Source organism: Peptoclostridium sp. AF21-18, from assembly GCF_003478825.1.
Taxonomy (GTDB): domain Bacteria; phylum Bacillota; class Clostridia; order Peptostreptococcales; family Peptostreptococcaceae; genus Peptacetobacter.
In genome coordinates this window covers 1-57,671 of record NZ_QUGE01000013.1, presented here as the reverse complement: position 1 = coordinate 57,671, position 57,671 = coordinate 1, and the positions used below count along the sequence as shown (strand labels likewise).

Here is a 57,671-nt window from a genome sequence, read left to right as displayed (position 1 = left end):
TACAGTATCTAATCCTATGTGTATTAGTATTTCAGCGCCATCTTCACTTAATATAGAAACAGCATGTTTTGTAGGGAACATTATTGTTATTTCACCAGCTACTGGAGCTACTACTCTACCTTCAGCTGGTTTTATTCCTACACCTTTTCCTAACATTCCACTTGCGAAAGTAGGATCGTTTACTTCTTCTATTGCTATTGTTTCACCGTTTATTGGAGAAACTAATTTACAAGAGTTGTCTTTTTTTCCAAATAATTTTTTAAACATCGTTACACCTCAAAATTCTTAATTTTCATCCTCTATTGTAGAAACACGTCTTATATGCACCGCAAGATATACAAGTTCTTCATTTGATATCCTCTGATTATACTGTTTTTCTATATAATCCCTTATCTTTAGTGCGCACTTAAATTCTTCAGGATATTTCATTGCTATCATTTCAGCAAATACATCGTCAGAATCTTTTAACATCTCTCCCATAAATATCCTCTGTGAAAGGAATTTCAGATGTGTAATAAGTCTTGAATAATGTAAGCTTTCTTCATCTAGTTGTATATCAAAAGTATCTGTTACTATTTTTAGTATATCTCCTATAAGAGTAGTTATTTTTAATGCATCGTTCATCTCTGTGTTGTACTCAGCATTTACTATATGAAGTGCTATATTAGCCGCCTCATCTTCACCCATTTCCACACCTAGTTTTTCTTTTATTAGGTTTACAGCATATTCTCCAATTATATATTCTGGATTATAAAAATGCTTTACTTCCCATAAGAGAGGATTACTAAATTTCATACCATTTTTAAATCTGTACACCGAAAAGCTTATGTGATCTGTCAGAGTTATGTATATGTTCTGATTTAATCTCTTGCCAAGTGTACGTTTTGCGTAGTTTATTATGTCATTAGACACTTTAAAATGCTCAATAGGCAGCTCCTCAATCAAGCGTTTGAATTTATCTATTGCAGATTTTCCATTCATAGTGAATACTTTCTCTACTTTAGATGCATCTATCTCGTCGCCTTCTTTAGCTTTAAATCCTATTCCTTTTCCCATTACGATAATCTCTTTATTCTTTTCGTTGCATGAGCATACAAAATTATTATTTATAACTTTTGTAACTTTCATAAACATTCCTTGCCTTTCCAGATATAATATAAATTCCACATCATACTACTATACCTTAAATAATAATAAGATTATCATAACAATAAAAAAAAGACCTAACTTTATACAATACACCTATAGTGCATTCTATAAAATTCGGTCTTGCCTGCTCTACCAGTAACACTCCAAATTGTCATATCCATTTTTTAACTGTATTTAGGATAACATTTTCATAGATTAGTGTCAAGTATTTTGGGCAAACTTTTTCAAATTATTTTCTAATTTGATTCAAGTTATTCTTATTACCTTCATTTTTTGTTATAGTTGGCACTTTTTAATATTTTATATTTTCGATGATTTAATATTATATCTATATTTTTAGTGTTCTATTTTTGGAATAGAAATTTTTCAAATCGATCTACTTCTTCTATGAATTCATTTACAGTAGATACAAATGAATTTACTATACTTTGAGAGTTAAATTTAACTACTTCGTTTTTTATCATTTCAAATTTGTAATTTTTATTTACACCTATTCCCTGGCTCATATTTTTTCCACAGTGCTTTTCTGCATAGTAGTTGTTTCTCTCGTATATCATGTTTAAAAAAATATCTCTCTCAGCCTCGTTATTTATGTAGATTTGTTCTTCCAAGTCTATTACTATACTGGTAAATCTATCCTTACCTGTGTGGATTGAAGCCGAGTATTTTAGCCCTTTGTATTTGTTTATAGTCGATACCAAAATTACGCCATTGCTGATTCTAAGTCCACAATTTTCCACACCATAGCCATTTATTATATCCACTATTTTTTCTGCCATTAACTGATTTTCGTCGATATTTTTATTCTCTATTGTATCTACCTTTTTTAGCATAATTTAATCACCCTTTTGAATAAATTTTGTGTTTTTACATTTAAAAAGTCTGTAGCTTAACACTACAGACTATATTAATTATATCAAATTCTATTTATTTTTTCATTCTGCTTTGGAAAATATCATTATTATCTATATACTTTCTTTTTCTTCATTTCATCTAATAATACATAAACTGTTCCATCATCTACACATTTGTCTACAGCTCCAGGATTAAATATTTCCTGTCTTACAATGCTAGTAAGCATCGCTCTTAAAAGATATGCTCCAGAGTCAGCTGCATTTTCTCTATATAAATCAGAATCCATTTCTATGTTGTGAAGGTCTAATGTATCTATATACGCCTTGTCTGTTATCTCAGGAAGGTGAGCTATATTTATAAGTCTTTCAACTTCCTCTGACATCTCTGGCTGATTAAACATAAACATCGGTATAGGTCTACCTGTATCCTCTTTAATTCTTTCTTTAAAGTATTTTATGTCGTCAAATATTTTATCATAAGCTTTTTTTCTTTCGTTTCTTCTATACATTACGATATATGTGTAATCATTAATACCTCTTTTTAAATCATCAGGAAGATAAGTAAGTACAAGCTCTTTAGCTTTTTCATCTATTCCGTAGTATGCTTCTGCAATAGATCCTGTAATTGCAGCTATTGTATCAGTATCTCCACCGATTGTAACAGCTTTTATTACAGCATCTTCAAAGTTTTCACTTTCTAAAAATGCCGCCATAGCCTGAACAACAGCTGTTTCACATAATGCATCTCTCTTCATTATATCTGCACTTCTGTACTCTTCAACAGACTTAGATAGGTCATATCCATATTCTTTTTCTATATATTTCTTTATCGCTTCTTTTTTGCTTCCATTTCTCGCTAGGAATATTGCACTCGCAATTGCCTGCGCCCCTTTTATCCCCTCTTCACTGTTGTGTGTAACCTCAGCAGTTAATCTTGCGTAGATATCCACTTCATTTAGATTGTTTGCTAGCCATCCAACAGGGGATACTCTCATTGCAGATCCGTTTCCTATGCTTTCGTAAGGTTCTGGTTTCTGAGAAATTAGCCAATTGCTAAACAATGTTCCATATCCAGCAGTTATGTGGCTTCTTCCAAACATCTGCATATTGTATCTTAGACATAGTTTTATTTCCTCTGCAGGCTTGTCAAAAGTTTGAGAAAGAGCTTTTCCAATAGCTACAGTCATTACTGTATCGTCGGTAAATATTTCCCTAACTCTTGGATTTATTTCTATTCCTGTTTTGAATAGTTCATCGTATTTTTTCTGTACTTCTTCGTATTTAGGGATTGTTAGACCGAAGTCGTATCCATTTCCTAGAATATCCCCAATTATTGCTCCTAACATTTTATTCACTCCTTGCTATCTTTAACTTATATTATGTGCATAGAAATAGCGGTTACAATTACACCAGCCATCATATTTCCAACTACAATTCCCAAAAATGCATTCCTTATTCTCATGTGAAGTATAGACGCAATTGCTGCAGCTGTCCACGTTCCTGTAGTTGGAAGAGGAACACCTACAAATAGAATAAGCCCTAAAACAGATGCGCTTTTTAGTTTTTTCATAGATGATTTTATCTTGTTGTCTATTTTTTGAGCTATATTCTTTAAAAAAGAAATTTCTCTAATAAAGTTTAGTATATGTCTAAATGTGAGTATCAATGGAATTGCCACCAAGCTTGATCCTACAACACTTGCAATATACACTCCCAAAGGATCTAGGTTCATAGCTATACCAATAGGGATTGCGCCCCTCAGCTCAGTGACAGGCATCATTGACAGAAATAATATATTTAAATAATCCAATTTTTTTCTCCTTTATTTTAGTTTTTATAATTATATTTTTTAACTTTTCTTCTACTCATAAAGTATAACATACACTATCAGATAATCAAAAAAATACTACCACTTTTAACACTTGTGGTAGTATTTTTGATATTATTTGTTACATTTTACTAAATTTTATAAAATATAATATTTTTTCTATTACATATGGCTTGGTATTATTTCAACCCAGTAGTTATCTGGATCCGCTATAAAGTATATCCCCATAGCCTCATTTTCAAAGCATATACATCCCATTTCTTTGTGAAGCTCGTGTGCTGCTTCAAAATCGTCTACTCTTAAAGCTAGATGGAACTCGTTGTCACCTAAATTATATGGTCTATCCCAATCTCTTAACCAAGTAAGCTCAAGATTGTGAGGAGTAACACCATCTCCAAGATATACTATTGTAAAGCTACCATCTTCAGACTCTATTCTGCTAGTTTCTTTTAGTCCTAGTGCTTTTTCATAGAACTCCATACTTTTCTGTAAATCTAATACGTTTATGTTGTTGTGTGCAAATGAAAAGTTCATAATTTACCTCCAAATTTCAGTTTTTCTTTATTATATCAAATTTCTATATATAAAATATATATTCAACATTAATTTAATATAGATTTTAATTTTTTTTTAATACTTTTTTTTATGTTATAATTAATAGCATAAAATAAGTTACAATTTCTAAAGGGGTTTTTTAGTTATGAGTTCAATTAAAGATAAAATTATTTCCAATTTTGATATTTTTTCAAAAAACGAAAAAAGAATAGCAACATTCATTATAGATAATTACGATACTATTTCGTATTATAACGGCAATGAAATTGCAGAAAATGCAGATACAAGCAAAGCAACACTTGTAAGATTTAGTCAAAAGATTGGCTACAAAGGTTTTATAGAATTAAAAAGAGAAATAAATAATGAGCAATTATCCTCAATTAAGCACAATCCATATGAAACATTTTTGCCAACACCTTGTACAGAATCTATATTTTCTAATTTGGTGAACGATATAAATAATTTTGAAAAGGCGATATCTCCAAATACAATAAAGAAAATAGTTAGATATATAGCAAATGCTTCAGCAGTTTATTTGATAGGATTTGGCTCTGATTCGATTGCTATGAAATATTTATACAATTATCTACCTATATGTGGGATAAAGTGTATCTATACAGATGAACAGGGAGTTAGTTTAAGAGAAAGACTTATCACTCTTTCAAAGCATGATTTAGTGATTATGTCCAATTTTTCAGATATGGAAGACGATGACTATATGGTTGCACGTTATGCAAAAAAGGTCGGAGCAAAGTTTGTTTCTATGACAAATTCTGATATAGTAGGAAACTCTTTAAATGCCGACGCCTATGTTGTAACAAAAGAGTCAGCTGAAACTTTTTACAATTCACCAATTCTATCTATTCTTCTATGCAATATCATACTATCAGAGCTAAGACATACATACAAAGAAAAGATAGAGCCAGAACTAAAAAAATACAGTGATGCTATTGATTTTATGAAAAATAGCCAAGAACACCAGTAGATTTAATCGTAGTAGGTTTAGTAAAATATTAAATAATTATGAAAGGAATTATTCAAATATGGACAATTTTAAGAAAACAATTTGTAATATAGTGGATGAATATCAGCATAATTTTGAAGAAATATCAAACTATTTATTTAATAATCCCGAAATTGGAGGAGAAGAATTTTTATCTGCAAAGTGTATTGTGGATACGTTAAAAAAGCACAATTTTGTTGTAAAAGAACCTTATGAAACTCTTCCCACAGCAATTGTCGCTTCTTATATAAACGATCCTTCTTATGAAAATTACGCATTTATTGCAGAGTACGATGCACTTCCAGGATATGGAATTGATAGCTGCACAAATGCACATGCTTGTGGACACAACTGGATAGCAGCTACTATGACTGGTTGCGCCGTTGTGCTTTCTAAAGTGTCAAAAGAACTTGGTATAAATGTATCTTTAATAGGTACTCCTGCAGAGGAAACTTTTGGCGCTAAATACGATATGATAAATTTAGGATCATTTGACGATGTAGATTATGCATTTCAAGCTCATCTAGATGCACATGACAATATGTATGTGCATAATTTAGCTATGAATTCTTTTGAATTTGAATTTAAAGGACTTGCTTCTCATGCTTCTCAGGCTCCAGATAAAGGAATAAACGCACTTGACGCTGTTATCTCTATGTTTGTAAACATTGGACTTCTTAGACAGCAGCTACCTCCATCTTCAAAGGTACATGGTATTATAAGTAATGGAGGATCTGCACCAAACATAATACCAGACTTGGCTGCGTGTCAGTTTAGTATTAGGGAAAAAGACAAGGCTTCACTTAAAGTGTTAAGAGATAAAATTATAAACATAGCAAATGCAGCTGCTCTAAGCACTGGATGCACTTTGGAGTACAGATTAATAGAAAATCCATTTGACGATACAATTCATCTTGATAGTATGATAAAAGCTACTGAAGACAATTTCAAACTATATGGTATGGATAATTTCTTAGACAAGGAGAATAGACTTCCTGTGGGTTCATCAGATATCGGAAATGTAAGCTACGTATGCCCTACTATATACGCTGAAATAGCCCTAGACTCTCCAGAGCCACTTCCTATCCATACACAAAAGGCTCTTGAACTAGTAAACTCTCAATATGCATTCGACAAAATGAATACTGTAATAAAAGCATTCTGCTCAACTGTAGTTGACATATCTCAAAACAAAGAATTATCAGAAAAAATAAAAACAGAATTTAAAGAAAAGACAATCTAACAAAGTATAAAAAAAGACAAGAGTGTATAACTGCTCTAAAGCGACAATACTGCAAGTGCCCCATACCTATAAATGGGTTACATAATAGGATGGGGCACTGAAGCCTGAAGCAAAGAGCAGTTATACTCTTGTCTTTACTTTTTTATATGTATATCCATGCTTCCAGAACGGAACCCCTCTAAGTCTAGAGTGATATAATCGTATCCAAACTCTTTTAATTTTTCAATAACTTCTTCCTTCTTTTCTAAAAGCATCATCATTTCATTTTTATCTACTTCTATCCTAGCTATATCCCCATGAACTCTTATTCTTACATTATAAAATCCTAAATCTCTAAGCCATTTTTCAGCTTCTTCAACCTTTTGAATACTTTCATAATCTAGCATTGTTCCATAAGGGAATCTAGTAGCCATACATGGAGTAGATGGTCTATTTGATACAGATACCCCAAGCTCTGCAGCAAGTTTTCTAACCTCTTCCTTTGTAAATCCAGAATCAGCTAGAGGGCTTTTTATTCCAAGCTCTTTTATTGCTTTTATCCCTGGTCTGTATACATGTAAATCGTCCTCATTTGTACCCTCTACTACCTGTTTTACGCCAAGTTCTTCTGCATATTTCTGTAGTTTTTCAAATATACTCTTCTTACAAAGATAACATCTATTTACAGGGTTGTCCTCTATTCCAGCTTCTTTAAGCTCGTCTATTGAAATAATCTTGTGTTCTACACCCATTTCGTCTGCTACTCTCCGTGAAATCTCCAAATCTTTCATAGGATGTATCTTTGTGTGTACTGTTACCGCATAGACTTTTTTGCTTGTTTTTTTAGTAGACTCTGAGAACAATTTTAAAAGAAGACTGCTGTCTACACCACCTGAAAATGCAAGTACAACATCTTCCTGAGATAATTTATCTACCTCTTCTAAAAGTCTTATCTTTTTTTCTTCATAACTCATATTATTACTTGCACTCCTCGATTATTTGACGATATACATCCTGCCAAGTTCTACCAGTTTCTTTGCATATTCTAGCTATGCTATCGTGTTCTGGGTATATTCTTTCACCTGATGGAAGTCCACAAATTTTTATCTGCACTGTTCCCATAGATGTTTCTCTCATTTCAGTTCTTCTTTCTAGAATTTTTCTATCCATATATTGAATTCTTATACCTATACTTGTTGTGTCTTCAAATATTATTCTCTGTAATTCGTCCATTTTATCTTCTTTACAGATAACATTTAACTGATATCCTGGTCTATTTTTTTTCATGAAAACTGGCATATAATGCACATCTCTCGCACCTGCATCCATTAATTTTTGCATAACATATCCAAGTGCTTCACCTGTACAATCGTCTATATTAGTTTCCATTTTTACTATTTTATCTTTTTCTATTTCTGTTTCTTCTTCCTCTATTATCATAGCTCTAAGAAGGCTAGGTCTTTCGTAATTTCTCTTACCTGCACCTATACCAGTTTTAACTACTCTAAATTTTTCTGGAAGTTTTTTTTCTGTGCATATAGCGGCTGCTATTGCTGCACCTGTTGGAGTTACAAATTCTCCCTGAACACCAGTTATGCTAAGAGTTAGATTTTCTGCATTTACTATATTTAAAACTGCTGGTACTGGAACTGGAAGTACACCATGCTGGCATCTAACTGTTCCAACTCCTTCGTATAATGCTGGTATTATAACATCTTCTATAGCTAGATTATCTATGCATACAGCTGCTGCAACTATATCTACTATTGAGTCTACTGCTCCAACTTCATGGAAGTGAACTTCTGTTTTTGGTTTTCCATGAGCTTTAGCTTCTGCATTTGCAACTATATCAAATATTTTATTAGCTATTTTTTTTGCATTTTCTGTTATTCCACTGCTGTTTATTATGTGCTGAATTTCTATAAGTCCAACGTGTTCATGACTGTGCCCATGGTCGTGACTATGTCCGTGATCATGACTGTGTTCATGGTCATGATGATGGTCGTGGTCGTGACTATGGTCATGATTGTGATGATGATCGTGGTCGTGACTGTGGTCATGACTGTGTTTATAATTATTAGAATGTAGATATTCCATATCGTGATCGTGATTGTCTACATCTAATACAACAGAAAAATCAAGCGCATCTAATCCAGATTTTACAACTCTGCTTGTTTTTATTTCAAATTTATCCTTAATTGACTCAAGGCTTTTTAAAGATTTTTCAAGTACTTCTAAGTCAGCCCCTAAATCTAAAAGAGAGGCAACAAACATATCTCCACTAATTCCAGAATAGCATTCTACGTATAATTTTTTCTTACTCATGATCGTTCACTCCTAGTTTATTAATTTGTGATGCAATATATCCTGCTCCGTACCCATTGTCTATATTCACTGTTGCAATACCATTTGCACAAGAGTTTATCATTGTAAGTAGGGCAGATATTCCATTCATACTAGCTCCGTATCCTATTGATGTAGGTACAGCTATAACAGGTTTATCAACTAAACCTCCTATAACGCTAGCTAGTGCTCCCTCCATTCCAGCAACTGCTATAACACAGTTTGCATCCTGTATTGTTTCCATTCTTGATAGAAGTCTGTGTATTCCACTTACTCCTACATCGTATATTCTTTCTACTTTATTTCCAAAGAACTCAGCTGTCTGAGCTGCTTCTTCTGCAACAGGAATATCTGCTGTTCCTGCTGTACATACTGCAATTTTTCCAATATATTTCTTATCTTCTTTTTCTATCTTTAAAATTCTAGAAATAGGATCGTACTGGACACAAGGAATTTTTGATTTAACTAGTTCTGCCTGTTCTTTAGATGCTCTTGTTCCTAAAACTTCTCCTTCCATAGAATAAAGATGTTCGTATATACTTAATAAATGTTCGTTTGCCTTTCCACTACAAAAAATAACTTCTGCGCATCCAGAACGAACCTTTCTATGAGTATCTAACTTAGCATATCCTAATTCTTCAAAAGGCTGTTTACGGAAAAATTTTTCTGCTTCTTCAACTGATATTTCTCCATTTTTAACCTTGCTTAACATTTCTCTTGTCTCCATTTAAGTACCTCCATTTTATTTCCTATAATTATTTTAATTACTTGTGATTTATTTCCCTTAAATCAACTATTCTTGTGCATACTCTTTTAGCCAATTCCATATTATGTGTTACTATAAGCATCCCATAATCCTTTTCTTCAGCTATACCTAGAAGCACATTCCATATCTGTGCCTGAGAAATAACATCTAACATAGTAGTAATCTCATCACATATAAGAAATTTTGTTTCTGGCGCCAAAACTCTTGTAATACAAAATCTCTGTAATTCTCCGCCAGAAAGTTCATTTGGCCATCTTTTTAGCCATTCTTTTTCTATTCCAAAACGCTTTAGCATTTTGTCATCTGGTTGCCAACATTCATTCAGTACCTTATCCATCTTCCATCTAGGATTTACTGATAACTCTGGATGCTGATGAATCATCTGTACGGGACAAAATCCCTTTTCACTGATAGGTTTGCCATCTATAAGTATTTTTCCAGATGTAGGTTTTTCATAACCTGCAATTATCTTGGAAAGTGTACTCTTACCATATCCCGATGGCCCTATAATTCCTACTCTTTCTCCTGATTCTACCTTTAAATTTACATCTTTTAAAATCCAAGGAGATTTTTCTGTATATCTAAAATTTATATTTTCTATACTAAGTTGCATTTACACACCTAACCTTTCCTCCTCTAAGCTCTCTCATAGGGATTTCACCTGAACATTTTTCCGATACATAAGGACATCTACTTGCATATAGACATCCCTTAGGTAGCTCACCTGCATAAGGCTGTAACCCTTCTATAGACTTAAATTCGTTTTGTGGTAATGCTGATATAAATTCCTTGCTGTATGGATGTCTAAGTGCATCCCTACCTTCAATGAAATCTTTTGTAGAAGCTATCTCAAATATTGTACCTGCATAAAATACTGCTATTCTATCTGCTACATGAAGTGCCAAGTCGATGTCGTGTGTTATAAGTAATACACCTGCACCTTTATCTGCAATTTCTCTAAAATGTTTTAGAGTATCCATAGCCATATCCACGCTAAGTCCAGGTGTTGGCTCGTCTGCAACTATAAGTCTAGGCATTTCCATAAGCGCTGATGATACAAGTACTCTTCTCGCCATTCCACCAGAAAGCTGGAATGGATACATGTCTTCTACACTTTTATCTAATTTATATTTTTCAAATAACTCTTCTTGTCTATCTTTAGTAGAATAAACTCCCTGAACCTGTTTGCCTACTTTCATAACTGGATCCAGATAATCAATAGACTGAGGTATGAAAACTATCTTTCTTCCAAGAAGTTCGCTTCTTTTTTTATCTGTAAGCTCTTCACCTTCATAAAGAATTTTCCCACTAGTAGAGGCATTCTTTGGGAGTAATCCTAAAACAGCGTGGGCCAAAAGGCTTTTTCCAGAACCACTAGAGCCAACCACCGCTACAATCTCACCTTCGTTAATATCAAGTGATAGAGAGTGTACAACCTCTAGATTTTCTTTTTTGAAGAGTCCTTTATACATACTAAATGATACAACTAGATTATCTACACTCAATATATTCTTTTTTTCCATATTAAACTCTCCTTATTCATTTCCACTTTCAGGATTCCAAAGTTTCTTTAAATTTTCACCAATAACGTCAAATAATAGCACTGCTATTAAAAGCATTAATCCTGGGAATAGCGCAAGCCACCATTTTCCTGTTGAAATATGCTGCATAGCTTCTGATAAAATTACACCTATCGCAGGCATTTCTGCAGGCATACCAAATCCTAAGAATGTAATAGAAGCTTCGTGCATGATTGCATGTGGAAATAATAAAACTAGTCCTATTAAATAAGCTGGTATTACATGAGGAAGTATGTGCTCGAAAGCAACCTGTGTTTTTGTTCTCCCCATTTTATAAGCCGCTTTTACGTATTGAGATGAACGAATTTGCATAACCTCAGATCTAACTATTCTTGTTAAAGATGGCCAATGTGTAAGAGCAACTGCAATAGTTACACCTTTTACACCTTTTCCCATCATAAAAGATATAAGCATTAATAATACTAAATGAGGTAATCCCATACATAAGTCGACACACCAGTTTACAAATTTATCTACCCATCCGCCAAATACAGCAGATGCAATTCCAGCTACTAGTGCAATAATTGAACTAAAAATAGATGCAAGTACACCTATAATTATACTGTTAGAAAGACCTTTTATAGTTCTGTGGAACATGTCCCTTCCTATAAAATCAGTCCCAAATGGATGTGCTAAACTAGGTGATAAAAATTTATTTGCATAATTTGCCTCATAAGACCGAGGATTCATAAATAATCCCCAAACAAATACACCTATTAGATATGTAACCGCAACAGCTATTAATATAACAACTAATATTCTTCTATTAAATACCTTATCTTTATTCACGAGCATCCACCTCTCTTATTCTAGGATCAAATACTCCATATAAGATATTTGCTATTAAGTTTCCTGCAAATACAAATATTGCACTGAAAACTGAAATACCTAATAGAAGTGGAACATCTCCATTTAACGCTGCAGCAGTTATTGCAGTTCCTATTCCTGGGTAGGCAAATACTGTCTCAGCAAGTGCCATTCCTCCAAATAGTTCACTAAATGAAGCGAACTGAACTGTAATCGCAGGTAGCGATACATTTCTTAAAATATGTCTTGCTATAAGCTGTTTTGTATTTTCACCTCTAGCTTTTGCATATAATATAAAATCACTATTCATTATTTCTATAACTTTTTGTCTTGTGTATAAAACTACTTCACTGATACTTACTATTGTAAGTGTAAGCACAGGAAGAATTAAATGATGTATCTTATCCGCAAGCGTTACATCTGCTGCCAATTTTCCCGCTGGAACTGCCATTCCTAGTGGGAACCATCCAAGTTTGACTGCAAATACAGATACCATTATAAGTCCTATCCAAAATACCGGTGCGGATTTTACTACCAAACAAAATGTTTTTATTATCCTATCAAAAATACTTCCGTCTATAATTCCGCATATAACTCCCAAAATAAACCCTATTATTCCAGAAAGAAGCCACGAAACAGCCATTAAAACTATCGAGTAAGAAAATCTAGTCTTTATTACTTCAGCAACTGGTTTTTTATAGGTAATTGACATACCTAAATCTCCATGAAGGGCGTGTTCACCCCACGTAATAAAACGCTGAGAAGGTGGGGCATTTAAGTCCCACTCCTCAGTAATTTCTTTCTTAGCTTCTTCTGAGATAGTTGTATTAGTTCCTACGTATGAAACTAATGGATCTATAGGAGATTTTACTATTAATAAAAATGCTATTATACTAACTGCTACCAAAAGTAGTACCATTCTTAGGCATTCCCCTAATATTTTTCTCCAACTCTTCATAATCTATCTCCGTATTATTTTAATTTCCAATCTGCTATATTACATACGATTGGTGTTCCATGTCCATGAGGATGAGGTATCTGTGTATCTGTTGATATATCTAATTTATCTGATACAAAGTAGCAATGTTCTATATTTACTAAGAATAAATTAGAATGATCTTTATCTGCTAACCCCTGAACTTCTTTCCATGCTGCTACTGCATCTTCCTGAGAGTTTGCATTTATAGCTTCTTTTATTTTTGCATCTACTTCTGAATTATTGTAACCAACAACATTGTCATATCCTCCAGATAAGAATAATTCTGAATTATATAATGAAGATAAAACTGTTGGTGAATACTGTCCCCAACCCCATAAGATTGCTGAAGTATTCTGTAATGTTAATATTTCATCCCAAGTAGCTGTTTTTACTGGTATATCTATACCAAGCTCTTTTGCATTTTCAGCAAGTGCTACACATAAGTTGTAACGGTCCATTTCTCCTGCTGATGCATATAAATCAAATGTACATTTCTGTCCGTCTTTTTCACGAATTCCGCTTTCAGTTTCTTTCCATCCAGCTTCATCTAAAAGTTTTTTAGCTTCATCTACTTTATTATCTTCGTAGTCATCTGTACTAGCCCATACTAAGTTATCTGTAAAGTTTACTGCAGGCTTTCCTATTCCGTTTGAAGCATTTTCTATTATTTTTTTACGATCTATACCTATCGCAAGCGCTTTTCTAACTGCTGGCTCTGATGTTACATTGTTACCAACTTTTACCATTTCTCCACTTGGACTCTTAACTTCACTAACAGGTCTAACTGGAAGTCCTACATTACGAACGTCCATAGTTTCTAATTTTTCTAATTTCATACCTGGAATTTCTTCATTAGCATAGTTTGTTCCAACCATTGCAACATCTAATTCTCCAGCTTTAGCTGATGAAAAGGCTGCGTCTTCTTCCATATTAACTATTGTAACTTTCTTTATTTCTGGAGCTTTTCCAAAATAGTTTTCATTTGCTTCTAATATTATCTGCTGATTAGCATCGTACTGAGATACTTTATACGCACCAGTTCCTATTGGCTGAGTGTCAAATTTTTTGCTATCGTAAGCATCTGAAGGAACTATTCCCAACTGAGCAGTTGTATCTAAGAATGGTGAATATGGTTCTTTCAATTTGAATTCTACTGTATCCTTATCCACTTCTTTTACAGACTCTAAATATGTTAGGTCAACGTTTTCATTATGAGCCTGATTTTCTTTCACTGTATTATATGTAAATACAACGTCTTCTGCTGTTAATTCACTGCCATCACTGAATTTAACTCCATCATTTAAATCAAATGTATATGTTAAAGCGTCATCGCTTACTTTCCAATCCTTAGCTAAGTCCCCTACGTACTTAGACTCACTATTTACCTTTAAAAGTGCATCATTTGTAAATGGATATCCATTTGACATCCCGCCTTTTATAGGGTCCAAACTATCATCAAATATTGATGAACCTATATAAATTTTTATTCCATCTTCTGGATTTGAATTACTCGCCTCTGATTTTCCACAACCAACAAGTAGCATTGGTAATACCATCGCTGTAGCTACTAAACTTACAATTTTTCTGTTCATATTAGTCCTCTTTTCCAACAAAAAAGCATATCTTTTATTCTACTGAATTTACTCATACCTTCTGGTACTTTTTATTTATATAGATGTCGAAATATGCCTTAGTTTTTATATATAATTTTTATTGTTTTTATACTTCCTGTATAAATTGTAAGCTTCTTGCTATTTTTTAACACTTTCTAGTAATTATAAATATGATTTAAGATCATTAATTGTTTCTGAAATAAACTCATTCATTCTTTTATTTTCTACTCCAACAATTATATTGTTGCAGTGGTTCATAGGTATAAGTAGTTTTTTTGCATTACTCTGTCCAACAGCTACAGCCATTTTAGGAGTTATTTCTCCGTACATAGAATCTGCTATAACTATACCTACTGGTCCTATTATAATATCTGCTTTTCTACATCCAACTACAACAGCATTTTCTCCTGTAGCTGCGTTTTTTGCTCCTGCTTTTAACATATTTGTTGTTGCAACTGAGTTTGTTCCAACAGCAGTTATGTGTGCATCTTTAAAATTTTTATTTATTTCTATTATTAATTGTTTTCCTATTCCGCCACCCTGTGCATCTATAATTAGTATTTCCATGTCTAAAATCCTCACTTTTATTATAAATTTTCTTATTTTTAGGATAGCAGAGTTTTTTTGTACTTACAAGTTATATTAATCAAAATTATATCGGCGGTAGATACCTACCGCCGATACATATCATAACCAATATTAAAATCTATTCAGTTACTTTGTCTACTTTTTTTCTTTTTAAGAATGATAATTGTGTTTCTGCTATTATTATAGCTAAGAACATTAGAGTAAATCCTAAGATTGACTGTGGAGTGAATGTTTCACCGAAGAATACTGCCCCAAATACTAGTCCGAATATGTTTTCAAAACTTAATATTATAGAAACACTTGTTGGATCTTCTGTTTTCTGTGCGATTGTCTGTAATAAGAAACATATACCAGAACAAACAACACCAAGGTATAATATCCCACCTACTGCTGCTGCATTCCACTGTATAGCAAATGGATCTTCCATAGTTAGTGTGAATGCCCAAGCTAGTATAGCACATACAACAAATTCTAATATAGTTATTAGAACTGGATCTTTTCCATTACCCCATTTAGCTATAGCTATTATCTGTGCAGCCCAGAATACTGAACTTATTATAGATATACTATCTCCGTAACTTATGCTGAAACTTCCAACTAAAGAAACTAATATTATACCTATAGCACACATTATAGCTGCTATTATGTGGTAAACCTTAGGTTTTTCTTTTAATATTATCCATCCTAAGAATGGTACGAATACACAGTATGCTGATGATAAGAAGTGACTCTTACCTGGCATTTCAAGCATAACACCTAGTGTCTGTGTGAAATACGCCATGAATAAACATACCCCTATAAATATCCCACTCTTTATATATTCTTTATCAATTTGTTTTAATCTTTTTATATTTACTAATCCTAAAACTAATGCTGCTATTGTAAAACGCCAAGCAAGAAGAGATCCAGCTGGAAGTATATCAGTAGAACCCTTTATAACAACCATTGAACTACCCCAAGCAACAGCTACGAATAGCAAAGCCAATTTTCCGAATACACCTTTTTTCATAACAGCTTCTCCAATTTTGTATTATTTTTTGAACAAGTTACATTAATTATTTTATTAAATCAAGTCCTTTAGCAACACGAGTTATAAAGTCCTGAACATTAGTTACCATTGTTGTTGCTGATAAACTACCTCTATCAAGAAGTTTGTTAACAACGAACTCGTCTGCATCTATAGTGTATAGATATACTGGACGTATTGTTCCATCTTCTAATACACGGAATGAAGGTGTCATATTTCCTACAGCTATTGTATGTAGCATAGTTGCTAGACATATAACAGTTGTAGCATCTTTAACTATAGCTCTCATTGCATTTGCTGCTTCATATACATTTCCATAAACTTCTGGAAGTGGTCCGTCATCTCTTATAGAACCAGCAAGAACTATAGGTACATTGTTGTTTACACAACTACATATAATTCCGTCGTTTAAATCATAATCTTTCATGAACTGTGGTATAGATCCACTTCTTCTAACTTTATTAAGTACGTCTAAGTGATTGTAATGTCCATTAGGCTGAGATTTCTGAGTGTATATATCCTGTCCTAAAGCAGTATGTAATAAAGCTCCTTCTAAGTCATGAGTAGCTAGTGCATTACCTGCTAATAGTCCATGAGCATATCCATTTTCAACTAGAGCCTGCATTGCTGATCTAGCAGTAGCATCAAATGCAAATGCTGGTCCCATAACCCAAACTATTTTTCCACCGTGTTCTTTTTCATATTTTAGTAATTCGAATAATTTATCGTAATCTCTAGCATATGATGTTTCACGGCTTCTTCCCTGACGGAATACGAACTGATCATCTAAAACTTCTGTAGCTTCTTCAAATCCGTGGCAGTACATATATACTCCTTCTTCGCATCTTTCAGTTCTACCTAGCATTACTTTATCGCCTTTTTTAACGTTTCTTGCTTCTACAACAGCAAGTTTTCCGTCGTCCTGAAGTATTACACAAGAGTCCATACGGCTTTCTTCTGCAAGTCTCCATTCTCCATCTATTTTAAAATATTCTGGGTACATAGAAGTACTGTGATAGTATTCTGGTAGTACTCCATCTTTTTCCGCTTCTTCATATTTAGCATTCGGTGCATTTACAAACATTTCTTCTGAAAAGTCTGGATGTCTATATTTTGGCATTTCAAAAACTGACATATTAGTTCCTCCTTGAGTTTTTTTATACAGGCCTGTTATTTGTTTATAATATAACATATTCATTATTTAGTGTAAAGCTTTTCATGACATTTTTCGAAATTTTTTTTTCATAACATTTATATTTTTCACTTATTTTTTCATTTTTTCCTATTTTTAATTACTTTTTTTTATCTATATATCTATAGTTATCGTTTTCTTAGAAACTTTTAATAACTTAAACTTATTATTTATATTGTTTTAGTAATTTTTAAATAGTATACACTTTTTGTTATTATATATACAATCTCTACTTAATTTAATTATACCTACTATCTTTATTTACTAATATTAGCTTTATTTTTCAATTATTTTTTCTGTAATATATTAATTATTTTATTTTCTTTTATTTTTAGCTTTATTATATATACACCTTATTTCAAAGTTTATTTTTGATAATTTTCACAAAAAAAAAGAAAAACATCACTTATAAAAGTCGATGTTTTTCTTAAATGGAGATGAGGGGAGTCGAACCCCTGTCCGAAAGCTCTTTCCCTGCTGCTTCTACGTGTGTAGTTGTCTCTTTATTTATCTCGTCTCAAGCATAGCCGAGCAACAGGCTATACTATCAACCAGCCACAATTAGTCCACTTTTAGTCGCGACATCCAAAAAGTAGTTCCCTGCATAGATGATGTCCAGTCTTAACCGGCAGGAGGGTTAAGAGGGACAAGCTGCAATTAGGCAGCTAATGCGTAATTATCGTTTGCGTTTATTTTAAATTCCCCAGTTTTTACGTGACCCAGAGTAACACGACACGCCACCTCAGGTGCTAAACCCCCGTCGAAACCTTTACACCCCCTTATTATATAAAGAAACATTTACGTCCGTGGAAGTAAATCGGTGTATTACACAAACCATAATTAACTTTTTAAAAGCTAAAAGCTTTTATTTATATTAAGTATTAATATACTTTAATGTAAGTATATTATACCACTAATCACATAAAACACAAATAATTAATATTTACCTGTCATTTCTCTTTCTATACGTCTCTTAGCATCTTTCTTAGCTAAATCCTGACGTTTATCGTATAATTTTTTACCTTTTGCTAGAGCTATTTCAACCTTAACTCTACCATTTTTTAAGTACATACTTAGCGGAACTAATGAGTATCCCTTAACAGTAGTTGCACCGATAAGTTTTCTTATTTCATGCTTATGAAGAAGTAGTTTTCTAACTCTAAGAGGATCGACATTGAAGATATTTCCCTGTTCATAAGGGCTTATATGAACCTGCTTCATAAATACTTCGCCATTGTCAACTGAGCAGTATCCTTCTTTTAAATTGACTCTACCCCGTCTAATAGACTTAACTTCTGTTCCTTTTAATTCTATACCACACTCATAAGTTTCCTCTATAAAGAACTCATGTCTAGCTTTTTTATTAGTTGCAAGTACCTTTACTCCTGCCATATCTTCTCACCTTCTTCACAAAATACTTTTAAGATAACTTATACTATATCACAACAAAAAATTTGTGTCAATTATTTAGATAAATTTATTTTTAATTAAAACTAACCTGTAACTTATTTTAAAATTTTTTCAAAGAAAAATAAAAATCTTTATCATAAAAACAAAATATTATATAATTAGAGTATAAATATTGATAGAATTTTCAGTATTTATTTTACTAATTTTTTAAACAAAATTTATTTTTCCAAACTCTTGAAAGGAGATGATTCTATGGATTTAAAAGAAAAAATGAAAGTTATTGAAAGTGTAAGCGACGGTGGCTCTACTTTTGAAGTTCTTGAATTTGATAATTTAGACGGAGCTTCAGATCCTGCAATGGCTATGGCACTTTATTTTGCAAAACAGTCTGGCTTAAGATCTAGAATTGTGAGAGTTAAATTAAACAACTCATCTGTAAAAACAGAAGCTGGTGCTCTTTACTACTCTAAAGGAAATCTTGTATCAGATGCTAAAATGGGCGGAGTTGGAGGATTCTTCAAAAAAGGAATTTCTGGAGCACTTACTAGCGAATCTCTAGTTAAACCTTCATACAAAGGAACTGGTGAAATCTACCTAGAACCATCTTTTAAACACTACTATATAATGGAACTAAAAAACGAAACAATAATTATAGATAAAGGTGTATTCTACTGTTGCTCTGACTCATTAGAATTAAAAGCTGTTTCTCAGAAAAACGTATCTTCAGCAATACTTGGTGGAGATGGAATATTCCAGCTACGGGTTTCCGGAACAGGAGTACTTATATTAGAATTATCAGTTCCTAAAAATGAAATCGTAGAATACGAATTAAATGGAAGTGAAGAATTAAAAGTCGATGGAGATTTCTCATTTGCAAGAACTGCATCTGTTAATTTCTCTGTCACTAAATCTCAGAAATCATTATTCAAATCTGCAATGAGTGGTGAAGGATTCCTTAACACTTACTCTGGAACAGGAAAAGTTTGGCTAGCTCCAACTTCTTCAATCTACAGAGAATTTGGATATGGATTTATGCCAGGAAACTCAGGAATGGATAATAATGAAATAGATTAAATAAAAAATTATATGTTAATAACTCTCAGGGATTGAAGTCATAGACAAACTCCTCTCCAGCTTCGACGTGTATACAAGTAAATAGTTCTGTTGCAAAAATTCCTCACGTCTCCAGATTGTCGAGAGAGTTTTGTCTATGCACTTCAATCCACCAAGTTAGTTATTATCCCTATAAATTTTAATTTGAACAAATCGAAAAGTTAATAAAATTTTAAGCAGCTTTTTATTTAAGTTGTTATAATTTTACTTTCTTTTTAATTCTCCGTAAAAATCAAAACTTTACCTAGAATATTGATAATATGTAGCATAGTAGTATATAGACAAAACGCACTCGACAATCTGCAGACGCGTATTTTAATGAAAATACAGCTATTTCTCACTCACGCGTCGAAGCCTGGAGAGAAGTTTGTCTATATCTACTATGCTTCTCATATTAACAATAGAATAGGTAATTTTTGATTTAATCCCTTTCTTTATATCATTTTTTACTATATAATATAGTTGGTTAGATTGTTAGAAAATTGTTAAAGAGAGGATGATTTTTTTATGTTTAAGTCTGTGAACAAGGATGCGTTCAGAGATGCTTTTCGTGCGTCTATACCAATTTTTATCGCCTATGTTCCAATTGGATTAGTTGGTGGTATTTTATTAAATGCAGCAGGATTAAATTTATTCTTTATATTCCTTATGTCGTTATTAGTTTTCGGTGGAAGTGCTCAGTATATAGCCGCTTCAATGATAACTTCTGGAGCACCAGTTACTTCGATAATAATAACTACATTTATCATCAACCTAAGACATTTCTTAATGAGTTCAAACTTAAATATGGTTATAAAGAATAAAAGTCCAAAATACATACTTCCTTTTGGACTAGGTTTAACTGATGAAACTTTTGCAGTAAACTACGAAAAATACATATCTACAAACTGGGATGATACACGAGCAATGCTTGTAAACTACTTATGTCTAGCTATTTGGTTAATCAGTTTCTGCTCAGGATCTTTCTTAGGAAACTTCATCAGCATAGACACATATATCTCAGGATTTATAATAACAGCTCTATTTACAACTATGATAATGGGCGCAATTAAAAACTTTGTGTATGTTTTAGTGGCAATTATTTCAATTTTATCATTTATAGTACTTTATAGCATAACTCAAAGCAGTTTAATAATGGTTGTTGCACCTATAATAGCTTGTTCATCAGGGCTTATAATTGAAAAAATATTAAAAGTTTCAGAAGAAAAGAAAGGAGTTGTGGTAGATGAGTAGTATGTCAATATTATTAGTTTGCCTCGGAATGGGAGCAGTTACATACGTTCCAAGAGTGCTTCCACTTCTTCTATTTGCAGATAAAGAAATGCCAAATTGGTTAAAAGAAGTATTAAAATTCGTTCCAGTTGCAATGCTTAGCGCACTAGTTGCAAAAGACGTATTCTTCAAAGACGATGCACTATTTATGACACTTGCAAATCCAAAAATACTAGCACTACTTGTACTAATACCTATAGCTGCAAAATTCAAATCTATAACAATATCTTTAGTCGTTGGTGTTGCAAGTATATTGCTTTTTTCAACAATATTATAAATAAAAATTTATATGTTAATAACTCTCAGAGATTGCAGTCACAGACAAGCTCCTCTCCAGCTTCGACGTGTGTACAATTAAATAGTTCTATTGAAAAAATTCCTCACGTCTCCAGATTGTCGAGAGAGCTTTGTCTATGCACTTCAATCCACTAAGTTAGTTATTATCCCTATAAAATTTAATTTGAACAAATCGGATAAGTTAATAAAATTTTAAGAAGCTTTTTATTTAAGTTGTTATAATTAAAAGAAATTTCCTCATTTACAAAATGCTTTACTACAGTTTCATTGGCAACTATCATAAACTCCTCGATTATAATATTTGCTGCTCTTCTCTCCTCTGTAATAAGGTCGATTGGAATTCTATTTTCGTCCAAAATAACCCTCTTTTCATCATTCTCTATATAGCAATTTGTCTACTATAAAAGTATAGTAGACAAATCTGTTTTTATTGTATTTTAGAACTAATTAATATTTTTATAATTAATAACTTAATATTTTTTAAGTATCTTGAAGTCTATTTCTTTTCTATCTATATCTACGTTTACTACTTTTATTCTTACAGAGTCACCGATTTTGTACATTTTCTTAGTTCTTTCTCCAAGAACACAGAAGTTTTCTTCGTCGTAATTGTAGTAATCATCTCCCATATCGGCAAGTCTTACAAGACCTTCAACGCTGCTAGGTAGCTCTACAAATATACCGAAGTTTGTAACTCCAGAAACAGTACCATCATATTCTTGACCAATTCTTTTTTCCATGTATACTGCTTTGTAGTAATCGTCAACTTCTCTTTCTGCAACATCTGCTGCTCTTTCCTGTTCAGATGAATGGTCTGATGCATAAGACACAACTGCTTCAAAGTGAGCCTTTGCTTTTTTGTCCATTCTTCCATTTATCACTTCTTTTATAACTCTGTGTATCTGAAGGTCAGGGTATCTTCTTATTGGAGAAGTGAAGTGGCAGTAGAATTTAGCTGCTAGTCCAAAGTGACCTTCACAGTTTGAAGAATATCTCGCCTGTCTTAAAGATCTAAGCATTATTGCACTTATTGCACTTTCTTCTGGTTTTCCAGCTATCTTTTTAAGAACAGTCTGTAATGCTTTTGGATGAACTTCTTCATCTTTTCCATTATTTACCTTGTATCCAAAGCTAGATATGAATTTTCCTAAAGTAGCCATTTTTTCATCAGATGGGTTTTCGTGAATTCTGTAGACAAATGGCATTGTTAACCAGTAGAAGTGTTCTGCAACAGTTTCATTTGTAACAAGCATAAACTCTTCTATCATTCTGTTTGCTATTCTTCTTTCATAAGGCTCTATATCAACAGGGATTCCTTCAGAATCAAGTACTATTTTAGATTCTGGGAAGTTGAAATCTATCGCTCCTCTTCTATCTCTTTTATCCATAAGGATTCTAGCTAATTCCTCAGCTGTTCTAAAATCATCTACTAAGTGAGCAAATGTTTTGCATAATTTTTCGTCATTTTTTTCAAGAATATCAGACACTTCTGTGTAAGTCATTCTCGCTTTTGAATCTATAACAGTTTCTCTAATATCGTGGTCCACAACAGTACCGTGTTTATCTATTTCCATTATTACAGAAAGTGCAAGTTTATCCTCACCCCGATTTAAACTGCAGACACCGTTAGATAATTCCTTTGGAAGCATTGGAATTACCTTATCTACTAGATAAACAGAAGTCGCTCTTTTTAGTGCTTCTTTATCTATTTTGCTGCCCTCAGTTACATAATGGCTAACATCGGCTATATGTACCCCAAGTTTGTAGTTTCCATTTTTTAATTTTTCTATAGAAATAGCATCGTCTAAATCTTTAGCATCGTCGCCGTCTATTGTGAATATATTCCAATCTCTTAAATCAAGTCTTCCTTCAAAATCAGCCTCTGTTGGAGCTGTTATCTGTTCTGCCTCTCTCTGAACTTTTTTAGGGAAATCATCAGGCAAATTATTTGCCCTTACAATAGAGTCTATTTCAACGTATCTATCTCCCTTTTTCCCTATAACTTCAGTTACAACTCCTTCTGGTTTTTTGCCAGCTCTTGGATATAAAGTTATCTTGCAGACAACTTTGTCCCCAGTAGTTGCTCCGTTAAATCCTGATTTTGGAACGTATACGTCTTTTGTAAGTCTTTTGCTATCTGGAACGACAAACGCAAATCTAGCATCGCATTTCTGGAAAGTACCTACAACCTCAGTTATTTCTCTCTTAACTATTCTAAGTATTTTTCCTTCTGCTCTTCTTTCATCAGTCGCTTCCTTTACAACCTCAGCAACTACTCTATCTCCATGCATTGCAGTTTCTACATAGTCAGCTGGAATGAATAAGTCCTGAACAAATTCTTCATCTGACTCAACAAATCCAAATCCTTTTTCGTGTGCGACAAACTTTCCTACAAAAAGTCCTGCCTGTTCTGCAGACATTATTTTATTCTTTTTAGTTCTAACTACATACCCATCCTGTTCTAGTTCTTCTATGAAGTTGTAGAACATCGGTCTTTCTGATGTATGTATGTCAAATATTTTTGCTAGTTCTTCCATTTTTAGTGGAACATATCCAGGTTCGTTTATTAAACCTACTAATTGTTCTTTTAATCCAGGTATCATAGTTATACCTCCTTCTTTTTTTCTCTAATTTATATTATTTACTACATATATATCTTTATTGATGTTTACTATATTATACACCTTATTTACTTTTTTTAGGCTAAATCTGTGTTATTTTGTTTGTTTTATTAAATTTTTAGGGAATTTTTTATTTATTGTTTATTTTGTTATTTCTCAATATTATATAACATATTAGTGGATATTAATATATTTTATCATAAATATTTCAAATAATTTTAAAATAAAAAAATACCGTCGACATCTAATAACATCAACGGTATCTCCTACTTCAAAATTAAATTTAATTTTAAAATCCTCTAGTCTAACAATGGCCGGTTGCAGACTATTTTGTAACTATAATTAATGCTAGTGCATTTAAAAAGAATAAAACTGACACTACTTTAGTTACTTTGTTTAAAAATGCCTGTTTTCCCTTTGGTTTGAAGTATGTCTGATTTCCTTCTGCTCCATACTGAGAAGGCATAGCAGTTTTATTTTCCTGTGGCATTATAACTATTATTAAAGCTATACCAAGTGCAACTTGTAACGCCATTAAAACATTAACCATACTGTTCCCTCCTGTTTATCGAATATATTCTTACATTTTAGTATAACATATATTTCGCTATTTTTCAACAAATTATAAACTTGAATAATAATTTTTAATTCAAAAATTATCTACTCCTATCAAAAAAGTTCAATAAAATAGACGTCACAAATTTTACATTTGGTTATAATTTACTACGACAAAAATTGTTAAATTATTCATACATTATATGACATTTTCTATCTTTTTTATTAAATAGCATTTTTTCAAAATATTGCAACATAGATTTTTTAAAATCCTTCTTATATACTCAATTATGTAGAAATAGTTTTATTTTTAACAAGAATTACATTATTTTTTTGTATTGTAAAGGGAGGATTTTTCGATGGCAAATTATATTCCAGGCACTTATGAAGGTGCTGCTCGTGGTTATCGAGGAAAATTAGTAGTTAATGTAACTGTAACTGAAGACAAAATATCTGATATTCAGATAGTTAAACACAAAGAAGTTCGTGGTCTTGCTTGGGATCTTCCAACATCTCCAATAGAAGTAATTCCACCACAGATTATAGAATTCCAATCTCTTAATATACCCCTTGTAAATGGTGCAGACCTTACAAGTCAGGCTATATTAGACGCTGTAGCAAGTGCTTTAAAAGAAGCCGGTGCTACTGACGAGGATATCGAAGCTTTAAAAAATGTTCCATATCCTTTAGTTAAAGAAGCAAAAGACGAGATATTAAATGTAGATATAGCTGTTTTTGGAGCTGGAGCAGGTGGTTTAGCTGCTGCAATTGAAGCTAAAGAAGCAGGTAAAAATGTTGTACTTATAGAAAAACAGGGGATCACAGGTGGTTCTACTGCTCGTTCAGGAGGAAAACTTCTCGGATGTGGTACAAAATGGCAGAAAAAACAGGGAATTCACGATACTGTAGAAGATTGTTACGACTATCTAATGGAAGTTGGTAATCGTCGTGGAGATTTCATGAACCCTTCTAAAAATAGATACTTAGTAGATAATTTAAATGATACTTTAGATTGGCTATGTGGTATGGGGTACGAAGTTCAGGACGTTGAAGCAATACACGTTTCACTTCAGCCTTGGCGTGTTCACAACAGCATGGGCGGTGGTGGACAGACAAATGGTCAGGGTGGAGAAATAACTACTCCAATGACTCACCACTATGTAGATAAATTAAATGGAGAAATAATTTACAATACTGCTTTAAAAGAATTATTAACTGACGAAACTGGAAGAGTTGTCGGTGCTGTGTGCGATAAATTAGATGGCTCAAAATTAACTGTTTACGCAAAAGACGCTGTTATAATCACTACTGGAGGATATGCTAGAAACAAAGAAATGTGTTCAAGATATCCAGTTGCACACTACTTCTCTACTGCTCCAAAGAGCAATACTGGTGAAGGTCTAGTTGCTGCAGAAAATATAGGTGCTAAAAACCTAGTTCATCCAGGTGTTCAGGTTGTATATACTAGTTTAACTTGTGGAATTGGTATAAATGACGAATCTGGATTAATTGTCAATGAAAGAGGAGAACGCGTTGTAAATGAATGGAGCTATCAGTACCACGTTTCAGACACTATTGCAAATTCTAACAGCAACTGCGGTTGGTATATAACTAGTGGAAATGAGCCTTATGGTGGTGTTCAGTATGGATTTAAACAGGCTTTAGATGGTGTCAGTAGAGATAAAGTTGCAGATAGTATAGAAGAATTAGCTGAAAAAATCCATATAGATCCAAAAACTTTAAGAGCAACATACGATAGATATTGCGAATTAGTTGAAAAAGGTGAGGATGAAGATTTTGGTAAACCTGCTAAATTCCTTCACCCAATAGAAGGACCAAAATTCGCTTCACTTAGATTACATCCTTGTGTAACAGTTACATTTGGTGGTCTTGAAACTGATTTATCTTCAAGAGTTTTAGATAATAATGGTAATCCAATACCAGGATTATTCGCAGCTGGAGAGGTTGCAGGAACTGGTATGTATGGAACAGAATATCCAACTTGTGGAACATCAATTGGTGGAGCATTATTCTATGGAAGAATTGCGGGAAGAGTGGCTTCAGGAAAATCAATGTTATAAGAATAAAAACGAATTAATTTTAAAATAAAAACAAGAAAATAACTACTATCTGCTCCACGGTTCCGACGCCTCTCTAAAGAAAAAAGTAGGCGTCTCCAAGTGTCGCTAGAATAGTAGTTATTTATCTTGCTATTTTTATTTTATAAATTAATTCGTTCTATTTTATAAAATTGCTTTTCCTTTTATATAATGAAAACTGTTATGGATTGTCGCTTCAATATAATATACTCAACTCTTTTTATAAACTCGTAAATCGAAAAAGATTGCCGATAAAAATTTTGCCATCTTATTTTTATATATTTATAACTGGAGTAACTCGCAAGTTTCGCTAGAATAGTAGTTATTTATCTTGCTTTTTATGATTTAAGTATACATTTACAGCAATGTTTATTATTATGTATATATTTGATACCTTTATTCCAAATATATACATTATTACAGTTATTATTCCTAGTATCCACAAAACCAAGCATATTTTATTATTTGTTTCTTTTGGATATACATTTTTTTAGAGAAGTTTATCATTTTTTTCACTCCTTAAAATTTATTTTTGAGACGTCTTTTAGGTGTTTTTATGTTATCATCGTTTTGTTTTTAACACAATAGTTGAGCATCATCTGTAATTATATTGTCACTAACTTAATCCAAACTTATTTTCCTATTTTTCAACAAATTATAAACTTGAATAATAAATTTTATATTTTTAACAAAAGAAAAAGAGCCACCGCAATTCGCAATGACTCTATCCGTTTATATTAATCTTTGTCCTTGTATAGATAAAATTTATTTGATGGATAAATTTTAAAGTTTTCTTATTTTATTATATTTTTTATGTAATCTATACTCGGATAAGATATTAATATCTATTCTTTTAATTAATCAATACTAAAACATTCAATTAAATTAAATACTCAAATCGAATTTTCTAAATCTCAACTCAAATTATCTAACTATTAGAGAGTGACCAGTCATTTCTTTTGGCTGTTCCATTCCCATCATGTCAAGTACTGTTGGAGCTATATCTGATAATCTTCCGTCGTCAAGAAGTTTTGCTCCTTTGTATTCTTCTCCAGCTACTATAAATGGAACTGGATTTGTTGAGTGAGCTGTTACAGTTTTTCCTGTTTCAGGATCTGTCATAAGTTCAGCATTTCCGTGGTCAGCAGTTATTATTAAGCTTCCACCTTTTGCTATTATCTTATCAGCTAATTCTCCAACACATTTGTCAACAGTTTCAACAGCTTTTACTGCTGCATCCATGCTTCCTGTGTGTCCAACCATGTCTGGGTTTGCGAAGTTTACAACTATGAAGTCGTATTTATCTTCGTTTAATTTTTCTTCTACGTTTGCAAGTAGTTCATTTGCAGACATTTCTGGCTGTAAATCATAAGTTGCTACTTTTGGAGAAGGTATTAATAATCTGTCTTCTCCTTCATTAGGTTCTTCTACACCACCGTTGAAGAAGAATGTAACGTGAGCATATTTTTCTGTTTCTGCTGCTCTTAACTGAAGTTTTCCGTTTTTAGCTAGGTATTCACCTAGTGTATTTACAAGAGTTTCAGGTTTGTAGGCAACATTAACATCGTCGTTTATAGCTGCATCGTATTCAGTTAAGCATACGAAATATGTATTGAAGTATTCTCTAGCGAATCCATCAAAATCTTTAACAGCTATTGCTTTTGTTATCTGTCTTGCTCTATCTGGTCTGAAGTTGAAGAATATTACAGAATCATTTTCTTTTATTGTAGCTACAGGTTTACCATCTTTTTCGATTACTGTAGGTACTATAAATTCGTCATTTACATCATCTGCGTAAGATTTTTCTATAGCATCTAATATACATTCTGATTTGTTTCCTTCACCTTTAACCATTGCATTGTATGCAAGTTCTACTCTTTCCCATCTGTTATCTCTGTCCATTGCATAGTATCTTCCTGATACTGTTGCAAATTCACCGACACCAGCTTTTTTCATAGCTTCAAGAGTTTCTTTAGCATATCCTATTGCACTTCTTGGATCAGTATCTCTACCATCTGTAAACGCATGAACATATACTTTTTCTACTCCTTTTTTAGCTGCCATGTCTAAAAGACCTTTTAAATGTTCTATGTGAGAATGTACTCCACCATCAGATAATAATCCCATTATGTGTAGTGCATTTTCTTTTGCATTTTCCATTGCCTGACAAAGAACTTCATTAGTGAAGAAATCTCCGTCCTGTATTGATTTTGTTATTCTTGTAAGTGGCTGGTATACTATTCTTCCTGCACCTATGTTTGTATGACCAACTTCTGAGTTACCCATCTGTCCATCAGGAAGACCTACATCTAGTCCACTTGCTCTCATTAAAGTACATGGATAATCAGTAGATAATCTATCTAAGTTTGGAGTTTTTGCTGTGTATATAGCATTTCCGTCGTGTTCTTTAGAATATCCATATCCATCCATTATTACTAATGCTACTGGTTTTTTCATATTTATATCTCCTTAAAAACTATACTCTTAAATCTATCACTTATCGTAATTAATCTAATAGTATTAATTAGAAGTTAAGTAATGCAAGGAAGTCTTCAGCTTTTAAGCTTGCTCCACCAACTAATGCACCATCTATATCGCTCTGTGCCATTATTTCAGCTACATTTGCTGGTTTAACAGATCCACCGTACTGTATTCTAACTTCTTCAGCTAATTCTCCATATAATCCTTTAACAACTTCTCTTATGTAAGCTATTACGTCGTTTGCCTGTTCTGAAGTTGCAGTTTTTCCAGTTCCTATAGCCCATATTGGTTCGTAAGCTATTACAACTTTAGCTAAATCTTCTTTAGCTACATCTTTAAGAGCAGCTTCAACCTGAACTTTAACTACATCTTTAGTTTTGTCAGCTTCTCTTTCTTCTAATGTTTCACCACAGCAAACTATTGGATCTATACCAACTTCTAAAGCTTTTAATACTTTTTTGTTTACTGTTTCATCAGTTTCATTGAAGTACTGTCTTCTTTCAGAATGTCCTATTATAACATAGTCCATACCTATTTCTTTAAGCATTGCTGGTGCAACTTCTCCAGTGAAAGCTCCGTTATCTTCAAAGTGCATGTTCTGAGCACCTATTTTTATATCAGTACCTGCTACTGCTTCTTTAAGGTCTTTTAATAATGTGAAAGGTGCACATATAACTGCTTCAGCTTTATCTGGGCAAGTTTTTCCTTTAACTGCTTCAGCGAATTCTAAAGCTTCTTTTATAGTTTTATTCATTTTCCAGTTTCCTGCTATTATAGGTTTTCTCATGTCTATATCCTCCAAAATTTTATCTATTTTATAGTATGTTCTTCTTATTTTTCGTCTAAAGAAGCTATACCTGGTAATTCTTTTCCTTCTAAGAATTCAAGAGAAGCTCCACCACCTGTAGATATGTGAGTCATTTTATCTCCGAATCCCATCTGGTTAACAGCTGCTGCAGAGTCTCCACCACCTATTATAGTAACGGCTTCTGTTTCTGCCATAGCTTTTGCTACTGCTTCAGTACCTTTTGCAAAGTTTTTGAATTCAAATACACCCATTGGTCCATTCCATACAACTGTTTTAGCTGCTTTAACTTCATTAGCGAATAATTCAGCAGTTTTTGGTCCTATATCAAGACCTTCACAGTCAGCTGGTATATCTCTTCCTTCAGATATCATTGGAGTTTCATTTTCTCCAAATTTAGCAGCGTAAGTCACGTCTATTGGTAATAATAATTTAACACCTTTAGCTTCAGCTTTAGCCATCATTTCTTTTACGTAATCTATTTTATCATCTTCACAAAGTGAGTTTCCTATTTCATGTCCCATAGCTTTAAGGAATGTATATCCCATTCCTCCACCTATTATAAGTGTGTCTACTTTGTCTAATAAGTTGTTTATAACACCTAATTTATCAGAAACTTTTGCTCCACCTAATATTGCAACGAATGGTCTTTCTGGAGTTTCAACAGCTTCTCCTAAGAATTTTAATTCTTTCTGTATTAAGTATCCGCAAGCTCTTTCTTCTAAGAATTCACCAGCACCTACTGTTGAGCAGTGAGCTCTATGAGCAGTACCGAAAGCATCGTTTACGAATATTTCTGCAAGTGATGCTAATTCTTTTGAGAAGTTTTCTTCGTTTTTAGTTTCTTCTTTTCTATATCTTGTATTCTGAAGTAATATTACTTCTCCGTCTTTCATTTCTGCAGCTGCTTTTTTAGCATTTTCTCCTACTACACAGTCATCTGCAGCGAATTTTACTTCCTGTCCTAACATTTCAGATAATCTTTTTGCTACTGGTGCTAAAGATAATTCTGGTTTAGCTTCTCCTTTTGGTTTACCTAAGTGAGAGCAAAGTATTACTCTAGCGTTGTGATCTATAAGATATTTTATTGTTGGTAATGCACCATTTAATCTGTTTTCATCAGTTATTACACCGTCTTTTAGTGGCACATTGAAGTCGCATCTTACTAGAACTTTTTTTCCTGCAACCTGTATATCTTCGATTGTTTTTTTGTTAAGCATTGACATAAGTAATTTCTCCTTTTATTTGAAGTATTTTTTTAAAGTATGACTTAATCATACCTTCCTATTATAAATATACCATATTATTTATATTTTATGTATATCGTTTATCTTTTCCATATCTACAAAAAAAGCCCGAGTCCGCAGTAAAAAAACTACAAACTAGGACTTTTTTCGTCTGAAGTACATTAATAACTCTGTATGTATGGGGGTACATACATCATATTAAGGTTTAAATGTATTCAAGTTTTATATTATAAAGTGTATATAGGTTAACAATTTTAAATTATTTGTTTAATTATTTGCTTAATCCTGCAAAGTATCCTAATGTTCTTATTAACTGAGAAGTGTAAGACATTTCGTTATCGTACCAAGAAACAACTTTAACTAACTGCTGTCCATCTACTTCCATAACTCTTGTCTGAGTAGCATCGAATAATGATCCGTAGCTCATACCAACTATATCAGAAGATACTATCATGTCTTCATTGTATCCGAATGATTCGTTAGCTGCTTCTTTCATTGCTGCGTTTACTTCTTCAACTGTAACTTTTTTACCTAAAGTACAAACTAATTCAGTTAATGAACCAGTTACTACTGGAACTCTCTGTGCAGCTCCGTCTAATTTACCGTTTAATTCTGGTATAACTAAACCTATAGCTTTTGCAGCACCAGTTGTGTTAGGAACTATGTTTCCAGCTGCAGCTCTTGCTCTTCTTAAATCACCTTTAGCGTGAGGGCCATCTAATGTATTCTGGTCATTAGTGTAAGCATGTATAGTTGTCATAAGACCTTTTTCTAAAGTGAATTTGTCGTTTAATGCTTTAGCCATTGGAGCTAAGCAGTTTGTTGTACAAGAAGCACCAGATATAACTGTTTCTGTACCATCTAATATATCACTGTTTACGTTGTAAACTATTGTTTTTAAATCTCCTGTTGCTGGAGCTGATATAACAACTTTTTTAGCACCTGCTTTTATATGAGCTTCTGCTTTATCTTTTGAAGTGAAGAATCCTGTACATTCAAGAACTATATCAACGTTTAATTCTTTCCAAGGTAAGTTTTCTGGATTTCTTTCAGCTGTTACCTGTATTTCTTTTCCGTTAACTACGAAAGCACCTTCTTTAACTTCTATTTCACCATTGAATCTTCCCTGTGCTGTGTCGTATTTGAATAAATGTGCAAGCATTTTTGCATCTGTTAAGTCATTTATTGCTACAACCTCGAATTTTTCTGGCTGTTCCATCATCTTTCTTAATGCTAATCTACCTATTCTACCAAAACCATTTATAGCTACTTTTACCATGTCGCTACCTCCTAAAGTAATTTAAAATTTTTTATTTTTGCGGTTTTACCGTAATTATATACTTATTTATATCCAAGTATTTTCTGAGCACTAAGCTCATCAGTTATAAGAACTAAGTTCTTGTTTATTTCAGATATTGCCATGAAAGCCTCTACTTTTTCGACTCCGGCAAATATCAAAATATTCTCTTTAACTTTTGAGTAGGTATCAAGATCTATACCTACTGTGCTAAGTCTGTGCACCACATTTCCATCTTTATCGAAGTAATAACCAAAAGCTTCACCGACTGCATTGCTATCAAGAATCTCTTTTTTAAGATTTTCATTAAGATGTCTTCTCTCTGCCATCACATCAGCTCTTCCTATACTAAAAACTAATATATCAGTTTCTGTTATATTCTTTAATGTTCTTCTTATGTCTGGAATCTGTGCTAAAGTTCTCATAGCATCTTCTCCAAGCTCATCTGGAATATGAAGTAATTCATAATCTGAATGGATATTTTTTCCTAATCTAGCTGTTATGTTGTTTGACTGAGTTTCAACCTCTGTCCCAACACTTCCTCTAGCAGGAACTACTAATGAATCTTCGAATTTCTTTTCTGTTTTCACAGAATCGGCAAATTCTAACATCGTTGTTCCACCAGTTATCGCTACCTTATCTCCATCTTTTAATACACTTAAGAAGTACTCTGAACCTTCCTTAGCTACATCTTTTAAAACTGTTTCATCATCTTCACAGTTTCTTGGGACAACTACAACTTTCTTAATTCCAAGCTTTTCTCTAACCTGTTCCTGAAGGTTTGTTATACCCATTATATCTACCATAACATCTTTTAATTTTTTAAGAAGTTCTTCTCCTTCTTCTGTTACAGTCATTCCAGATACAGCTACATTTATCAGACCTTGCTCTTTTAAAAACTCTGTTTCTGTTCTAGCAACCCTCTCACTTATTCCTAAGCGATTTGAAAGAGTTCTTCTTCCAATTGGCTGACTAACAGATATTTGTCTGAGTATTATATATCTTCTTTCCATAAGCTCTATCGCATGTGGGATGAGCTTTTTCTGTATCTCTATCAACTTTCTCATAATTACTCCTTCTTGCTTTTCTGATTGGGACTTTTTTTGTCCCCTATGTTTATTTCAGTCCCACAAGTTAATTTTATTGTATAAGATTTGCTCCAATATTTCAATACTTTTTTTGAAAATTATTAAAAGTTTTTTGTTTTTTTGCAAAAGAAAACGATATATCAAAAATATTAGAATTTTAACGTTTGTTTAAACCGTTTTCCCTAAATTTTTCCCAATTTTTTCCTCAAATTGATTCAAATTTTTTAACCAAAATTTAATAGTATTTTTTCTATAATCTATGACAATATTGTGGGAGCAAATTTGACCCTCTATAAGAATTTTATCCATTTTATTATTTCATTTCAATACAAATAATTGTATTTATTTTACAAAAAATAAAACCTCGTACATTGATTTTTTATCTAATCAACATACGAGGTTTAATCTCTCTATTTTTTAATTTTATATTTCTAATATTAGAATTCTTTTCTTCTACTTGAAGACGGTATTCCCATCTCTTCTCTGTATTTTGCAACAGTTCTTCTAGCCACACTCACGCCTTTTTCTTTTAACATCTTAGAAATAGCATCGTCGCTAAGAGGTTTTTTCTTGTTTTCTCCATCTATTATATCTTTAATATCCCTCTTAATTCCCGCACTAGATGCTCCTTCTGATGAATTATCAGTTTCCAGAGCTGCATTAAAGAAGAATTTAAACTCATAAAGCCCAAATGGAGTAAGCATATACTTTCCATTCACCCCTCTACTGACAGTAGATTCGTGAATCTCAAGCTTATCTGCAATATCCTTCATCTTCATAGGTTTGATATATTTTTCACCTTTTTGGATAAACTCCTGCTGCTCTTCTATAATAGCCTCTGCAATTCTAAGAATTGTACTCTTTCTGCTCTCTATATTTTTAATAAGAGTTGCTGCAGAATTTAATCTCTCTTTTATAAATTCCTTAGCTTCTTTATCTGACTCCTTATCAGTCATCATATTCCGATAAAAATCATTTATCTTTATATTGTATACATCCTTTTCATTTGTATGTACAATGTATTTCCCATCAATCTTATCTACAATAACATCAGGCTGTACATAAACACACTTATCATTTGAACAAGCTCTACCAGGCTTAGGATCAAGATGTCTTATAATCTCAATAGCTTCCTTACATTTTTCTATACTTATTTTATACTTCTTAGCTATATCTTTTAGCTTATTTCTTCCGATAAGCTCCAAGTCATTCATAATTATATTTTCAACTATATTATTTGAAATCCCCATTCTCTCAAGCTGAAGTATTAAACACTCAGAAATATTTCTCGCTCCTATTCCCGGTGGATCTAGCTGTTGAACTATATCCAAGCATCTTCTAAAAAGACTAGCATCTACTCTTAACTCATCATAAATTTCCTTATCGTTTATTCTAAGGTACCCGTCCTCATCCAAACTATCTATTATATATTTACAAATTCTTTTTTCCTCAAATGTAAGCTTAAAGTATTTTAACTCATCTATTAAATAATCATATAGATTACTGGTACTTCTTATCATATTTTCAAAATCGACAGCATTCTCAGAACTGTACGGTGCATCATTTTTGTCCTGTCTAATATTGATAGACTCCATATGCTTTATATATTTTTCCCAATCTATTCCTTCTTCATTTTTTTCAGCTTCTAAAAGAGGATTACTCTCAGACTCCTTTCTGATTTCTTCTTCTACTTCTAGTCTACTCATATTAAGGATTGCGAGAGATTGCTTTAGCTGTGTAGTTAAAATCAGCCTTTGAGACTGATTTAACTCCAAAGTATTTTTGAAATTCATAATATAGCCCACTCTTTCTTAAAATATTCTATATATCCGTTTTTTATTAATACCCAATATTTTTCCAATTATTTAACATTTATAATTATATTATATAGCAAAAGCTTGAATTTCTGTATAAAAATCAATGAATTTTGTAATGAGTTTTTATTCAATTTTTTTATATATGCATAAATCTGTTCTATAATTGATTATTATCAATCTAGTTAAACTAAGGCTTATATAAATTTGATATTTCAATTAACCTAGTATAATTCCTATGTTATAATATTTATAATATTTAAAATTTTTGTATTTTATTTTTGAAAGGAGAAATAGATGGCGTATCAATTATTTTTAGATTTGTACGATTGTAATAAAAATAAGATAGATGATTTAGAACTTGTCACAGAAATTGCACATAAGGCTATTTCTGATATAGGTGCTTATATAGTAGAAGAATGTAGTCACAAATTTTCTCCAATAGGAATAACATACATCGCGGTTATTTCTACATCACATTTTTCAATTCACACTTGGCCAGAGTACGGATATGTAGCTGTAGATATTTTTTCTTGTGATAAAAAAGTTCCAGAATCTATTGGAGGGTTTTTAAAAGATGCTTTTGATGCGAAATCAATAAAACAAAATAGATTTAATAGAGATATTAAAGGAGGTGCGGAGTGTGGAATATAATGTCGGTCAATTTTTAAAAGTTGATGAAGTAATCTATGAAATTGTTGGAAAAATCCAGTTTAGAAATTATTCGGATAACTGTACTTGGTTTGAGTATAGACTTCTTGAAAGATTTGGACCTGGTGAGCGGTGGCTGAGTATAGATGATAAGTATAGAGAATACTCTATTTCTTGGACTGCTGGGGAACTTTCACTAGACGGATATCATCAAGTAGATAAAGGAATACGGGAAGTTGTAAGTGTTTCTGGAGATGTAGATATCGACGTTGGTGATAGTGCATCATTTTGTGAATACGAGGATAAAACAGAAGAAAATATTATATCTGTTGAGCAATGGGACAATATAAAAGAATTTTCTAGAGGTTATTACCTAGATAAAAATGAAATCTGTTTTGCAAATACCTCAGATGCAAGCAACTTTTCAACAAATTCATCTAATCCCTCTGCTTCTTCTAGAAATGGTAAAAAGAGAATCAATCCTTTCTTTGTAATAGGAATAGCTATGTTACTTGTATTTGCTATAGGTTTTATAGGAAATATGGTTGGAGGAAAGTCTATTGCAAAATTCTTAAAAAAATCTAACCAATTCACTTATGTTACCTCAATTACAGGAAATGATGGAGAAAAGGCAGATGTGTACGAATCATCACTTTCTAAGGAAGATACAGTAATGACTATTATAGAAGCTGTTGATGGCAATGTTTTAGATGTAGAAGAAGACAAAACTCAAGGAAGTGAAAGCATTGCAATCCTAACTGAAGACGAATACTGCATGGTATATATATCTGTATCAAATGAGGTTCTTGTACAGATTTCAAATAGAAAATACGCCTATACTTCCGATAAAGAACCTTATCACTCATCTGCACATACCCATAGTTATTACAGAAGATACTACTACTCTGCTGCATATTTAGGAGATGCTAGAAGGTATAGAAGACATCATTCTCCTTATGAAAACTACAATGGAGAAAGATTGGATACAGATATGTTTGATCAATATGATTCATACTCAGATAGTATAAAAAGAAACAGTGTAAACTCAAGAACATCTTCTGGTGGTGGATTGAGTAGCGGAAAATAATTTTTTAAAAAGGAGATTAAAAATATGGCTTTTTTAACAGAAATCACTAATATTGCAATATATTCGATACTTGGAATAGTATTTATGATGCTTGGCAACTTCCTTTTAGATTTAGTAGTTCCTTGTCATTTTCCTACAGAAATTAAAAAGGGAAACCAAGCTGTTGGCTGGCTTAGCGCTGGTTCATTTATAGCTATAGGTCTTATTCTTCGCACAGCAATTATGTCACCATCTGCAGAAGCTGTCAGCGAAAGTTTAGCATCTGGCATATTAAATACTTCTCTTTACTTTGTTTTAGGTGTGGTATTTTTAATACTTGGATATGTAGTTGTTAGTCTATTTAATAAACGCTACAACCTAAACGAAGAAATTGGAAACGGAAATGTAGCTGCAGGTCTTATGATGTTCGGTATCTTTATCGGACTTGCACTAGTAATCAGCGGTGTTATCAGTTAATAGGAGATTAATTGATGAAAAAATATAGACTTTTAATGCTTACGACACTTATTATTTCAGGCTGCTCAATATGCTATGAGCTTATAATAAGTGCCGTAAGTTCTTATTTAATAGGTGACACAACTCTTCAATACTCTATAACAATTGGATTGTATATGTGCGCAATGGGACTTGGCTCTTATATTTCTAAGTATATGAAAAACAATCTTTTTAATTGGTTTGTATTTATAGAAATAGGTGTAGCAATAGTCGGTGGTACTTCTGCTTTAATCCTATTCTACGCAAATTTATATTTAGAAACATATCAGATTGTTATGTATATAGAGATAATAGTGATAGGTACATTTGTCGGTGCAGAAATTCCAATACTTACTAGAATTATTGAAGACGATAATGAAAATCTTAGAGTTACTCTTTCATCTATATTTAGTTTTGACTATATAGGTGGACTTGTTGGATCAATAGCATTCCCTATTATCCTCCTTCCACATCTTGGATATTTTGCAACATCATTTTTGATAGGTTGTATGAACACATTGGCAGCAACTCTAATTATTTTTAAGTATTCAGATAGGCTAATAAATCCAAAAGTGTATAGAATATCTGTCGTAATTTTATTTGTTGTTATGCTTCTTGGAATGTTATTTTCAGATAATATTTCTAGTCGTGTCGAGGACGGTTTATATAGAGATAGGGTTATATTTTCAAAACATACAAAGTATCAGCATATCGTAATGACTAAACACAAAGATGATTTAAGACTGTTTATAGACGGAAATATACAGTTTAGTTCAGCAGACGAATATAGATATCACGAGGCTCTTGTCCATGTTCCAATGTCTGAGGCAAAGAATAGAGATAATGTTCTTATTTTGGGTGGTGGCGATGGCCTTGCTGTTAGAGAAATTTTGAAATATAAAGAACCAAGTATTACCCTTGTTGATTTAGACAAAGATATGGTAAATCTTTGTAGGGAAAATAAGCAAATAAAAGAACTTAATAAAAATTCGTTAAACAGCAATAGGCTAACTATCGTTAATCAAGATGCTTATCAGTTTCTAAAAAATACAGATAAGAAATTTGACGTTATTATCGTCGATTTACCAGATCCAAATAATGAGTCTTTAAATAAACTTTATACTAATGTTTTTTATAGACTTTGCAGCAATTCTCTTACAGATGATGGTATTATGACAGTTCAATCTACTAGTCCATATTATGCTGCTAATGCTTTTTGGTGTATTAATGATACTCTGGAAAGCGAGGGATTTTATGTTAAGCCATACCATCTTCAAGTTCCCTCTTTTGGAGATTGGGGATTTAATCTAGCTTCTAAGAAGGAGTTAGATGATATGTTTGAGATAGATGTCGATACCAGGTTTTTGGATGAGAGCAATTTAGATGCGTTGTTTGAGTTTGGTAAGGATGAGATGCCTAGAGGTGAGGTGGAGATTAATTCGTTGTCTAAACCTCGGTTGATAACATACTACTCTGAGGCAGTACGCAACTGGGAGTAATGCGTAAAAATGATGTGAATAATATCCTCGCTCCAGGCTCAGCCGCGTAGCGTCTTCAATTGTCGCTGAGTATATTATTTCACATCCTTCCTTTACTGAGGAGCAATAATATAATTTATACAATGTTGGAAGTGGTAAGCCACTTCCTCTTTTTTTATTCAAATGCGAAGCATCTTTTATTGTACTTGAATTGCACTAGGTCATACCATTCTCTATTCGGCAATACTTATCAAATGGAATTAGGTTGAAAGTGGTGATCCACTTCCTTTTTTATGTAGCCGCATAGCGTCTTCAATTGTTGCTGAATATTTTATTTAGCATCTCTTTTTTCTCGTATAATATGTGTAATTATGTAGTATTATTATATTAGATACAATTATTTTAAGAAGAGGTAGTTATTATGAAGACAGATCCATTTAAAGAATATATAAAAGCATCCGAGCCTTCTAAAGCTATCAAAGGTTATGCATGGAGTACTGCTATTGGTCTTCAAGCTGTGGATGGACTTAAAACATCAAAATATTTAATAGATAAAGCTATAGATAATATTGAGGGGAAAATTTCCATAAAAGAAGCTCAAAATTTAATAGACGCATATTATGAGGAAAAGACTGAGCACTCAGTTGATGAAGAACGTACAGAAGAAGCTGATAAAGTATCTGCTCGCATAGCAGAATTACTTTCTGAAACAGCATTTTCTTTCTCGCCTGCAGAGTATATATCAATCCACAAAAAACTGTTTAATGGTTTATATAAATATGCTGGAAAGATAAGAGATTACAATATTACAAAAAAAGAGTGGGTATTGGACGGGGCTAGCGTGACATATGGTACTGCATCAGAATTAAAAGCTACCTTAGAGTATGATTTTGAGCAAGAAAGAAACTTCAGCTATAAAGGGCTTTCTATGGATGAAACTATTCATCATCTTGCTATTTTTGTTTCTAGGTTATGGCAAATTCACATATTCGGAGAGGGTAATAGTAGAACAACTGCTGTGTTTTTTATTAAGTATTTAAGAACTCTTGGTTTTTCTGTGACAAATGATATATTTGCTGAGAATTCATGGTATTTTAGAAATTCTCTTGTTCGTGCAAATTATACAAATATACAGAATAATGTTCATGAAACGACTAAATACTTGGAGATATTTTTGAGAAATCTTCTTTTAAATGAAAAAAATGAACTACATAATAGAAGTATGCATATTAGTGGACTTTGGGATGATAATTTGAATTTTAAAGATGAAAATTCGTATATTAAAGAAGCAGAATTAAACAATCAATCTATAAATTCGTATATTGAAAGTAAAGAAATGGATATTAAAAACGAAAATTCGTATATTTATAACATAGAAAATAATATAAAATATGTCTTTAGTAGAAAAATAGATAGCTTTTCTACTAAAACATTAAATCATATTCAATTATTATTTGATAGATTTGGATATGATGAAATATTTGGAAGATCTATGGTTATGGATTTACTAGGTCTTAAACCATCAGCTAGCTCTAGATTACTTTCAAATTTATTAGATGTTGGTATTATTGAATCTGTTTCTGGTCATGGAAAAGGTAAATACAAATTTAAGAATAATATATAAAAATTATAATTGTAGGAAGTGGATAACCACTTCCTTTTTTTATGATATAATTTTAGTTAATTTAATTTTTTAATAGAGGTGATTATATGAGAGTTAAACCAAAAGAATTTGATTTAAACGGACGCAAGTTGGTTCTTAGAAATGCAGAGGAAGATGAAGCTGAGATGCTTTTAAAATATTTAAAGCAAGTCTATGCAGAAACACCATTTTTAATTCAAGAGCCAGACGAGATCACTTTTACAATAGATGACGAAAAGAAATATATAAAAGAAAATAACGACTCAGATTCAGATTTGTTGCTTATCGGTATGCTAGACGGAAAACACGTTGGAAACTGCTCCCTTATGGGCAATCATGCGAGAAGGCTAAAACACAGGACAAGTCTTGGAATTGTTTTATACCTTGAATATACGGGACTTGGTATTGGAAGGATTATGATTGAAGAAGTTTGTAAAATAGCTAACGAGAACGGAATTGAGCAGATTGAACTTGAGGTTGCTGCAAATAATAGAAATGCTATTTCTCTTTATGAGAAGTTGGGATTTGAAAATGTAGGGACTTTGCCAAACAATATGAAATACTCTGATGGAACGTATACTGATGTGCATTTCATGGTGAAATATTTATAATTTTATATATACTCTTTATATTTTTAGTTAAAATATTTTTAGGTAGTTTAGTAAATGTATTTTATGATAAATAAAAAACCACTCTACGTCACCAAACATAAAGAGTGGTTTTACTCTTGATATTGAATTTAAATTCTTTTTCAAATTTAAAAGATAACTTTCAGTAGCTACTTGCTACCTATCCATATTATATCATTTTTTATTTAATTAGAATATTTTATTTGAATACATGTATAAAAATCCCCCATCCAATTTAGATGAGGGATTTATTTTTTATTCAGTTTTTAGTTTTCTATTTTTCAAATTCTATTTTGAAATCCATTCCACCAACCTGAACTGTATTTTTTCCTTTTAATATGCTCTTGTCAGATTTTTCATTTACAAGAACTATACCATCTTTTTTAGCTAGAGGAGATGCTGTTAATACGTCAACTAGTTTATCTCCATTTGCTATGTAGACTTTGTCTGATCCTGAGTAGAATTCATTTATAACTTCTTTATTTGTCGCGTATCTGTCTTTTCCTGCTAGAACTTTTGCGTTATATTTATCAGCTATTGATTTATCAACTACATTATCTCCACCAATTACATAGTATTCTACACCAGATTTTTTAGCATGAGTTGAAGTTTTTCCGTTAGTTAATAGTATTGGAGCACCTTTTTTAGCTGCTATTGCTGAAGCTGACATCGCATCTGATTCACCTTTAAATCCGTTAACTACAAATGCATCTGAGTAGTTTCCAAGTTTTTTAGCAACTATTTCTGATGTTTCAACTCTTGTTTTTCCGCCAAGTCTTTCAACTTTTATTCCTACTGCTGTTATTTCATTAGCTACTTTTGCACTTATTGCTGCTTCTCCACCTATTATGTAAACTTTTTTCACTTTTTTGATTCTGTCCATTGTTGCCTGTGGTATAGAGTCTTTTTTAGTTAATAGTATTGCTCCGTTTTCTTTTCCTGCAAGTCCAGAAGCTGCTAGACCGTCAGACATTGATGATTCTGCGTTTACTAGTACTACGTTGTCATATGAGCCAAGTTTGTCAGCTATTCTTGCTGCTGTTTCATATCTGTCTGAGCCTATTATTTCTTCGTGAGTGTATGTTGGTTTTGAAGGATAAGAAGGGTATGAAGGAGTGTATTCGTATTCAACCTTACCACTTCCTGTAGGGTTATTTCCAGTTATACCTCCATTATTTGTATCTATAATTATTTCACCTGCATTATCCATTGTACCATTGTTTTCAACAGGAATTTCTACGTTTAATTTTCCTGTATCTCCAACGTTAAGTTCTGCACCTTTATTTATTACTACTTTACCATCTCCTACAAGATTTAATGTTCCTGTGATGTTCATTGCATCTTCTGAATCTAATGTTAAAGTTTTTCCCGCTGGAACTTCAATAGTAATCTTTTTATCCTTTGGTATGTCTAGTGTTGTTTTATCACCTATTGTCATATCATTTGAAACAACTATTCTATCTTTATCACCTGCTCCTATGTTTCCTGATGCTGGATTTGTAAAGGCTTTTAATGCAGCTTCTGATTCTGGATAGAATATTTTATTTCCATCTGAATTATATATATATTTATAACTGCTATAACCATCCGGTCTTATATCAACTGGTGTGTCATTCCAAGCCCAATAATTTATAGCTGTTTGCCCTGCTGGTAAAATAACTTGCGCACCTTCAGTATCTATAGAAACTACTCCATCACTTTCAGTTTTAAAAGTATTATTTCTTAAATCTAAATTCCGACCTACTTTTCCTCCTAGCTGAATATAATGCCCACTATTATCAAATACAAATGTATTATTTTGAACATTTGCTATATCTTGGAAATAAAATGCTCCTGGATTATTAAATGTATTGTCTGTTATAGTAAAATCATTACTATCTAATTTAGCTAAAGTTGTAATGCATGTAGCCTGAGCATTTGCACCATTTCCAGTTCCTGGAGAAACAGTTAAAACAGAGTTATTAAATTTGTTCCCTTGTATTGTAACTTTTCCATTTATACTTGGTAACATAGTCCTAAAGGCTCCATTAAATTCATTATTTATAAAGTCAAAACTTCCTTTAGTATCCTGAGAACCCATAGATAAACCAAATGACCATTCTAGTACGCCTATTTTAGTATCACCATTATTTGGGTTATTAGTAAACAGACAATTTCCTATTGTTATGTTTGAATTGTTTCCTCCAACTACATTAGAACCACCAGATCTATTTACTACAGAATACTCTACTGCCACTCCATACATATTGATAGTATTTTCAGCTGTACTTCCTATCTGTAAAACACTTCCTGTTTTATCATCATCTTTTGGCTTTAAAGTTGCATTCTTTAGTGTACCATTTTCTAATTTAGTATTTCCTATTATTACATAGTTAGTTTTATCATCTTTTTTCCCATCTATAGTAACATTTTTATTTACAGTAATATCCTCTGTTACATCACCTAATAACTCTATTGTAGCTCCATCATCTGCATTATTTATAGCTTCTGTTAAAGTCGCATATTCTTTATCCCCTATCTTAGCTACATTTTGAGTAACTGAATCTTGAGTGCTCGTATCACTACCATCTGGATTTGTAGTTTCCTGAGATACTACAACCTTATTTGCAGATTTCACATTATCTAGTTCTGCAGCACTCACTATTCCATTCACAGATGGAACTAATAAAGATGCTGCCAATAAAAATGCCAATACTTTTGATTTCTTCTTGTTCATACCAACACCTCCAAAATTGAAACTCTTAATTCTTAATAATAAAAAAAGCACAGAAAAACTACCCTTCTAAAAAATGCAATCTATCTGTGCTCATAATCAAACTTATATAATTTTTTACATCAAAAGAAAAAGACATTAAACTACTCTGTCTGTCTGTCTGTCTGTCTGTCTGTCTGTCTGTCTGTCTGTCTGTCTGTCTGTCTTAAAATTTTCCCAAACAACTAACATAACTGTCAACTCCCATTTGATAATAAAATATTCTTACCCATATTATAGCAAAACAAACGTTAACATTAAACAATTTTACAACATAAAATACAAAAAATTTATACCCTCCTACCGTATCATTCTTTATCAAAATTTCAAACCAAATCACAAACTGCAAAAAAGGGGAGCATATATCATATTCAACGACAATCTACAGACGCTTTCAACTTTGTTATTCGAACGGAGTTCGAACAAAACAAAGAAAGCGTCGAAGCCTGGAGTGAATATGATATTGCTCCCCTTTCTCTATACTACATTTCTTTTAATATTTCCATTAATTCATCTTCATCATAATGATACTTCTTATTACAGAACTGGCAAGTAACTTCTGCCTCGTGGTCTTCCTCAATAATCTCAGCAAGCGCCTTTTTACCCATTGCGATAAATGCCTTCTTAACTCTATCCTTGGAGCAAACACATCTAAATCCTACCTCAACCTTGTCAAGAATTACAGGATCTAAACCTTCAAGCACTAAATTAAGCACATCCTCAGGAGTTAATCCTTCTCTGTACATCTCTGTGATAGATTTTATCTTACCTACATTTTCCTCAAGCTGGCAAATTGTAGCTTCTGTCGCATCTGGCATAAGCTGCACAATAAATCCTCCAGCATGTTCAACTTCATAGTGAGTTGTGTAAACACCTAGTGAAACAGCTGATGGAGTCTGTTCAGAAACTGTGAAATAGTATGTAAAATCTGCTGCTATTTCTCCAGAAACTATAGGACATAATCCATTCACCGGCTCTCTAAGTCCTAAATCTTTTATTACTTTTAAAGTTCCTTCTGTACCTACTGCCCCTGCTACGTTTAATTTTCCGTTTGGATAGTTTTCAACCTGAACATCAGGGTTTGCAACATATCCTCTAACAAATCCCTGGGCATCAGAAGTTGCAAGTATTGTTCCTATTGGCCCGTCACCTTTTATTATAGATGTTAACTCGTCACCTTTATTTTTCATCATAAGCCCCATCATTGATGTAGCTGTTAAAGTTCTTCCAAGTGCTGCAGTTGCAACCTTTGTAGTTCCGTGAGATTTTCTCGCTTCTTCAACTAAATTTCTTGTAGTTGCAACAAATGCTCTAACTTCCCCATTCTTAGAAGTAGCTCTTATTACATAATCTTTCATTAAAATTCTTCCTTTCATATATACAAATTTCTAAAAATTGTTCTTCTAAAATTATTTTTCTTCTAAATCTTATTTTCGCTTACTTATTACTTTCTACCTACAAAGAATACTCTCTCTGCATCCTTCTTTGGTTTTTCAAATGCAAAATCTCCATAAGCTTTGATATCTCTAAATCCTGCATCTGCTAATTTTTCTAAAATATCCTCTGTTTCGTAAGCTCTCTGCTGGTGAACTTCATCAAATCTGTCAAAAGTACCGTCCTCGTTTTTCACAAAGAATGTAAGTTCCATTTCAACTAAATCCTCTTCTGGATCGAAATAGTTCTGCCACATATACACAACATCTTCTCTCTTCTCAGCAAAAGTATTATTTCCAAGCACTTTAGATAATTTATAGTATGAGCTAATGTCAAATATAAATATCCCATCCTCTTTTAAAAGCTCGTGAGCCTTTGAAAATACATACTCTAAATCATCATCATAAGTTAAATAATTGAACCCGTCACAAGCGCAAAGTATGCAATCAAGGTTTGGCACATCAAAATCAAGCTCAGCAATATCCTGCTGTAAAAGAACAAGCTGCACACCTTCCTCTTCTGCCTTTTCCATAGCAACCTCAAGCATTTCCGCAGAAATATCTATCCCAGCTATATCGTATCCCTTCTTAGTTAGCGGTATAGTCAAATTCCCTGTACCACAAGCTAACTCAAGAATATTCTGCACCTCAGCACCTTCACTCTTGATAATATCTTCTATATATTCAACCCATCTATCATAATCGACATCGTCCATAAGCTCGTCGTATATAAATGCAAAATCTCTATACTGATCCATCACAATTCTCCCAACATAATAATATTTTTCTAAAACTAAAACATCTTAAAACCATATAGGTCAAAATATCAAAACTTGAAATATAAACATTTGCACAAAAAATATCCACACTCATACATAGTATATACCTCAAACTCAACATTTCTAACCATAATAGCATAAAGTATATTATATCATAAAAAATACTATAAGCGCCACATACTCCATACTCACTTATACAAAATTAATGGAATATAAAAACATATTCCTTAATAAAAAAATGGTAATAGCCAAAAAACATGACAACACTGCAAGCACCACGCAACTCATCTCATATAAATTATATGTAGAAAAATAAAAATGGCTGTTAGTAAGGATTTTGTACTGAGTCAATATAAGACTTAAACACAAGAAGCTCGCATCGACAATACTGCAAGCGCCACGTAACATATAAATGTGTTACATAAATGGGAGTGGCGCTGAAGCCTAGAGCGCGAGTAATTGTGTTAAGTCTTGACTCATCAAAATCCTTACAACAGCCATCTATTTTTCTATCATATTTTTATATTCCATTAATTTTCTATACACTTCAACCCCATTTAAAATTATCTTTTCATCGAAGTCAAACTGTTCATTGTGAAGTCCCGCAGTAAATCCTTTTTCCTCATTTCTCGTACCTACATTAAAGAAAAATCCTGGCACTGCTCTCTGGAAGAATGCAAAATCCTCTGCACCCATCCGGAAATCTAGTTCCACAACATTATCCCCTTTAAAAGCATCTTTAAACTCTTGATACAAATTATCGTCATTTATCACAGCCCGACACTCATTGCAAACACTCATATCAATCTTACAATCGTACTTAGCTGCGGTAAATTCGCAAATCTTCTTCATTCTATCAAGCACATTTGCATAAACCTCGTCCTTTGCATATCTCACAGTCCCCTCTAAAGACACATTTTCAGCGACAATATTTCTTCTAGCTCCACCTCTTATCTTACCAACTGTGATAACTGCGCTGTCTATTGGGCTAATATTTCTCGAAACAATAGTCTGAAGTGAGTTAATTACCTCAGCAGAAATCACAATTCCATCGATACCATTTTGAGGCATTGCACCATGTGCACTCTTAGACACAATATTTATCTCAAAATCTATTGTCCCCGCCATCATAGGCCCTTTTTTAATTCCTATTACGCCTTCATCAAGCAACGGATTTACATGAAGTCCGTATATCTCATCAATTCCGTAATACTCTATAATTCCGTCTTTCACCATATCTTCAGATCCACCAGGCCCTTCCTCTGCAGGCTGGAATATGAACACAAAGTTATCCTTTAACTTATCCTTATTGTCGTTTACATACTTGATAAGCCCTAAAAGTATAGACATATGACCGTCATGTCCACAAAGGTGCTTAACAGTTCCATCCTTAGACATAAGTCCGTCGATATCTGCTCTAAATGCAACAGTCTTTTGTGCATCTTTACCTTTTATAATTCCTGCAAGCCCTGTTTCTAGCCATTTCTTACTCTCTAAACCAAGTCCGTCCAAAACAGATTTTATATAATCATAAGTCTTAAACTCAACTCGCCCTTCCTCAGCAATACAGTGCAAATTCTTTCTATAATCGTACACACTGTCCTTTAAATACATTACTTTATCTAAACATTCTCCATTACATACGCAATTTTTTTCTTCCATAATCTCACCACCAAACGTCTTTACACAATCTTTTCTAAAATCTATTTATCCATTGAGCCTTTGTACTCAAGCATTGAAACATAGGCATCTAAAGCATTTACACATATCTTTTCATCAAAGTTAAATCTCAAATTATGAAGCCCATTTACAAATCCTTTTTCCTCGTTTCTTGCACCTAGCATAAAGAAAATTCCTGGTACTTCTTCCCGATAATATGAAAAATCATCTGCAATCATCAAAGGATCCAAAATCTCAACTTTGTCATCGCCAACAGCCTCAATAAACTCCTCACAAAGCTCAGAATTATTGTTTACAGGATGATAATCATCTCTAATAGTTACCTTAATCTCGCAATTAAACGCCTTTGAAAAACCGTCCGTAATTTCATAAAATCTCTCCTTAATCTTTGAATAAACTTCTGGTTTAAAGCATCTAATAGTTCCCTCAAGATGAACGTGTTCAGCGATAATATTTCTTCTTGAACCACCTTCAACCTTCCCAATACTAACAACTGCATTGTCTATTGGACTAATATTTCTCGAAACAATAGTCTGCATACTGCTAACTAAAGACGCATAAATCGCAATCGCATCTATCCCAGCTTCTGGAGCAGAACCACCATGGCTGCTCTTTCCGTAAATATCTATCTCAAAATCACCAATCTGAGAAAGGAAATATCCTTCCCTAATACCAACTTTTCCTTCAGGAATTTCTGGATAAATATGAAGTCCATAAATCTGGTCAACTCCATAATATTTCAAAATCCCTTCATTAACAAGAGCCTCGGCACCTCCAGGACCTTCCTCTGCAGGCTGGAATATAAACACAAAATTATCGTTTAACTTCTCCTTATTAGCATTAACATACTCAACAAGACCTAAAAGAATTGAAGTGTGTCCATCGTGCCCACAAAGATGCTGCACACCACACTCAGTCATAAGACCGTCGATATCCGCTCTAAAAGCTATCGTTCTCTTTGCATCCTTACCTCGAATAATCCCAGCAGTACCAGTACCAAGCCACTCGTCATACTCAACACCCAATTTATCTAAATAACTTCTAATATACTCAGAAGTCTTAAACTCCTCTCTACCAAGCTCTGCAACCTTGTGCAAAACCTCTCTATGATGCTTCATAACACCCTCTAAAAATGAAAAATCTCTCAAAAATCTCACCCCTCTATCTCAAAATCTATTTTTTCAACATACTTTTTTAAAATTTTATATACCTAAAACATAACTAAAAAACAATTTATTTATAGTATACATTAAACAAACCTAAATACAAGAAAAAAACAACAAAATTTCAGAATTTTTTCAAAAAAACAAAACACACATACTCCGTCTAAAATATAAAACCTACTTTTATCCAAATATAAGCTCTAACATACAAACTTTTCCCCAACCTCTTCCACCAAACCTATATCCACTCTGTCCTAGCTTCAAAAACACTTCTTCTCTTTTCTAATTTTACTTTACAGGGACTGCTGCGATTTTTTGCTAAGAATGCCTTCTTTTTGCTTTGAATAACAAAGAAATCGAACTCGACAATGCAACTTGATTGCCTGGAGAGGAGATTATTTGTTATTCAAAGCATAAAAAAAGAGGCTTCTGCGAAAAATCGCAGTAGCCCCTCCCATAAGCAAAATTAGCAAGAGAAGAAGTGTTTAGCTAATCCTCCTTTAGCTGTCTCTTTATATTTGTCATGCATGTCAAGTCCAGTTTCTTTCATTGTTTCAACAACCTGATCTAATGAAACAGAATGTTCACCATTTGTTATCATCGCATACTTAGCTGCATCAAAAGCTCTCTGTGCTGCCATAGCATTTCTTTCTATACAAGGTATCTGAACATATCCATAAACTGGGTCACAAGTCATCCCTAAGTGGTGTTCAAGAGCTATCTCAGCTGCATATTCTATATGGTCTATAGAACCACCCTGAAGATAAGCAACTGCTCCAGCTGCCATTGAACATGCAGCACCTACTTCACCCTGACATCCAACTTCTGCACCTGAAATAGACGCATTAGTTTTTATTATATTTCCTATTATACCAGCTACTATTATAGCTTCGTTTACCTGTTCATCAGTTAAATTCATGTAATCTTTCATAGCGAAGAATATACCTGGTAGAACACCTGCAGAACCACAAGTTGGTGCAGTTACTATTATATTACCAGAAGCATTCTGTTCAGAAGCTGCTAGTGCATAAGCGTAAACTAATGTAGAGAAGTCGTTAGTTTTTTTGAAGTTTTCATAGAATACTCCAGCTCTTCTCTTTAAGTGTAATTTTCCTGGTATTACTTCATTAGTAGCTAATCCTTCATCTATTGATTTTTTCATAGCTTCTCTTATTGTATTTATGTGATCCATTATGTCACTATCTTCATTTTCTAAGGCAAAATCAACTAATGTTTTGTTGTTGTCTTTGCTCCATTTTACTATCTCGTCCATAGTACTTAGAGGATATGTTTCTTTAACTGCAGAAGTATTTCTCTTTCCTTCTTCAGCAAGAGATCCACCACCTACTGAGAATACTTCCCACTGTGCAGTAGTATTTCCGTCTTTATCAAGAGCTTCAAGTAGCATTCCATTTGGATGGAAGTCTTTTATTATATCTTCTCTCCATACTATCTCAACTTTTTTAGGAGCTATAGTTTTTATTATTATGTAGTCAGTTAAATGACCAGCACCTGTAGCTGCTAAACTTCCGTAAAGTGTTGCTCTAAAGCTATCTGCATCTGGATTTTCGTTTTTAAATCTTTCTGCTGCTCTCTGTGGCCCCATTGTATGTGAGCTTGATGGCCCATTCCCTATTTTGTATAACTCTTTTAAAGTATCCATTTTGTCCTCCATATTGTATTATTTTAATATTTTTTGCAATGTCTAAAATAAACTTGTTTCATCAAAAAGTTTTTAAGCAATAAAAAATTTTCTAAAACAATTTTATTATAATTTTTTTATTTTATGTCCACTTTTATTATACATAATTTTTTCTAAAAAATATCGCTTTCTTATAAAAAAGTTGACTTTGGATAGAAGTTTTTTAAATCGAATTTTTCTTAATATTCTCATTTGTTATTCAAATTTGTATTGCAATTTTTACTAGAATGTATTATTATTGCTTTAAGAGTTTAATTTAATATCTATAACCTGCGTAGAGGCGCTGTTTTCATCAGTATTGCGAGCTAGTTGGCAAACTTATCTCGTATGAAAGGGAAAATGGCCGAAGAATTTATCTGGGCACAGATTTTTTCTGGGGTAGTATAAAATATATACTGCACTGTCACTTGTTTAGTGTTGAGCTACAAGGTTTACTTTGCTATAAGAATTTATAGACGTACAGAGTATACCTTTGTGCGTCTTTTGTGTATATAGAACTTTTTGATAGTTTATTAACTTTCATAAGCGATGTTGATATACAAATTAACGTAGACCTAATTATTTAGCTTTAAAAGTTTAAAATTGCAGATAGAATATTAAAAATAATGTATAATGTTTATGAGGTGATTTTTAATGAAAAAAGTAAATTTAGCAGTAGTTGGTGCTACTGGTATGGTAGGAAGAACATTCCTAAAAGTTTTAGAAGAAAGAGAATTCCCAATAAATGATTTATATCTTTTCTCTTCTTCAAAATCAGCAGGTAAAAAAGTAACTTTCGCTGGAAAAGAATACACTGTTGAAGAATTAACTGAAGATTCATTTACTGGAAGAAACATAGATATCGCTTTATTCTCAGCTGGAGGTTCTACAAGTGGAAAATTCGCTCCAATAGCTGCAGCAAATGGCGCTCTAGTTGTAGACAACTCTAGTTTCTGGAGAATGGACCCAGAAGTTCCACTAGTTGTTCCTGAAGTAAATCCAGAAGCAATAAAAGAACACAAAAAAGGAATAATAGCTAACCCTAACTGTTCTACAATTCAGGCTATGTTACCATTAAAAGCATTACATGATAAATACACTATAAAAAGAATAGTATATTCTACATATCAGGCTGTTTCTGGTTCTGGCGTTAAAGGTGTTGAAGACTTAGAAGAAGGATCAAAAGGAAATCCAACAGGATTCTACCCACATCCAATAGCTTTCAACTGTCTTCCTCACATAGATTCATTCTTAGACAATGGATACACTAAAGAAGAAATGAAAATGGTCAACGAAACTAGAAAAATCCTTTGTGATAATTCTATAAGAATAACTGCTACTACTGTAAGAGTACCAGTTAAAAACGGACACAGTGAGTCTATAAACCTTGAATTCGAAAAAGATTTCGATTTAGACGAACTTGTAGCTACTTTAGCCGCTATGGAAAATGTTGTTGTTGTTGATAACCCTGCAGAAAACTTATACCCTACTGCAGCTGAATTCTCTGATAGAGATGAAGTATTCGTTGGTAGAATAAGAAGAGACTTCAGTGTTGATAGCGGTGTTAACCTATGGGTTGTAGCTGACAACATAAGAAAAGGTGCTGCTACTAATGCAGTTCAGATAGCTGAAAAAGCTATAGAAATGGAATTAGTTTAAAATAAATTATATTTTTTAAGAAAAGGAGTCGATCTCAAATGTTATTTAAAGGTTCTGCAGTTGCTCTTGTAACACCATTCACAAAAGATAATAAGGTAAACTTCGATAAATTAGCTGAACTTATCGAATATCATATAGAAAATAAAACTGACGCTATAGTTTCTTGCGGTACTACTGGTGAAGCTACTACAATGTCAGATGAAGAAATACTTTCTGTTTTAGAATTTACAGTTAAAAAAGTAAACGGAAGAATACCAGTTATAGCTGGAACAGGATCAAACAATACTATGCATTCTGTTGAATTAAGCCAGAAAGCTGAAGCTCTTGGTGTTGACGGATTATTAATAATAACTCCATACTACAACAAAGCTAACAAATCTGGTCTTAAAAAACATTTCGTAACTATAGCAGAAAGCGTTAATATACCAATAATCTTATACAACGTTCCTGGAAGAACTTGTATGAACATATCTCCATCTTTAATAGCTGAACTTGCTCAGGTTCCTAACATAGTTGCTGTTAAAGAAGCTAGTGGAGATTTAGGACAGGTTGCTGAAATAGCAAGCTTAGTTCCAGAAGATTTCGCTATATACTCTGGAAACGACGATTCAATAGTTCCTCTATTATCATTAGGAGGACATGGGGTTATATCTGTTCTTGCTAACGTATGCCCTAAAGAAACTCACGATTTAGTTGAAAAATATCTTGAAGGAGATGTTGAAGGTTCAAGAAAAATACAGTTAGATTTAGATGCATTAATCGCTGCATTATTCATAGAAGTAAATCCTATACCAGTTAAAACTGCTATGAATTTACTTGGATTTGAAGTTGGAGATTTAAGACTTCCACTTGATAATATGGACCCTGCTAATCTTGAAGTTCTTAAAAAAGAATTAGTAAATGCAGGACTTAAAGTTCAGGCTTAGTAATTTGTAAATCATTGGATTGCAGAAGGTTGGATTTATATCTGATATTTTGCAATCCAATTTTAAATTTATGATATAAAATAATTAAAATAAAATATAAACTTAAATCGAGTTTTTAATTATTATACTTGATGTGCTTAAGTTTTTAATTAGGAGGAAATTATGTTAAAAGTAATATCTACAGGATACGACGGAAAAATGGGAAGAATAGTTGCTGAAACAGTAAGAGCAGACGAAAACTGCGAGCTTACTTTTGTTCAGGCTTACGATAAAAACAAATGTGTACAGGATATAACAATATACGAAAATTTAACTGATTGCGATGAAAAAGGAGACGTTATAATAGACTTCTCTAACCATGCAAACTTAGACAACGTACTTGGATACGCTTTAAGAACTAAAACTCCAATAGTTATAGCAACTACTGGTTTTAATGATGAAGAAATAGAAAGAATACACAAAGCTGCTGAAGAAATACCTGTATTCTTCTCTTATAATATGTCACTTGGTGTAAATATAATGGTTAAATTAGTTAAGGAAGCTGCAAAACTTCTTAACGGATTTGATATAGAAATAGTTGAAAAACACCACAACAGAAAAGTAGATGCTCCAAGTGGTACAGCTATAATGATAGCAAATGGTGTTAAAGAAGTTCTTCCAGAGTCTAATGTTGTAAATGGAAGATCTGGTAGAAGTTGCAAAAGACAGCCAGGCGATATAGGTATAAGTGCTGTTAGAGGTGGTACTATAGTTGGTGAACACGATGCACTATTCTGCGGAGATAGTGAAGTTGTAACTATAAGTCATCAGGCTCAGTCAAGACAGATATTTGCCAACGGTGCATTAGCTGCAGCTAAATTTATAGCTGATAAAGAATCTGGATTCTACAATATGGACGATATGTTAAAATAGTTTTTAATATTTTGGGGATTAGATGTTAGTATATGTTTCAAATGGGGAATAAAGTTATTAGTTAAAGTTATTAAACTAAATTTTTTAAAAAGGGGGTTTACCTAATGGTAAATTTAAACGATGCTTATGAAATAGCAAGATATATAAAGGAAGTTGAGAAAAAGACTCCTGTTAAAGTTTATGTAAATACTGATCCATACAACTTTGAGTCTACTGATGATTATAAAGTTTTTGGAACAGATTCTTCTCATATATTTATCGGGGACTACGATGCTATAATGGCTGCTCTTAATCAGAGAGAGGACTGTATAAGAGATATTCATGTAGAATACGATAGAAGAAATTCTGCTATTCCTCTAAAAAATACTCTTCACGAGTCAGCAAGAATAGAACCAGGCTCAATTATCAGAGATATGGTTACTATTGAAAAGAATGCAGTAGTTATGATGGGTGCTGTTGTTAATATCGGTGCTGTTATCGGTGAAGGAACAATGGTAGATATGAATGCTGTTGTCGGCGCTAGAGGTACTCTTGGAAAAAATGTGCATCTAGGTGCAGGTGCTGTTGTTGCTGGTGTTCTTGAGCCACCTTCAGCAGATCCAGTTATTGTTGAGGACAATGTTATGATTGGTGCTAATGCAGTTATTCTTGAAGGTGTGAGAATAGGAGAAGGTGCTGTTGTTGCAGCTGGTTCTGTTGTTACAAAAGATGTTCCTGCAGGCGCTGTTGTTGCTGGTTCTCCAGCTAAAGTTGTGAAGATGAAAGATGAAAAAACTAGTGAAAAAACAAAACTACTAGATGATTTAAGACAGTTGTAATACTAGGAAATAGAAAAATGGGATAAGGATTACCACTTGCTCCAAGGTCGGACGCGTGTTGCAGTTATTTGCTTTTGTGCTAGTAAAATACGCGTCCTCCATTGTCGCTGCGTCGGTAATTCCTTATCCTATTTTTATTTCCATTATTATTCTATCCTGTCTTTGCATAAGGTTCTTTCTGAAACAGATTGTGATTTTGTTTGGTGGGTTTTTCATTGAGTCTTATTTATTTTTTAGTATTTTTTATTTTATCTTAAGATTTTTTTTATTTTTCAGTTCTAAAATATAGTTATGATTTATTTTAGAGGAGTTGGTTTTATGAGAAAGTTTTTAGATAGTTTTGTTAAGTCTTTTGGATTTTTTATCTGCTGGGCTCTTTTAGTTGGTTTTGTTTCTATTCCATCTAATAATCCTGTTTTATGGCGTTTTTATGCAGAGTTAATCCCTCTTTTATCAGTTATTTTAATGTCTGTTATTTTTTATTTCATAGAAGGTAAAAATATAGCTATCACTCCTATGAATAATCCTTTTAAAAGTATTATTTTGGGTATTTTTACAAGTAGTTTGTGGCTTGGTGTAGTTATTTTAACTCTATTTGCTACAAATACTATTTCATTTGTAGGTAAAAATTCAATAAGTTATTTATATATTTGGGCTATTTCGTGCTTTTTAAACGTTATTATGCAAGAAGTTTTAGTTAGAGGATATATTTATCAATTATTAAAAAGAAATTATAGTATATTTGTTTCTACAATAGTAACTACTACACTTTTCTTATTCTGCCATGGTGGAGCTATTGAAGCAGGAATTATACCTATTTTAAATATTGTCACAATGAGTATTTTTATGACTTTAGCATTAGAATACACTCAAAGTATTATCACTCCAATAATTATTCATTTTGTTTGGAATTTTATAGGTGGAATAATTTTGGGTGGTGTTTCATTAGCTGATGATTATCCTTCTGTGTTTAGACTTGCATATCATAGAAACGAACTTTTAACTGGTGGAGTTTGTAAAATTGAAGGTAGTATAGTTGTTTTAATTATAAATATAACTTTTATTATTTTATTCTATTATTTATTGAAAAAATCTATCTTAAAAAAATAGTATTCTTTTTTTGGTGTGATATAATTAAGTTAACTTAATAGTTAAAGTAAAGGTAAAGCCACCGTTCCTGCGACCAACAGTTTTTCGGTGGCTTTTTTCTTTTTTGTTAGATATACTTAAATAATCTTTATTTTCCCCCTACTATATTTCTCTTTAAAATGTTAAAATTAAGTCATGGAAATTAATTTTTCTGAATTTTTAATTTTGGGGGTAATAAGTATGTTAAGAGTTATTATATGTGGCTATAGTGGCGGCGTTGGTAAGATTTTAAGAGAGTGTGTTGCTAAGGACAGCGAGTGTGAGTTAGTGGCTGGTGTTAGCCGTTCTCTTGAGACAGGTACTTGCGACGGAAATGTTAAGTTATTCAAGAGTTTTGATGATTGCGATGTTGAAGCTGATGCGATAATAGACTTCTCTCATCCTGATAATCTTGACTCTATGTTAAAGTACGTTCTAAAAACTAAAACTCCTGTTGTTATCGCTACAACTGGATTTACTGCAGAACAGGATGCAGCTATTGAGGAAGTTTCTAAGGAAGTTCCTGTGCTTCTTTCTCACAATACTTCAGTTGGTGTGAATGTTCTTATCGAGCTAGTTAAACAGGCTGCTAAGCTTCTTGATTTTGATATAGAAATAGTTGAAAAACACCACAACAGAAAAGAAGATGCTCCAAGTGGTACATCTAAGATGCTTATCTCTGCAATACAGGAAGTTCTTCCTGATGTTAAAGGTGTATTTGGTAGATCTGGCAGAAGTTGTAAAAGACAGCCGGGAGATATTGGAGTTAGTTCTGTAAGAGGTGGAAATATAGTTTCTGACCATGATGTGCTATTCTGTGGTGACAGTGAAGTTGTAACACTTGCTCATCATGCACAGTCTAATGCAATTTTCGCTGAAGGTGCAATATTTGCTGCTAAGAAGATATTAGACAAAGAAAACGGATTATATGATATGAAGGATATATTATAAAATAAAACCGATTGTAATTTGGTTTCATTAAATGATATGCTTAAACTATAAAAGGAGAAATTATAGCTAGTTAGTAAACAATGTTTCTTCTTGAATTTAATTACAAAAGAAAATGTAAAACCACCACTACGGCTAATAGATTGGTGGTTTTTTCATATGCCTTATACAAAAGAGTATATGAAAAAAAGTCTGTAAATTTAATCGCCTTCTATGGTAATATCAA

51 protein-coding genes, 1 other RNA gene and 1 riboswitch (1 of these 53 running past the window's edge) are annotated in these 57,671 nt (G+C 32.7%); of the genes, 18 read left to right on the top strand and 34 right to left on the bottom strand.

From position 1 onward, the window contains the following. The 6 genes from DWX74_RS07045 to DWX74_RS07020 all read right to left on the bottom strand — a co-directional run. A protein-coding gene (locus DWX74_RS07045) for a PTS sugar transporter subunit IIA (protein ID WP_118549343.1) crosses the window boundary here: on the bottom strand, positions 1–267 show its 5' portion. 222 nt of this gene lie to the left of the window's left edge; only the first 267 of its 489 coding nucleotides appear in the window; its start codon is at positions 265–267; its stop codon lies beyond the left edge, outside the window. An 18-nt stretch (positions 268–285) separates the two neighbouring features. Beyond that, the gene (gene licT, locus DWX74_RS07040; protein ID WP_330415657.1) at positions 286–1,134 is read right to left on the bottom strand and encodes a BglG family transcription antiterminator LicT; all 849 of its coding nucleotides are present in this window, start codon (positions 1,132–1,134) and stop codon (positions 286–288) included. A 359-nt stretch (positions 1,135–1,493) separates the two neighbouring features. Further along, positions 1,494–1,982 (bottom strand): hypothetical protein, encoded by a 489-nt coding sequence (locus DWX74_RS07035; protein WP_118549342.1) that lies wholly within the window; start codon positions 1,980–1,982, stop codon positions 1,494–1,496. A 128-nt stretch (positions 1,983–2,110) separates the two neighbouring features. Further along, entirely contained in the window at positions 2,111–3,349 is a 1,239-nt protein-coding gene (locus DWX74_RS07030; protein WP_118549341.1) for an ADP-ribosylglycohydrolase family protein, read from the bottom strand. 26 nt (positions 3,350–3,375) lie between these two features. Further along, entirely contained in the window at positions 3,376–3,780 is a 405-nt protein-coding gene (locus tag DWX74_RS07025; protein ID WP_286164263.1) for a COG2426 family protein, read from the bottom strand. Between the two features lie 213 nt (positions 3,781–3,993). Then, positions 3,994–4,365, bottom strand: a complete 372-nt coding sequence (locus DWX74_RS07020) for a VOC family protein (RefSeq protein ID WP_118549340.1) — start codon at positions 4,363–4,365, stop codon at positions 3,994–3,996. A 166-nt stretch (positions 4,366–4,531) separates the two neighbouring features. Here DWX74_RS07020 and DWX74_RS07015 point away from each other — a divergent pair, with 166 nt between their 5' ends. Both DWX74_RS07015 and DWX74_RS07010 read left to right on the top strand, forming a co-directional pair. Then, positions 4,532–5,371, top strand: a complete 840-nt coding sequence (locus DWX74_RS07015; protein WP_118549339.1) for a MurR/RpiR family transcriptional regulator — start codon at positions 4,532–4,534, stop codon at positions 5,369–5,371. A gap of 58 nt (positions 5,372–5,429) precedes the next feature. Further along, on the top strand, positions 5,430–6,632 hold the full coding sequence (locus tag DWX74_RS07010; RefSeq protein ID WP_118549338.1) for an amidohydrolase: 1,203 nt from the start codon (positions 5,430–5,432) through the stop codon (positions 6,630–6,632). Between the two features lie 134 nt (positions 6,633–6,766). On the opposite strand, the gene larE is transcribed toward DWX74_RS07010, so the two are convergent. The 13 genes from larE to smpB form a co-directional block, all read right to left on the bottom strand. Beyond that, complete coding sequence (gene larE / locus DWX74_RS07005; RefSeq protein WP_118549337.1) at positions 6,767–7,585, bottom strand: ATP-dependent sacrificial sulfur transferase LarE; 819 nt, start codon at positions 7,583–7,585, stop codon at positions 6,767–6,769. Positions 7,586–7,589: 4 nt separating this feature from the next. Then, the gene (gene larC / locus DWX74_RS07000) at positions 7,590–8,936 is read right to left on the bottom strand and encodes a nickel pincer cofactor biosynthesis protein LarC (RefSeq protein WP_118549336.1); all 1,347 of its coding nucleotides are present in this window, start codon (positions 8,934–8,936) and stop codon (positions 7,590–7,592) included. Beyond that, entirely contained in the window at positions 8,929–9,681 is a 753-nt protein-coding gene (gene larB, locus DWX74_RS06995; protein ID WP_118549335.1) for a nickel pincer cofactor biosynthesis protein LarB, read from the bottom strand. Before larB ends, larC begins: the two co-directional genes overlap by 8 nt. Positions 9,682–9,718: 37 nt before the next feature. Beyond that, positions 9,719–10,333, bottom strand: a complete 615-nt coding sequence (locus DWX74_RS06990; RefSeq protein ID WP_118549334.1) for an ABC transporter ATP-binding protein — start codon at positions 10,331–10,333, stop codon at positions 9,719–9,721. Beyond that, entirely contained in the window at positions 10,323–11,243 is a 921-nt protein-coding gene (locus DWX74_RS06985) for an ABC transporter ATP-binding protein (protein WP_118549333.1), read from the bottom strand. Before DWX74_RS06985 ends, DWX74_RS06990 begins: the two co-directional genes overlap by 11 nt. Positions 11,244–11,255: 12 nt before the next feature. After that, entirely contained in the window at positions 11,256–12,089 is an 834-nt protein-coding gene (locus DWX74_RS06980; protein ID WP_330415656.1) for an ABC transporter permease, read from the bottom strand. Further along, positions 12,082–13,065, bottom strand: coding sequence for an ABC transporter permease (locus DWX74_RS06975; protein WP_118549331.1), 984 nt, complete (start codon positions 13,063–13,065; stop codon positions 12,082–12,084). Before DWX74_RS06975 ends, DWX74_RS06980 begins: the two co-directional genes overlap by 8 nt. A gap of 14 nt (positions 13,066–13,079) precedes the next feature. Next, positions 13,080–14,678 (bottom strand): ABC transporter substrate-binding protein, encoded by a 1,599-nt coding sequence (locus DWX74_RS06970; protein WP_118549330.1) that lies wholly within the window; start codon positions 14,676–14,678, stop codon positions 13,080–13,082. 183 nt (positions 14,679–14,861) lie between these two features. Beyond that, positions 14,862–15,266 carry a DUF3842 family protein gene (locus DWX74_RS06965; RefSeq protein ID WP_118549329.1) on the bottom strand — a complete coding sequence of 135 codons (405 nt, stop codon included), beginning with the start codon at positions 15,264–15,266 and terminating at the stop codon, positions 14,862–14,864. A 139-nt stretch (positions 15,267–15,405) separates the two neighbouring features. After that, on the bottom strand, positions 15,406–16,296 hold the full coding sequence (locus DWX74_RS06960; protein ID WP_118549328.1) for a DMT family transporter: 891 nt from the start codon (positions 16,294–16,296) through the stop codon (positions 15,406–15,408). A 46-nt stretch (positions 16,297–16,342) separates the two neighbouring features. Next, on the bottom strand, positions 16,343–17,449 hold the full coding sequence (locus DWX74_RS06955) for an ornithine cyclodeaminase family domain (RefSeq protein WP_118549327.1): 1,107 nt from the start codon (positions 17,447–17,449) through the stop codon (positions 16,343–16,345). Between the two features lie 486 nt (positions 17,450–17,935). Continuing rightward, positions 17,936–18,285: a transfer-messenger RNA gene (gene ssrA, locus DWX74_RS06950) on the bottom strand. A 157-nt stretch (positions 18,286–18,442) separates the two neighbouring features. Beyond that, positions 18,443–18,898: an SsrA-binding protein SmpB gene (gene smpB, locus DWX74_RS06945; protein ID WP_118549326.1), complete on the bottom strand. Its 456-nt coding sequence runs from the start codon at positions 18,896–18,898 to the stop codon at positions 18,443–18,445. 270 nt (positions 18,899–19,168) lie between these two features. On the opposite strand from smpB, the gene DWX74_RS06940 reads away from it, so the two are divergent. The 3 genes from DWX74_RS06940 (at position 19,169) to DWX74_RS06930 (ending at position 21,578) form a co-directional block, all read left to right on the top strand. Further along, positions 19,169–19,990 (top strand): AIM24 family protein, encoded by an 822-nt coding sequence (locus DWX74_RS06940; protein WP_050754648.1) that lies wholly within the window; start codon positions 19,169–19,171, stop codon positions 19,988–19,990. A gap of 546 nt (positions 19,991–20,536) precedes the next feature. Beyond that, positions 20,537–21,262 carry an AzlC family ABC transporter permease gene (locus DWX74_RS06935; protein ID WP_118549325.1) on the top strand — a complete coding sequence of 242 codons (726 nt, stop codon included), beginning with the start codon at positions 20,537–20,539 and terminating at the stop codon, positions 21,260–21,262. Continuing rightward, positions 21,255–21,578: an AzlD domain-containing protein gene (locus DWX74_RS06930; RefSeq protein ID WP_118549324.1), complete on the top strand. Its 324-nt coding sequence runs from the start codon at positions 21,255–21,257 to the stop codon at positions 21,576–21,578. Before DWX74_RS06935 ends, DWX74_RS06930 begins: the two co-directional genes overlap by 8 nt. 178 nt (positions 21,579–21,756) lie before the next feature. Here the strand turns inward: DWX74_RS06930 and DWX74_RS06925 are convergent, their stop codons facing one another. From DWX74_RS06925 to secG, 3 genes are all read right to left on the bottom strand, one after another. Further along, positions 21,757–21,981: an RNB domain-containing ribonuclease gene (locus DWX74_RS06925; RefSeq protein WP_118549323.1), complete on the bottom strand. Its 225-nt coding sequence runs from the start codon at positions 21,979–21,981 to the stop codon at positions 21,757–21,759. 87 nt (positions 21,982–22,068) lie between these two features. Further along, positions 22,069–24,201 carry a ribonuclease R gene (gene rnr, locus DWX74_RS06920; protein WP_118549322.1) on the bottom strand — a complete coding sequence of 711 codons (2,133 nt, stop codon included), beginning with the start codon at positions 24,199–24,201 and terminating at the stop codon, positions 22,069–22,071. A gap of 343 nt (positions 24,202–24,544) precedes the next feature. Beyond that, positions 24,545–24,769, bottom strand: a complete 225-nt coding sequence (secG, locus tag DWX74_RS06915; RefSeq protein ID WP_006439755.1) for a preprotein translocase subunit SecG — start codon at positions 24,767–24,769, stop codon at positions 24,545–24,547. Positions 24,770–25,133: 364 nt separating this feature from the next. Between secG and DWX74_RS06910 the strand changes: the two genes are divergently transcribed. Continuing rightward, on the top strand, positions 25,134–26,855 hold the full coding sequence (locus DWX74_RS06910) for an FAD-dependent oxidoreductase (RefSeq protein ID WP_118549321.1): 1,722 nt from the start codon (positions 25,134–25,136) through the stop codon (positions 26,853–26,855). A 942-nt stretch (positions 26,856–27,797) separates the two neighbouring features. Here DWX74_RS06910 and gpmI read toward each other — a convergent pair. The 6 genes from gpmI to rpoN form a co-directional block, all read right to left on the bottom strand. Then, entirely contained in the window at positions 27,798–29,330 is a 1,533-nt protein-coding gene (gene gpmI / locus DWX74_RS06905; protein ID WP_118549320.1) for a 2,3-bisphosphoglycerate-independent phosphoglycerate mutase, read from the bottom strand. 67 nt (positions 29,331–29,397) lie between these two features. Next, positions 29,398–30,141 (bottom strand): triose-phosphate isomerase, encoded by a 744-nt coding sequence (tpiA, locus tag DWX74_RS06900; protein WP_118549319.1) that lies wholly within the window; start codon positions 30,139–30,141, stop codon positions 29,398–29,400. A 44-nt stretch (positions 30,142–30,185) separates the two neighbouring features. Beyond that, on the bottom strand, positions 30,186–31,385 hold the full coding sequence (locus DWX74_RS06895; RefSeq protein WP_118549318.1) for a phosphoglycerate kinase: 1,200 nt from the start codon (positions 31,383–31,385) through the stop codon (positions 30,186–30,188). 292 nt (positions 31,386–31,677) lie between these two features. Further along, complete coding sequence (gap, locus tag DWX74_RS06890; RefSeq protein ID WP_118549317.1) at positions 31,678–32,685, bottom strand: type I glyceraldehyde-3-phosphate dehydrogenase; 1,008 nt, start codon at positions 32,683–32,685, stop codon at positions 31,678–31,680. 62 nt (positions 32,686–32,747) lie between these two features. Then, complete coding sequence (locus DWX74_RS06885; protein WP_118549316.1) at positions 32,748–33,770, bottom strand: sugar-binding transcriptional regulator; 1,023 nt, start codon at positions 33,768–33,770, stop codon at positions 32,748–32,750. Between the two features lie 458 nt (positions 33,771–34,228). Beyond that, positions 34,229–35,584 carry an RNA polymerase factor sigma-54 gene (gene rpoN, locus DWX74_RS06880; RefSeq protein ID WP_118549315.1) on the bottom strand — a complete coding sequence of 452 codons (1,356 nt, stop codon included), beginning with the start codon at positions 35,582–35,584 and terminating at the stop codon, positions 34,229–34,231. Between the two features lie 318 nt (positions 35,585–35,902). Between rpoN and speD the strand changes: the two genes are divergently transcribed. From speD to DWX74_RS06850, 6 genes are all read left to right on the top strand, one after another. Continuing rightward, positions 35,903–36,259 (top strand): adenosylmethionine decarboxylase, encoded by a 357-nt coding sequence (speD, locus tag DWX74_RS06875; RefSeq protein ID WP_118549314.1) that lies wholly within the window; start codon positions 35,903–35,905, stop codon positions 36,257–36,259. Further along, positions 36,249–37,343, top strand: a complete 1,095-nt coding sequence (locus DWX74_RS06870; protein ID WP_158573244.1) for a DUF4178 domain-containing protein — start codon at positions 36,249–36,251, stop codon at positions 37,341–37,343. The genes speD and DWX74_RS06870 overlap by 11 nt, the downstream gene beginning before the upstream one ends. Before the next feature lie 24 nt (positions 37,344–37,367). After that, positions 37,368–37,799 carry a DUF350 domain-containing protein gene (locus tag DWX74_RS06865; RefSeq protein ID WP_118549312.1) on the top strand — a complete coding sequence of 144 codons (432 nt, stop codon included), beginning with the start codon at positions 37,368–37,370 and terminating at the stop codon, positions 37,797–37,799. Positions 37,800–37,813: 14 nt separating this feature from the next. Next, positions 37,814–39,316, top strand: coding sequence for a polyamine aminopropyltransferase (locus DWX74_RS06860; RefSeq protein WP_118549311.1), 1,503 nt, complete (start codon positions 37,814–37,816; stop codon positions 39,314–39,316). Between the two features lie 400 nt (positions 39,317–39,716). Then, the gene (locus DWX74_RS06855) at positions 39,717–40,919 is read left to right on the top strand and encodes a Fic family protein (protein ID WP_118549310.1); all 1,203 of its coding nucleotides are present in this window, start codon (positions 39,717–39,719) and stop codon (positions 40,917–40,919) included. Positions 40,920–41,005: 86 nt separating this feature from the next. Then, complete coding sequence (locus DWX74_RS06850; RefSeq protein WP_118549309.1) at positions 41,006–41,548, top strand: GNAT family N-acetyltransferase; 543 nt, start codon at positions 41,006–41,008, stop codon at positions 41,546–41,548. Between the two features lie 292 nt (positions 41,549–41,840). Here DWX74_RS06850 and DWX74_RS06845 read toward each other — a convergent pair whose 3' ends face one another. From DWX74_RS06845 to DWX74_RS06820, 6 genes are all read right to left on the bottom strand, one after another. Continuing rightward, positions 41,841–44,282, bottom strand: coding sequence for a cell wall-binding repeat-containing protein (locus tag DWX74_RS06845; RefSeq protein WP_118549308.1), 2,442 nt, complete (start codon positions 44,280–44,282; stop codon positions 41,841–41,843). A 518-nt stretch (positions 44,283–44,800) separates the two neighbouring features. Beyond that, positions 44,801–45,676 carry an Hsp33 family molecular chaperone HslO gene (gene hslO, locus DWX74_RS06840; protein ID WP_118549307.1) on the bottom strand — a complete coding sequence of 292 codons (876 nt, stop codon included), beginning with the start codon at positions 45,674–45,676 and terminating at the stop codon, positions 44,801–44,803. An 86-nt stretch (positions 45,677–45,762) separates the two neighbouring features. Then, positions 45,763–46,509, bottom strand: a complete 747-nt coding sequence (locus DWX74_RS06835) for a class I SAM-dependent DNA methyltransferase (RefSeq protein WP_118549306.1) — start codon at positions 46,507–46,509, stop codon at positions 45,763–45,765. 522 nt (positions 46,510–47,031) lie between these two features. Next, positions 47,032–48,192 (bottom strand): M20 metallopeptidase family protein, encoded by a 1,161-nt coding sequence (locus DWX74_RS06830; protein ID WP_118549305.1) that lies wholly within the window; start codon positions 48,190–48,192, stop codon positions 47,032–47,034. A gap of 41 nt (positions 48,193–48,233) precedes the next feature. Then, a complete protein-coding gene (locus DWX74_RS06825; RefSeq protein WP_286164259.1) occupies positions 48,234–49,328 on the bottom strand; it encodes an amidohydrolase in 1,095 nt (364 codons plus the stop codon). Positions 49,329–49,839: 511 nt separating this feature from the next. Beyond that, entirely contained in the window at positions 49,840–51,036 is a 1,197-nt protein-coding gene (locus tag DWX74_RS06820) for an L-serine ammonia-lyase, iron-sulfur-dependent, subunit alpha (protein ID WP_118549303.1), read from the bottom strand. Between the two features lie 306 nt (positions 51,037–51,342). After that, positions 51,343–51,508, top strand: a riboswitch (Lysine riboswitch). Positions 51,509–51,708: 200 nt separating this feature from the next. Here DWX74_RS06820 and DWX74_RS06815 point away from each other — a divergent pair. From DWX74_RS06815 to dapB (DWX74_RS06790), 6 genes are all read left to right on the top strand, one after another. Next, positions 51,709–52,713: an aspartate-semialdehyde dehydrogenase gene (locus DWX74_RS06815; RefSeq protein WP_118549302.1), complete on the top strand. Its 1,005-nt coding sequence runs from the start codon at positions 51,709–51,711 to the stop codon at positions 52,711–52,713. Positions 52,714–52,751: 38 nt separating this feature from the next. After that, positions 52,752–53,639, top strand: coding sequence for a 4-hydroxy-tetrahydrodipicolinate synthase (dapA, locus tag DWX74_RS06810; RefSeq protein ID WP_118549301.1), 888 nt, complete (start codon positions 52,752–52,754; stop codon positions 53,637–53,639). Between the two features lie 162 nt (positions 53,640–53,801). Next, positions 53,802–54,551 carry a 4-hydroxy-tetrahydrodipicolinate reductase gene (gene dapB / locus DWX74_RS06805; protein ID WP_118549300.1) on the top strand — a complete coding sequence of 250 codons (750 nt, stop codon included), beginning with the start codon at positions 53,802–53,804 and terminating at the stop codon, positions 54,549–54,551. A gap of 104 nt (positions 54,552–54,655) precedes the next feature. After that, on the top strand, positions 54,656–55,369 hold the full coding sequence (gene dapD, locus DWX74_RS06800; protein WP_118549299.1) for a 2,3,4,5-tetrahydropyridine-2,6-dicarboxylate N-acetyltransferase: 714 nt from the start codon (positions 54,656–54,658) through the stop codon (positions 55,367–55,369). Between the two features lie 318 nt (positions 55,370–55,687). After that, positions 55,688–56,479, top strand: coding sequence for a CPBP family intramembrane glutamic endopeptidase (locus DWX74_RS06795; RefSeq protein WP_118549298.1), 792 nt, complete (start codon positions 55,688–55,690; stop codon positions 56,477–56,479). Between the two features lie 219 nt (positions 56,480–56,698). Beyond that, positions 56,699–57,448: a 4-hydroxy-tetrahydrodipicolinate reductase gene (dapB, locus tag DWX74_RS06790; protein ID WP_199647597.1), complete on the top strand. Its 750-nt coding sequence runs from the start codon at positions 56,699–56,701 to the stop codon at positions 57,446–57,448. The last annotated feature ends 223 nt before the right edge of the window (positions 57,449–57,671 follow it).

Bases quoted from the DNA above. Each gene is read 5' to 3' on its own strand.
- licT (WP_330415657.1), bottom strand. From the start codon at position 1,134: ATGTTTATGAAAGTTACAAAAGTTATAAATAATAATTTTGTATGCTCA.
- DWX74_RS07035 (WP_118549342.1), bottom strand. From the start codon at position 1,982: ATGCTAAAAAAGGTAGATACAATAGAGAATAAAAATATCGACGAAAAT.
- DWX74_RS07030 (WP_118549341.1), bottom strand. From the start codon at position 3,349: ATGTTAGGAGCAATAATTGGGGATATTCTAGGAAATGGATACGACTTC.
- DWX74_RS07025 (WP_286164263.1), bottom strand. From the start codon at position 3,780: ATGCCTGTCACTGAGCTGAGGGGCGCAATCCCTATTGGTATAGCTATG.
- DWX74_RS07020 (WP_118549340.1), bottom strand. From the start codon at position 4,365: ATGAACTTTTCATTTGCACACAACAACATAAACGTATTAGATTTACAG.
- DWX74_RS07015 (WP_118549339.1), top strand. From the start codon at position 4,532: ATGAGTTCAATTAAAGATAAAATTATTTCCAATTTTGATATTTTTTCA.
- DWX74_RS07010 (WP_118549338.1), top strand. From the start codon at position 5,430: ATGGACAATTTTAAGAAAACAATTTGTAATATAGTGGATGAATATCAG.
- larE (WP_118549337.1), bottom strand. From the start codon at position 7,585: ATGAGTTATGAAGAAAAAAAGATAAGACTTTTAGAAGAGGTAGATAAA.
- larC (WP_118549336.1), bottom strand. From the start codon at position 8,936: ATGAGTAAGAAAAAATTATACGTAGAATGCTATTCTGGAATTAGTGGA.
- larB (WP_118549335.1), bottom strand. From the start codon at position 9,681: ATGGAGACAAGAGAAATGTTAAGCAAGGTTAAAAATGGAGAAATATCA.
- DWX74_RS06990 (WP_118549334.1), bottom strand. From the start codon at position 10,333: ATGCAACTTAGTATAGAAAATATAAATTTTAGATATACAGAAAAATCT.
- DWX74_RS06985 (WP_118549333.1), bottom strand. From the start codon at position 11,243: ATGGAAAAAAAGAATATATTGAGTGTAGATAATCTAGTTGTATCATTT.
- DWX74_RS06975 (WP_118549331.1), bottom strand. From the start codon at position 13,065: ATGAAGAGTTGGAGAAAAATATTAGGGGAATGCCTAAGAATGGTACTA.
- DWX74_RS06970 (WP_118549330.1), bottom strand. From the start codon at position 14,678: ATGAACAGAAAAATTGTAAGTTTAGTAGCTACAGCGATGGTATTACCA.
- DWX74_RS06965 (WP_118549329.1), bottom strand. From the start codon at position 15,266: ATGGAAATACTAATTATAGATGCACAGGGTGGCGGAATAGGAAAACAA.
- DWX74_RS06960 (WP_118549328.1), bottom strand. From the start codon at position 16,296: ATGAAAAAAGGTGTATTCGGAAAATTGGCTTTGCTATTCGTAGCTGTT.
- DWX74_RS06955 (WP_118549327.1), bottom strand. From the start codon at position 17,449: ATGTCAGTTTTTGAAATGCCAAAATATAGACATCCAGACTTTTCAGAA.
- smpB (WP_118549326.1), bottom strand. From the start codon at position 18,898: ATGGCAGGAGTAAAGGTACTTGCAACTAATAAAAAAGCTAGACATGAG.
- DWX74_RS06940 (WP_050754648.1), top strand. From the start codon at position 19,169: ATGGATTTAAAAGAAAAAATGAAAGTTATTGAAAGTGTAAGCGACGGT.
- DWX74_RS06935 (WP_118549325.1), top strand. From the start codon at position 20,537: ATGTTTAAGTCTGTGAACAAGGATGCGTTCAGAGATGCTTTTCGTGCG.
- DWX74_RS06930 (WP_118549324.1), top strand. From the start codon at position 21,255: ATGAGTAGTATGTCAATATTATTAGTTTGCCTCGGAATGGGAGCAGTT.
- rnr (WP_118549322.1), bottom strand. From the start codon at position 24,201: ATGATACCTGGATTAAAAGAACAATTAGTAGGTTTAATAAACGAACCT.
- secG (WP_006439755.1), bottom strand. From the start codon at position 24,769: ATGGTTAATGTTTTAATGGCGTTACAAGTTGCACTTGGTATAGCTTTA.
- DWX74_RS06910 (WP_118549321.1), top strand. From the start codon at position 25,134: ATGGCAAATTATATTCCAGGCACTTATGAAGGTGCTGCTCGTGGTTAT.
- gpmI (WP_118549320.1), bottom strand. From the start codon at position 29,330: ATGAAAAAACCAGTAGCATTAGTAATAATGGATGGATATGGATATTCT.
- tpiA (WP_118549319.1), bottom strand. From the start codon at position 30,141: ATGAGAAAACCTATAATAGCAGGAAACTGGAAAATGAATAAAACTATA.
- DWX74_RS06895 (WP_118549318.1), bottom strand. From the start codon at position 31,385: ATGTCAATGCTTAACAAAAAAACAATCGAAGATATACAGGTTGCAGGA.
- gap (WP_118549317.1), bottom strand. From the start codon at position 32,685: ATGGTAAAAGTAGCTATAAATGGTTTTGGTAGAATAGGTAGATTAGCA.
- DWX74_RS06885 (WP_118549316.1), bottom strand. From the start codon at position 33,770: ATGAGAAAGTTGATAGAGATACAGAAAAAGCTCATCCCACATGCGATA.
- rpoN (WP_118549315.1), bottom strand. From the start codon at position 35,584: ATGAATTTCAAAAATACTTTGGAGTTAAATCAGTCTCAAAGGCTGATT.
- speD (WP_118549314.1), top strand. From the start codon at position 35,903: ATGGCGTATCAATTATTTTTAGATTTGTACGATTGTAATAAAAATAAG.
- DWX74_RS06865 (WP_118549312.1), top strand. From the start codon at position 37,368: ATGGCTTTTTTAACAGAAATCACTAATATTGCAATATATTCGATACTT.
- DWX74_RS06860 (WP_118549311.1), top strand. From the start codon at position 37,814: ATGAAAAAATATAGACTTTTAATGCTTACGACACTTATTATTTCAGGC.
- DWX74_RS06855 (WP_118549310.1), top strand. From the start codon at position 39,717: ATGAAGACAGATCCATTTAAAGAATATATAAAAGCATCCGAGCCTTCT.
- DWX74_RS06850 (WP_118549309.1), top strand. From the start codon at position 41,006: ATGAGAGTTAAACCAAAAGAATTTGATTTAAACGGACGCAAGTTGGTT.
- DWX74_RS06845 (WP_118549308.1), bottom strand. From the start codon at position 44,282: ATGAACAAGAAGAAATCAAAAGTATTGGCATTTTTATTGGCAGCATCT.
- hslO (WP_118549307.1), bottom strand. From the start codon at position 45,676: ATGAAAGATTATGTAATAAGAGCTACTTCTAAGAATGGGGAAGTTAGA.
- DWX74_RS06835 (WP_118549306.1), bottom strand. From the start codon at position 46,509: ATGGATCAGTATAGAGATTTTGCATTTATATACGACGAGCTTATGGAC.
- DWX74_RS06830 (WP_118549305.1), bottom strand. From the start codon at position 48,192: ATGGAAGAAAAAAATTGCGTATGTAATGGAGAATGTTTAGATAAAGTA.
- DWX74_RS06825 (WP_286164259.1), bottom strand. From the start codon at position 49,328: ATGAAGCATCATAGAGAGGTTTTGCACAAGGTTGCAGAGCTTGGTAGA.
- DWX74_RS06820 (WP_118549303.1), bottom strand. From the start codon at position 51,036: ATGGATACTTTAAAAGAGTTATACAAAATAGGGAATGGGCCATCAAGC.
- DWX74_RS06815 (WP_118549302.1), top strand. From the start codon at position 51,709: ATGAAAAAAGTAAATTTAGCAGTAGTTGGTGCTACTGGTATGGTAGGA.
- dapA (WP_118549301.1), top strand. From the start codon at position 52,752: ATGTTATTTAAAGGTTCTGCAGTTGCTCTTGTAACACCATTCACAAAA.
- dapB (WP_118549300.1), top strand. From the start codon at position 53,802: ATGTTAAAAGTAATATCTACAGGATACGACGGAAAAATGGGAAGAATA.
- dapD (WP_118549299.1), top strand. From the start codon at position 54,656: ATGGTAAATTTAAACGATGCTTATGAAATAGCAAGATATATAAAGGAA.
- DWX74_RS06795 (WP_118549298.1), top strand. From the start codon at position 55,688: ATGAGAAAGTTTTTAGATAGTTTTGTTAAGTCTTTTGGATTTTTTATC.
- dapB (WP_199647597.1), top strand. From the start codon at position 56,699: ATGTTAAGAGTTATTATATGTGGCTATAGTGGCGGCGTTGGTAAGATT.